We start from the raw sequence: 57671 nt of genomic DNA on the forward strand, positions 1-57671 counted from the left end.
TATTTATACTGCCCTCGGTGTTGTTTTATTTTTATATTGATTTAAATCAATTATCTTCTTTTATTGCCTAAATAAACCAGACCTTTTTTATTACCTGGGATATCTCACTGGTAACAAGGTAAATATTAATGAAAAACTCTGCTTTTTCTGAGGTGCGAACGAAGAATTTGGAGGAAAATTCCTAAAATTCAGCATTTGACAGATCTAAGATCTGTAAAGTTGATCTTGACTCGAATATTATCCTGCTGTTTCATGCAAAAGTATTACACGCGTTATGGCGATTGAGTATAACAACGAGGGGTGGTTAGATGAGCGATAGTTTCCAAAGTGAGGTGCCTAAGGCACGTATTAACTTAAAGCTGGATCTGCATACTGGTGGCGCAACGAAAAAGACGGAATTACCTCTAAAACTGCTGGTGGCGGGGGATTTCAGCAACGGTCAGGAGGATGCATCGTTGTCTGAACGGGTTAAGGTTAATATTAATAAAAACAACTTTGATGCAGTCCTTTCCGAATATTCCCCAAAAATAAATCTTACCGTTAAAAATACGCTGGCAGATGATGGCAGTGAAGAAAACATCAGCCTTGCATTCCAGAGCATGAAAGATTTCACGCCAGAACAGGTCTCCCGCCAAATACCGCAACTGAAGGCCATGCTCTCGATGCGTAATTTGCTGCGCGATTTAAAAGCCAACTTATTAGATAACCAGGCTTTCCGAAAAGAGCTGGAAAAAATCCTACTGGACCCGGCGTTAAGCGTAGAGCTTCGCGCCGAACTGTCTGCCCTGGCCCCTAAACAACCCTAACCGTCACCCGGTAATCACGGATTAACCAAGGAATGCTCATGTCTGTAAAAAATGAAAACGCCGCGGCTGGCGACAGCGTTGTGCTGGAACGTCCTGCTGCGGGCGGGGTGTACGCGTCGCTGTTTGAAAAAATCAATCTTAGCCCGGTGTCTGAACTGAGCGCGCTGGATATCTGGCAGGATGCCCAGGCGATGTCGGATGCCACCGCGGATGAACGCCTGACCGCCGGTATGCAGGTGTTTCTGGAATGCCTGACCAAGTCGGGTTCACGAGTCGAAAAACTCGATAAAAATCTTATCGATCACCACATCGCTGAACTTGATTACCAGATTAGTCGTCAGTTGGATGCGGTAATGCACCATGAAGAGTTTCAAAAAACGGAAAGCGTCTGGCGCGGTCTGAAGTCACTGGTCGATAAAACGGATTTCCGCCAGAACGTCAAAATCGAACTGCTGGATATGTCGAAAGATGACCTGCGTCAGGACTTCGAAGACAGCCCGGAAATCATTCAGAGTGGCCTGTATAAGCACACCTATATTGACGAATATGACACCCCGGGCGGAGAACCCATCGCCGCGCTGATTTCGGCGTACGAGTTTGACGCCTCGGCGCAGGATGTCGCCCTGCTGCGCAATATCTCGAAAGTGTCCGCTGCCGCCCACATGCCGTTTATCGGGTCCGCCGGGCCGAAATTCTTCCTCAAAGAGTCCATGGAAGAGGTGGCCGCCATTAAAGATATCGGCAATTATTTCGACCGTGCCGAGTATATCAAGTGGAAATCTTTCCGTGAAACGGACGACTCCCGCTATATCGGCCTGGTGATGCCGCGCGTGCTGGGGCGCCTGCCGTATGGTCCGGATACCGTGCCGGTTCGCAGCTTTAACTATGTGGAAGAAGTGAAGGGGCCGGATCACAATAAATATCTGTGGACCAACGCGTCGTTCGCTTTTGCCGCCAACATGGTGCGCAGCTTCATCAACAACGGCTGGTGCGTGCAAATTCGCGGCCCGCAGGCTGGCGGCGCGGTGCAGGATCTGCCTATTCATCTGTATGATCTGGGGACCGGTAATCAGGTTAAAATTCCTTCTGAAGTGATGATCCCGGAAACCCGCGAATTTGAGTTCGCCAATCTCGGATTTATTCCACTTAGCTACTACAAAAACCGCGATTACGCCTGCTTCTTCTCAGCAAACTCGGCCCAAAAACCGGCGCTGTACGATACCGCTGACGCTACCGCGAACAGCCGCATCAATGCCCGTCTGCCGTATATCTTCCTGCTGTCGCGCATCGCGCACTACCTGAAGCTCATTCAGCGCGAAAATATCGGTACCACCAAAGACCGTCGTCTGCTGGAGCTGGAGCTCAATACCTGGGTTCGCAGTCTGGTCACCGAAATGACCGATCCGGGCGACGAACTGCAAGCTTCTCACCCGCTGCGTGACGCCAAAGTGGTGGTGGAAGATATCGAGGACAACCCAGGCTTCTTCCGCGTGAAGCTGTATGCGATCCCGCACTTCCAGGTAGAAGGGATGGACGTGAATTTGTCGCTGGTTTCCCAGATGCCGAAGGCTAAATCGTAACCGAAGGCAGGAAGCTGATGAAAACGGAACAACCGTTATGGGGCAGGGGCGTTATGGTCTCTCCCCAGCACTTCCAGCAACAGGCCGCTTATGCGGCCTGGTCTGCCGAAGGTATTGCCCGGATGGGCCTGTCTCAGCCCTGGGGCGTGATTCATGTTGCTTTCGAAACGGATACGCTAAAGCTGGGTCGCCTGCAGGCCAGCCATTTACACGTGCGTTTCCAGGATGGCACGCTGATCGACACGGACAATGCTGACGCCTTACCGCCGACGTTGACGCTCGACCACGAATCACATGAGGTGATTGTGGTTCTGGCCCTGCCGCTGTTGCGGGCGAACGGCGGTAATTGCCTGAAACCGGAAGAGGTGGCCGAGCGGCCAGTCCGTTTTCGTCAGCGCTGGCACGATGTCCGCAATACGTTTGGTGACGATACCCGCCAGATTGCGGTCATGCAGCCGGAGCTGACCCTGCGTTTTGCCCATCAAAACAACAGTGATTACCTGACATGCGCGGTTGCCCGTTTGCGACAAGACTCGCAGGGCGGTTGGGTGATGGATGAGACGTTTCTTCCGCCTCTGCTGACGCTGCAGGGCAGCCGTTGGCTGGTATTACAGCTTGAACAACTGATGACGCAGCTGCGCGCCAGGCTCAGTCGCCTGATGGCCATGCGCCGGGAAAGTAACGAACGCATGGCCGATTTCGCCGTGGCGGACGTTTCGCTGTTTTGGCTGCTTAACGCCCTGAACAGCGCGGAGCCCGTGCTTGGGCAGTTTCAGCGCAACCTGCAAAATCCCCCGGAGCGGCTATATCCGGAGCTTGCTCGCCTTGCCGGTAGTCTGCTTACTTTTTCACTGGAGCATCAGGTTAGCGCCATTCCCGCCTGGCACCATGAGCAGCTAAATCAGGTGTTCCCGCCGCTGTTTGATCTCCTGAGCGACCTGCTGGAAGCCAGCCTGCCGTCGCGCGTGGTAGCAATTGAACTTGAATATGATGCGCGGCTTCACTTCTGGCAGGCTCGCCTGCACGACCCCCGCCTGCGCGAAGAGGCGGATTACTACCTCTCTGTACGGTCACCGATGCCGGTGGCGCAGTTGCAGGAGCAGTTCCCGCGTCAATGCAAAGTCGGCAGCCCCGATCACGTCAGGAGCATAGTGAACTCATCGCGCGTTGGCGTGCCGCTTACGCCGCTACGTCATGTGCCTGCGGCTATTCCGCTGCGTCTGGAAAATCAGTATTTCAGTCTTGATGTGACCCATCCTTTGGCAGCCGAAATGCTGCAGAGCGGTTGCTGCATGTTTTACGTTCCGGGGATGCTCGGCGAGCCTGAACTTGAACTCTTTGCGGTATTAAGAACATGAATGAGCATAAACACGGAAAAGCCGCGCCTATTGATATCGACGGCCTTCTGCAGGACACCTGGCTGCAGGTCATTAGTTTGCGCTATGGCCCGATTTTTCAGGAAGGCGAAGGACGCTTGCTGTGGGAGCGCTGTGTCGCCGACGTGGAGCGCGTCCAGCGTGAGCTTAAAGCCAGTGGGCTGGATGAGGCAAGCTGCCAGCACATCCTGACTGCGCAGTGCGCCCTGCTTGACGAAACGGTCAAAGGCCGAGGCGTCGACGATGACGCCTGCGTGCAGTGGTATGACATTCCCCTGCAAGGGCGTTTCCTCGGCACCATGGATGCCGGTGATACGCTGTGCGAGCGGATGCGCGAGGTTCTGCATGAGCCGGCCCCCGAGACGGCGGTGGTGACCTGTTTTCAGCGGGTGATGATGCTGGGTTTTCTCGGTCATTACCGTTCGTTGAACGATCCGGAGCGGCAAAAACTGGTTGAGGCGCTCAGTGAACGCGTTGCGCCATTTAGCTATCCGCAGACGCATCCCGTGCTGGCGGAGTGCCAAAACGGGTGGAATCTGGGCGGTTGGCTGGCGTCGTGGCCTGTGCGTATTGCGTTAAGCGCTGTTGTTGTCGCCGCGCTCTGGTGGGGGCTGGATCATTGGCTTAATCAAACGCTGTTAACCCTGCTGCCGGGAGCGGTGCAATGAGTCCTGCACAACGGCGCGGGCTGGTTCTCTGGGCTGCGGTGCTATGCGCCGCGGTGAGCCTGTTTTTTTTGCCGGTTAACCGGTGGATTTCCGTTCTGCTTCTGCTGGTGATTTTCGGCCTGACGGCGATGTTTTGGGTGATGACCCGTCGCCGCCATCAGGATGAACTCATGCTGCGTCTTGAGAACCTGCCGGAAGCGGCATACCGCCAGCCTGTCGTCCTGGTTTGTGGCGATCTACCGCTCTCCTGGTCGCAGCCCTCGCAGGTGTTGACCGTAACGCAGGGCTGCTGGATTCGGGTTGAAGAGCATCAGGAACTTGAACAGGTCGCGCGTGAGCTGCTAAGACAGCGTCCCGACTGGGGACGCCAGCTGTCGGTCATGGTCAGCGTCTGCCCGCAAAAACATGCAGACAGCGAAGCACTGACCAGCCGCCTGTTATCGCTGCGTTGGCAAATTAGCCTGTTGCGTAAGACGTCCGGCCACGATGTGCCGTTGGTGCTCAATGCTCAGGTGGGTAGCGCCATGGTGGAAGATATGCTCTGGCAGGCCGCTATTCCGGATGAAGGGGTGAGGATTTGGCGGGCAGCTGCTGCCCCAAGCTCCATTGCCGCGTGGGTCAGTACCGGCGGGGCAATCGCCATGCAGCAGCAGGTCTTGATGAACAGCCTGGTGAGCTGGTTTCGTCAGTCGGTCAAATCGGTATTTATCGATGAGAATCCGGATGTTCCGGCTATCGTGCCGACGGCGGTGCTGTGGGGGATTGGCCCGATTGTCGCCGGAAGCCTGGCATCTTCTCTCTGGACCGCCTGGCTGTCTCGCCACACCGCGATGCAGCAGGTTGACGGCTGGCAGCCCGTGGGCACCGACAGCACCGTACTCTCTCCTTTTCCTGATTTTGTTCTGCCGCTATTGCCGGAAGGCAGAGGCTTAACGCCGCGTGCCCGTACCCGGCGCTGCGCGTTGGGCATCTTCACGCTGGCTACCCTCGCGGCGCTACTCTGCAGCGGCTGGAACAACGATCGGCTATTGCACCGCGTGAGCTTTGATATCGCCCACTATAACGCGATCGCCATGGATAACTTCGGCCCGAAAGCCGATGCCCTTGCCATTCTGCAACAGGATGCCGGGCAGCTTGACGACTGGGCGCGCAATGGCGTGCCGGTCAGACTGAGCCTTGGCCTGTATCAGGGGGAGCGCCTGCGGTTGCCGGTACTGGAGGCGATTCGCACGTATGTGCCGCCGCCGCCGCCGCCCAAACCGCAGCCGAAGCGAAAGCCAATCCCGAAAATCATCCGCCTCGACAGCATGTCGCTGTTCGATTCAGGCAAGTACGACCTTAAATCGGGCTCCACCAAACTGCTGGTCAATTCGCTGGTTGGCATTAAAGCCAAACCGGGCTGGCTGATTGTAGTGGCGGGGCATACCGATAACACCGGTAATCCGCAACTGAACCAAACGCTGTCTCAGAGACGCGCCGAAGCGGTGCGCGACTGGATGCGTGATACCGGCGACGTACCGGAAAGCTGTTTTGCGGTGCAGGGCTACGGTGAAAGCCGTCCGATCGCAACGAATGATACGCCGGAGGGCCGTGCGCTCAACCGCCGTGTCGAAATCAGTCTGGTACCGCAGGCGAACGCCTGTCTGATACCAGGCCAACCCTCAGCGTCATCGCAGGATGATGACGCTTCACAACACAATGGAGAGTAATCCATGGCAATTCCTGTTTATCTTTGGCTGAAAGACGACGGCGGCGCGGACATTAAAGGTTCTGTAGACGTTCAGGATCGTGAAGGCAGTATCGAAGTGGTGGCGCAGGAGCATAACCTGTACATCCCAACCGATAACAATACCGGCAAGCTGACCGGTACGCGTATCCACACCCCGTTCCTGTTCACCAAAGAAATCGACTCTTCCAGCCCGTATTTGTACAAGGCGGTCACCACCGGTCAGACCCTCAAGTCTGCGGAATTCAAGTGGTACAAAATTAACGACGCGGGTCAGGAAGTGGAGTACTTCAACACCAAACTTGAGAACGTGAAAGTGGTGAAGGTGAATCCTGTGATGCACGACATCAAGAATCCTTCTTTCGAGAAGCACAATCACCTCGAGCAGATTGAACTGCGTTACGAAAAAATCACCTGGACCTACAAAGACGGCAACATCATTCATTCCGATTCCTGGAACGAACGCGCCACCGCGTAAGACCGATGCGGACAGTTTCGCTGTCCGCAATTTTTTGCTGAGCGCCTGTCCTGACAGGCATTGAGCAAAGAATCACACAATCTGCCTGCCTGACCTGATGCGCTTTGGGTGCCTTATTAAAAGGGAAAGCGAAGGGCGGTAGCGTGCCCGGGAATCATCAAGAGAGAGAAAAATGGAAAACTCAGCCGTCCTGTTACGTCGCCTCAATCCTTACTGCGCCCGCGCGCTGGAAGGGGCCGCTTCCTTGTGTCAGACCCGCGCGCATGCTGAAATCCTGCCGGAGCACTGGCTGCTGAAACTGCTGGAGCAGGGCGAAGGCGACATCACCGTGCTGGCTCGCCGTTACGAGTGGGACATGGACGACATGTGGCAGGCGCTGCTGGGCTGGCTGGACGCGCTGCCGCGCTCGGTGCGCCAACGTCCGCAGCTCTCCGACGCACTTAACGCGCTCTTAAAACAGGCGTGGATGGCCGCTTCTTTGCAGGGCGAGGAACAAATCCGCAGCCTGCATCTGCTGATGGCGTTAATTGAAAGCCCAAAACTTGTTCACTGCGATGATTTATGGCCGCTGCTGACGCTGGGTCAGAGCCAGCTTGAGCGCCTGCGCCCGCTGCTGGACGCCCAGTCTGAAGAACGTCCGCAAGCACAGCTCGAAGCCGAACTGGCGCACCCCGCGGGCGACGTAGAATTTGTTGGTCGCCCGGTTGGGGTAAACACTCCGGAGGGCGAGCTGAACCCGGCGCTGCAAAACGCGTTGGATAAATTCACGCTCGACGTCACCGCCAAAGCCAAAGAGGGCAAAATCGACCCGGTATTTGGGCGCGATACGGAGATCCGCCAGATGGTGGATATTCTCTCCCGTCGCCGCAAGAACAATCCGATTCTGGTTGGCGAACCCGGCGTCGGCAAAACTGCGCTGGTGGAAGGACTCGCGCTACGTATTGCCGAAGGCAACGTGCCGGAGTCCCTCAAACCTGTGATTTTGCGTACGCTCGACCTCGGCCTGCTGCAGGCGGGCGCGGGGGTGAAGGGCGAATTCGAACAGCGCCTGAAAAACGTGATTGATGCGGTGCAGCAGTCTCCGGTACCCATCTTACTGTTTATCGATGAAGCGCACTCCATTATTGGCGCTGGCAACCAGGCCGGCGGCGCGGATGCCGCTAACCTGCTGAAACCTGCGCTGGCGCGCGGCGAACTGCGCACTATCGCCGCCACAACCTGGAGCGAGTACAAGCAGTACTTCGAGCGCGATGCCGCTCTGGAACGCCGCTTCCAGATGGTGAAAGTGGACGAGCCGGATGATGATACCGCCTGCCTGATGCTCCGTGGTTTGAAATCACGCTATGCCGAACACCACAATGTGCATATTACCGACGACGCGGTTCGCGCCGCCGTCACGCTCTCCCGCCGCTACCTGACTGGCCGCCAGTTGCCGGATAAAGCCGTTGACCTGCTCGATACCGCCGCGGCCCGCGTACGCATGAGCCTGGACACGGTGCCGGAGCAGCTAACCCGCATCCGGGCGCAAATCACCGCCCTTGAAATCGAGAAACAGGCGCTGCTGGAAGATATTGCCGTTGGCAATCAATACCATGGAGAACGCCTGCCGGTGATTGAGCGCGAAGAAAACACGCTTGTTGCGGCGCTTGAAGCCCTGGAAAGTCAGTACGACCTTGAGCTTCAACTGACTGAGCAACTGCTTGAAAGCCGCCGGGATATCTCGCGCCAGAGCGAAACGCATCGCCTTCAGCAAGCGCTCAACGATATGCAGCACAGTGACCCGCTGCTGTCGGTGGATGTGGACATCCGCACCGTCGCCAATGTGATTGCCGACTGGACCGGCGTGCCGCTCTCCTCGCTGATGAAGGATGAACAGAGCGAACTGCTGAGTCTGGAAAAGGAAATCGGCAAGCGCGTGGTCGGGCAGGATGTCGCGCTGACCGCTATCGCCCAGCGGCTGCGCGCCGCTAAGACCGGCCTGACTTCGGAGAACGGTCCGCAGGGCGTATTCCTGCTGGTTGGCCCAAGCGGCGTCGGTAAAACGGAAACCGCGCTGGCGCTGGCCGATGTGATGTACGGCGGCGAGAAGTCGCTAATTACCATCAATCTGTCTGAATACCAGGAGCCGCACACCGTATCCCAACTGAAAGGGTCGCCTCCCGGCTATGTTGGTTACGGTCAGGGCGGCATCCTCACCGAAGCCGTGCGTAAGCGCCCCTACAGCGTGGTGCTGCTCGACGAAGTGGAAAAAGCGCATCGCGATGTGATGAACCTGTTTTATCAGGTGTTCGACCGCGGCTTTATGCGCGACGGTGAAGGGCGTGAAATCGACTTCCGTAACACGGTGATTCTGATGACCTCGAACCTCGGCAGCGACCCGCTGATGCAACTGCTGGCGGAAAGCCCGGAAGCCAGTGAAGGCGAACTGCACGAATTGCTGCGGCCAATTCTGCGTGACCACTTCCAGCCTGCGCTACTGGCCCGCTTCCAGACGGTAATTTATCGCCCGCTGGCGGAAACGGCGATGCGTACCATTGTCGAGATGAAACTGGGGCAGGTAAGCCAGCGTCTGCATCGTCATTATGGGCTGACGACGCATATCGACAGCACGCTGTTTGATGCCTTGACCGCCGCCTGCCTGCTGCCGGATACCGGCGCGCGTAACGTTGACAGCCTGCTTAACCAGCAGATCCTGCCGGTGCTGAGCCAGCAGTTGCTGGCGCATATGGCCGCCAAACAAAAACCGCAGTCGCTGACCCTGAGCTGGAGTGAAGAAGAGGGGATTGCGCTGGAATTTGCACAGCCTGAAGGAGGGCGCGTATGAGCATGAGCCTGCCGATATTGTTCAGCCATAATCACCATCTGCTGGTGGTCAAAGGCTGTGAGTCCGCCCTCGACGTGCTGGCGTTTGAAGGCGACGAAGCGCTGAGCACGCCGTTTCGCTACCGTATCGAGTTCACCAGCGCCGACCATGCCATCAGCAAAGAGACGATGCTGATGAAAGCCGCATCGCTGACGCTGCAGGCCCCGGTCGACCAGGGTTTTGGCATTAAAATTCAGCAGCCGGTGCGGGTGATTCAGGGAGTGGTCACCGGTTTTGAACGTCTTCGCACCTCGAAGGATGAAACCCACTACGCCCTGACGTTGCAGCCGCGTCTGGCGCTGCTCGACCGCTCGCACCAGAACGCGATTTACCAGGATATGTCGGTCCCGCAAATCGTCGAGAAAATTCTCCGCGAGCGTCACAACATGCGCGGACAGGATTTCCTGTTTTCGCTAACCAAAGAGTACCCGCGCCGTGAGCAGGTGATGCAGTACGGCGAGGACGATCTGCACTTTATCACCCGCCTGCTGGGCGAGGTGGGCGTCTGGTTTCGTTTCACCACCGACACGCGCCTGAACATTGACGTGGTGGCGTTTTATGACGGTCAGCAGGGCTATGAGAAGGGGCTGACGCTGCCGTCGATTCCACCGTCAGGGCAGCATTCGCAGGGTGTGGACGCGGTGTGGGGGATGGAGTGCCATCACCAGGTCGTACAAAAGCAGGTCAGCACCCGCGATTATAATTACCGTCAGGCCACGGAAAACATGAACACGCGAGTGGATGCCACCCGCGGCGACGATACCACCTACGGGGACGCCTACCACTACGCGGATAACTATCTGACGCCGGGCAGCTCCTATGACCGCAACCCAGCGCCGGAGTCCGGGGCGTTTTACGCCCGTATCCGCCATGAGCGCTATCTGAATGGCCAGACTCAGGCTCAGGCGCTCACCAGTTGCCCTACGCTCTCGCCGGGACAGGTGCTGAAAGTGACCGGCGGCTATGAAGTGGCGGAAGTGTTTACGGCAGGTGTGGTGGTGACGTCGATGCACTGCCATGCCCGTCGCGATACAGACTTTGGTGTGTTGTTTAACGGCATCCCGGACAGCGCCGATTTCAGCTTCCGCCCGCAGCCCGGCGTCCGCCCGGTGATGGCCGGCACGCTCCCGGCTCGCGTCACCAGCACCACGGAAAACGACACCTACGGCCATATCGATAAGGACGGCCGCTACCGCGTCAACATGCTGTTTGACCGGGACAACTGGGAAACCGGCTTTGAGAGCCTGTGGGTACGCCAGTCGCGCCCGTACGCCGGCGACACCTACGGCCTGCACCTGCCGCTGCTGGCGGGCACCGAAGTGGCGATTGGTTTTGAGGACGGCAACCCGGACAGACCGTATATCTCCGGAGTCCTGCACGACTCGGCGCACGGCGACCACGTCACCATCCGCAACTATAAACGTAACGTGCTGCGCACCCCGGCGAACAACAAAATCCGCCTCGATGACGAACGCGGGAAAGAGCATATTAAGGTCAGCACGGAGTACGGCGGGAAGAGTCAGCTCAATCTCGGGCACCTAGTCGACAGTGAGAAGCAGAAGCGGGGCGAGGGGTTTGAGCTTCGCACGGATAGCTGGGGGGCGATACGGGCGCAGAAGGGGATTTTTATCAGTGCTGACGGGCAGAGCGCGGCGCAGGGGCAGGTGCTGGAGATGGCTTCGGCTATCAGCCTCCTGAAAGGTGCGGTGAATCAGGTCGCCGGATGGGGAAGCGTGACACAGACGCACCACAATGTCTCCCCGACAGTTGATCCTCTCAGCGAACTTGCGAGTGGAGCCAGCGAGCTCAAAGACCCAACGCTGCTGATGTCGGCACCAAACGGCGTTGCCAGCGTCACCCCGGAAGCCGCGTTATTGCACAGTGGAAAAGGGCTTTATCTCCAGAGTCTGGGGGAAGTCAATATCAGTGCAGGACAGCGATACTCGGTCAATGCGGAGCAGGCGATATCCTTTTTGTCTCGTCAGGAAGGGATACGTTTGGTGTCAGGGAAAGGGCCTCTGGATGTGGAGTCGCACGGCGACGTACTTTCCGTGACGGCGCTAAAGGATGTTACCGTGCAGTCAACACAGGGGCATCTGCAGTTAACGGCAAAAAATGGCATCACGCTTGCCTGCGGAGGCGCATATATCCAGCTCACGCCAGCGGGTGAGGTGAAGGTGCACGGACCAGGTCTGCTCAGCCTGAAGGGGCAGCATAAATGGGAGGGGCCAGCGAGCCAGGATTATCCGCTGCCTGAATTACCTTCGTCAGTGTGTAAAGAGTGTTTGAAAAAAGCGCAGGAACTCGCGCAGGGTTTTGTGCCAAGGGAGGCATAATTGATGGAGAACAGCACAACCGACTGGCTAAACAAGCTTCAGCAGACATACGCCGAAATTGAAATGAACCACCTGGATTTTATTATCGATCAGTGTGGCATCGATTTTTCAGTTATTCCGGTGCTGCAGGAGTTTTCTTCTCATCTAAAATGGCAGTCTCTCTACAAGGGGCTGCCGGAGGACGCTTTATCAGAAGACGCTCCTCTTCTGGTACGAATGACGCTCAACGATCCACAACAAAACCAGTGGCTTAGTGAGTTAGCTCAGAAAGTCCAGAAAACAGCGCCATTGATGGTGATCTGTTCACAGTGGCCCTTTTCGGCGTTAGCGGAATGGTTAACGGACTGCGTTGATGCTACCCACGAAGGACGTGCCGGTTTATTTCGATACTTTGATGCCCGCATTTTCCCTTTTCTGTTCTCCGACATTCTGACGCAAGAGCAGCAGGTTCAACTGCAACGACCTGCGTTGTTCTGGAGTTGGCTCGATCTTGACGGGAAGCCCGCACTGTTGATGGGCAACGGTTCACTGCCAGGGAAAAGTGAAAAATGCCAAAAAGTCACATTCAGCGATAGCCAGTTTGAGCGGCTGATGTGCCTATGCGATGTAAAGCTATTACTGCGCTATCAAAACATCCCGGAAGCCTGGTTCGAGTCCCTCGAAGAACGGTTTTCCGCCTGTTTCAGGGCCATGGTCGCTGCGACGGACAAAAGAATCCTACTGGATAAAGAGCGCGAAGCATGGGTTGTCAAAACACTGGAATCGCGCCAGTAGAGCGGTTCCTGTTATCGGCAAATGTGGAAGGCCAACCAAAAGGATAATCAGGATGAAGATAATAACCTGCAGCGTATTACTGGGTATTTTTTTACTGGCCGGGTGCAGTCAGCCAAAGGCGGAAGCCCGGGCGCAAAGCGGTGGAGCAGGGACAATAGAAGCCATTAACCATACCAAATGGGCGATTAACCATTTCAGCGTTAACGGGCAGTCGGGTATTGATGCGATTGGACCTTTTGATGGCGGTGGTGGTGGGTGTTGTTATGGTGTACCTGCAGTCTGGAGACCGGGCATGACAGTCAGAGTTGACTGGGAAAGCGGTGAAGCGTCTACAGAGGGATTCCCGGGATTTGCTGATTATGAGAAATATAAAGCTTGGGAAAAGAAAATGAGTGCGAATAACAGACTGCATAGCAAAACCGTGCCGCTACCCGATTATACCGGACAGGAGACCTGCGGTATCACGGTGCATTTTCTGCCCTGTGATGATGTGAAAGTAACAACCAGCTGTTTTACCTACGGTAGCCCGTCTTATCCGATTAAGCTTCCTCTGGAAATGAAGGAGCCGAAAGTCTGTCCGAAGTAATCAGCGATTGGGGCTGGTATCCGCCTGAATTGTGTGAACCGGTTATTTGACGCGACAGGCAGTCATCGGGATCACGATTTATCACAATGACGAAGATGATTTAATTATGCCAGCCAGCGGCACCGTTAAATCATTTTATCGGTAAATGTGGAAGGCCAACCAAAAGGATAATCAGGATGAAGATAATAACCTACAGCGTATTACTGGGTATTTTTTTATTGACCGGGTGCAGTCAGCCAAAGGCGGAAGCCCGGGCGCAAAGCGGTGGGACGGGAACAATCCTGGCGATTAACCACACCAAATGGGCAATCAATCATTTCAGCGTTAACGGGCAGTCGGGCATTGATGCGATTGGACCATTTCAGGGTGGGGGGGGAGGATGCTGTTATGGTGTACCTGAAGTATGGCGACCGGGCATGACAGTCAGAGTTGACTGGGAAAGCGGTGAGGCGTCTACAGAGGGATTCCCTGGCTTTGCTGATAGAGAAAAGTACAAGGCATGGTTAAAAGAAAAGAGAGCTAATAATAGGGAACATAGCAAAACAGTACCACTACCCGATTATACAGGACAGAAAACTTGCGGCATTACGGTGCATTTTCTGCCCTGTGACGACGTGAAGGTAACCACCAGTTGCTGGTCACCCGCTCATGCTAATTATCCGATTAAGCTTCCTCTGGAAATGAAGGAGCCGAAAGTATGTCCGAAGTAATCAGCGATTTGGTGTGGTATCCCCCTGAGTTTCCAACTCAGGGGCGTTTGCCGTCTCAGGCGGCAATGGTGGGAAATAACTGCGGGCAGCAGGAGAGCTTAGAACGTAGTTATCGCAATACGCTGTGCCTGGCTCAAAACAAACGGCTAGAAATGCCATGCTGTAAGACTTTACATATTAGTCTTTTTTTTGATGGTACTGGCAATAACTTGAATAACGATCTTTACCTTTCTGACCCCAAACATCCTACCAATATCGCTCGTCTGTTTCGCGCCACTATTGGTAGCGGTTATGCTGGCGGTATTGGCGATTCATCTGCTCTTTTTGACAGCAATGACACTATTTCAGGACGGTATTTTAAATATTATATTCCGGGTGTTGGCACCCCTTTTCCTGAAATTAATGACCTTGATTATACCAGTTGGGGGTTGGCTACGGCGGCGAAGGGAGAGGAGAGGATTAACTGGGGACTCCTGCGCATTCTTGAGGCGCTAAGGTTTACTATGACCCAGGAGCGTATGAGCAATGCGGAAAGTCGTGCGGCGCTGGATCAGATGGCGACTTCGTGGGCCTCATTGGGGTTAACCGGCAGCCATAATCGATACGAAACATTCCAGAACCTGCTGAAAGATTTGTCGGCAGACCTGCAAAAAGCTCTGACGCCTAACGAACCAGGAAAGCCAAAGCTGCTGGGGGTCAAGCTCTATGTTTATGGTTTTTCGCGTGGGGCTGCGGCGGCACGGGCTTTTGTTAACTGGCTCTGCGAGCTGCTGCCAAAACCTGAAGAGGGAAAGGACAGGCCAGAGCAGTGTCTGGCAGTAGGGGCAGTAAAAGTACCGATAAGCGTTGAGTTCTTGGGGCTGCTGGATACCGTGGCGTCCGTGGGGGTGGCGCATGTCGCGCCGGTGGCGGAAGGGCATATGTCCTGGGCCGATGGTACTCAGGCGTTGCCCGATGAGAAAACTTACGGTGGATTAATTAAGCATTGCGTGCATCTGGTTTCTTCTCACGAGCAGCGGCTCTGTTTTCCGTTGGATTCTATACGTCGCGCTAACGGGAAATATCCGGAAAACAGTAAGGAGGTGGTGTATCCGGGGATGCATTCCGATATTGGCGGAGGCTATCCTCCAGGTGATCAGGGAAAAGCGAATGGGGAAGATGATAGTTTACTTTTATCTCAGATTGCGCTTAATGACCTTTACTGTTTAGCTTTTCAAGCTGGAGCACCCTTGAAAGTTTCGGCTGAAACTCTTCCTGCTGAACTTCAAAAAGACAAATGGAGAGCTTTAGATTTAGATGTGTTGACCGAGTTCGATGTAGCTCCTTCTCTTGTCAACCGCTTCAACGCCTGGCGAGAATTAACACTAAACCTCCCCCCTTCCACAGAAAAAATAACTGACGAACAGGCAGCAGAATATAACCCGCCCAGGGCAACCGTTAGTCTCGAAAAAGCTTTTGAAAATCAGATAGCCTGGATTACCGCGTGGCGAGTCGATCGCTATGCCAAAGGCACAATGCTGGTTACGCCATTTTACCAGCGAGCGACGGATAACGATGGGCTGCCAGGGGCGCTGGAAATTTCACGCACAAAACGGGATCTGGAGCAAGGCGCAGTTCAGGCACGGCGCAAGGAAAAAATTGCCAACCAGCCAGCGGATAAGATGGATGAGCTCGTACTGGAGCCCGGCGTCAAGGATTTTGACCCGGATATTGCAAAGACGCAGCTGCAGCAGGCTGCAAAAGAGTTTGGCGAAGACTATCGGCAGCAGCTTCGTAGCCCAACCAGTTTTGGTCAACTGGTGCTAGCGGCAATCCCCCGCAATAGTATTTTCATGCTTAACATCGATGACGGGCCACGAGAGTATGCGCTGATAAAAGCGTCCGCCGAGACGAAAGTCGCGACACTGTTTCCGCCTCTCGGCGAAGCCTCGAATGCGGATACGCCAGCTGGATTGGTCAGAGCGCTGTTTGACGATCAGGTACATGACTCCCGCGCGTGGTTTATGCATTACGCGCTGGGAACGCGCGAGCCTTGGGGCAGCTATTTCCTCTACCGGATGATCTACTTCGGCAAAAATTGCAATAAATCACTCTCTCCATTGACCATTGCCGGGGATGTTGTCGGCGCTGCCACGCTGGTGGGAGGCGTAATCTTCAGCTTCAAACAGAAAGGGACGTCCGAAAAACTGGCTGGTCTTGCGGGTACCGCGGGGCTGTTGTCGCTGGAATCTCAGGCGGTGGATTACCTCACTGGCATGACTATTCCGATGCTGGATAACGCTGATTCGCTAAAAGCATTCACAACCGAGCCCGGTACCGTGACGGCGCAACAGACTGAAAGCATCAATGAGAAACGGCTGACGTTGGCGAAATCGGTTATTCAGTCCGGGTGGCTAGAGCAAGCTCAATCGCTGGTAACAACCTGAGCAGGAGGCATTGAATGAAACAGGTGATTCGTGAGGGCGATAGTCTTCGGGAATATGGCGGTAAGGTGCTGGGTGGGCACTATCTTTGCTTTGGTAAGGGCATTGCCTGTAAAGGCGATGCGGTGAAATGCAACAAACACGGTATGACGGTCATCAGCGAAGGCAGTTCGCTTTCTGAAGTTGATGGACAACCGGTGGCGCTGCACGGGCATCGGTGTGCCTGTGGATGCACGCTGGTAAGTTCGTTCCCTGATTGCGGGATCGCGCAGTGAGGCCGGCTCCAGCCTATCCGCCATACCGAACCCCTCGTATCCCCGATAGTAAACGCTGGTTGTCAGCGTGCGCGTTGCTGGTACTGCTTTGTGGAGGAGGGATGGCGCTCTTGCCCTCTGCGGACCAGGGGGCCAGTAGAATAATGGGAGGGATCCTTGGGGCCATGGCCCTGACGGGCGGTTTGTGGCTTATACGTCAGCTTTATTTTCGTTTATCTGTTCACAATGCCCAGCTTTATGAACAGTTGATTGAGCAGCAGCAACAAATCTGGTGGAAACAGCATCAGCACGTGTTTGCTCTCAGTGAATGGGCGTTACTGGGGCCAGCGGGTGCCGATATTTCACAGTGGGTGCGTTTACTTAAGCGAGAACATCGGCTTCCGGAGGTGAAAAACGAGGCGAACGGAAAGGCGCTGCGTATTTCCCGGACGCTGGTTGACCCGGCAGATGAACGCGAGGCTCAACTGGCAAAAATGTTGGTATTGCAATGGCAAGCGCAAAGAGCAGATAACGTATTGCCCCCGATTGTTCGCTGTTACTGGCAGGGCTCCTTTTCGGCCTGGCGGGTATTTCGCTCACAAATGGGGGTGACATTTCCCGATGCCGTACTGCCGGATGAAGCTAATGTCTGGCGAGGTGAAGAGACTCTTTCGGCCCTCGCCAGCGCCTCCCGTACATTATCGTCTGATGAGGCCATTTTGGTTGCAGGCTGTCATTCGGCGTTAGCCTCATTTAACGCTGTATTGCCCGCTGGGGAATCTGCCGCGCTATGGTTGGTAAGCCAGAAAGGACCAGTCAGCCTAACACGTGGGGAGTTTTACGACAGCGCCGGAGATGAAGCATTAACGGCGGTCTGTGAACGGGCACAGCAGCAAATCGAGCTTGAAGACCCCCCCGATTATTGCCTGTTGTTCTCCCAGCCGGAATTGCCAGCACTGGCGCAATGTGGCTGGAATGTGACCCACCATATCCAGGATCTCAACTGGGGCAATCCCGGTGATATGGAGATGCTGACGGTGCTTACACTGGCCGCTATTTACGCAAGCCATCATCAAGAACCCTGCGGCTGGATAGCCAAAGACTTACAACACACTCTCGCACTTGGGATCGTTAAACCATATGGTCAAGGATAATAAACCCGCTGAATTTTCTGTATTCCCTACAGCGTTGTTGTTTATTGCCACCGTGACGCTGCTTGTTTTATCTGGCGGTCTATTTTGGTGGTACTGGAGAGAGGATCTTACCTCTGACTGGAATGTTATTCGTCAGATTCTCATGGTCAGTTTCATTCTTTGGACATTAATTCTCAGCCTGCTCGTGCTAGGGCTCATTGCTTTTCGCCTGGCGATTCGCGATAAGGTGATGCGAGAATCCGCTCCTGCTGACATAAAAAAGAAAAAAACAACGGACCTGTCATTTTGCAGTGAAATAAGCGGATATTTGCGTCGCCGTTATGGCTGGCGCTGGCCTCGCAAAACCCGCCTCCTGCTCATCACCGGCGATGAAACCGCTATCGAAAAACAGGTCTCTGGCCTGCAGTCCCTGCAGTGGCTCGACGGCAACCGTACGGTACTTATCTATGGCGGCAGTCTGCACACCGAGCCTGATACAGCAATGTTTACCGCGCTACGCAAGCTGCGCCGGGGCCGCCCGTTGGATGGCATCGTACGTGTGATCCCGGCTTCCGCGAGTCTGACTCCGCAGATTAGCGACAGCGATCTGCGCGGGCTTGAGAAAATCAGTGAGCTTTTGCGTTATTCCGCTCCGGTTTGGCTGTGGCAACTTTGCGACAGCAACTGGTCGCAGGCGCAACGCATTGAGCAGGCGGTGGGGGCCTGTTTCCCTCCACGGGCGGGCGACGACGAGATAACTCGCCAGCTTGAAGCTTTGCTAAAGCCTCTGCGAGAGCAGGGCGTGGGGCAGATGGCGGAAAATAACCGCCACGATTTTCTGCTGCGTTTGGGCCAGCATTTGCAGGCAGGGGGAATTAGTCGTTGGGTTCAGCAATTACACCCGTGGCTGCATTGCACACAACAGCGCGTTGTGCTGCGCGGGCTGATGTTCAGTTTGCCGTCATCGGCGGGGCAAACTGTGTCGGGTACTGAGTCGTTTATTCCGGAATCGCAGCGTCATTCCCTGACCTTGCCGGAGAGCTGGCAGGGTGTTGTCAGCGACTGCGCTCGCCTGCGCGGCCGTCGTGTGGGTATGCCGTGGGAGCAGACGCTCGCATGGTCATTGATGGTGGTTGTGGGCCTGTGGGGCGCGGGGCTGCTGCTCTCTTTCGCGCTGAACTATAGCCAGATCGTCTCGGTTGCGGATAAAGCTCGCACGTTGGTTGATCATCCTTCCGTATCAGATTATCAACTGACAGCATTGCACGAACTGCGTAACGACGCCGGGCGTTTACAGCACCATATTGCGCAGGGCGCGCCGTGGTATCAGCGCTTTGGGCTTGATCATAATCAGCCGCTGTTAAATGCCATGCTGCCGTGGTACGGCGTGGCAAACAACCGCCTGATTCGCGACCCGGCCAACGTCGCGCTCACGGAAAAGTTAACGGCGCTGGTCAACTCGGCGCCGGGCAGCGATCGCCGCGCACATCTGGCAAAACCCGGTTATGACCAGCTGAAAGCCTGGCTGATGATGGCGCGCCCGGATAAAGCCGACGGCGGCTTTTATGCGCAGACGATGAAAACTGTGCAGCCAAAGCGGATGGGAATCTCAACCGGCCTGTGGCAGAGCCTGTCACCGGATCTGTGGGCCTTCTATATCTCCGAACTGCCAAAGCAGCCGCAGTGGCAGATCATGCCTGATGCGGCGCTCGTTAGCGAAAGCCGTCAGGTGCTATTACAGCAAATAGGCCATCGCAACGCAGAAAGTACGCTGTATCAAAATATGCTGGCCTCAGTACGGCGTAATTTTGCCGATGTCTCACTTGAGGATATGACCAGCGGTACCGATGCCAGCCGTCTGTTTACCACGCATGAAGTGGTACCGGGAATGTTCACCCGTCAGGCGTGGGAAGGGGGGGTACAACAAGCGATTGATAAAGCGGCCAGTTCGCGCCGTGACGAGATTGACTGGGTGCTCAGTGATAGCCGCGGGACCGTCTCTGCCGATCTGTCGCCGGAAGCGCTAAAAGCGCGTCTGACCCAGCGTTACTTCACCGATTTTGCCGGCAGCTGGCTTAATTTTCTCAATAGCCTGCGCTGGAATGCGGCGAGCAGCATTGCGGACGTAACCGATCAGTTGACGCTGATGAGCGATGTGCGTCAGTCGCCGCTGATTGCACTGATGAATACCCTGGCCTGGCAGGGACAGACGGGGTTGCAGGGCGAGAAGCTTTCAGACTCGCTCATTCGCTCGGCAAAAGATCTGATCGGCAGCAAAGATAAACCCGTTATCGATCAAACCGCCGCCGGGCCTGAAGGGCCGCTGGAAGGCACATTCGGGCCTCTGTTATCGCTGATGGGCAAAAATAACGCCAGCAATGTGATGTCCGCCGACAGTTCGCTTAGCCTGCAAACCTACCTGACCCGCATCACGCGCGTTCGGCTCCGCCTGCAACAAATCGCCAGTGCGTCCGACCCACAGGAGATGATGCAAACCCTCGCCCAAACGGTGTTTCAGGGGAAAAGCGTTGACCTGACCGACACCCAGCAATATGGCAGCCTGGTCGCCGCAAGCCTGGGCGAAGAGTGGAGCGGATTCGGCAACACGCTGTTTGTACAACCGCTGACTCAAGCCTGGGAAACGGTGCTGCAACCGTCAGCCGCCAGCCTTAACGATCGCTGGAGTCGCTCCGTGGTGGCTAACTGGCGCACGGCTTTCAATGGCCGCTTCCCGTTCGCGGCGAGCAAAAGCGATGCCTCGTTGCCGATGCTGGCCGAGTTTATCCGTCAGGACAGTGGCCGCATCGATCGCTTCCTGACCACACAGCTTAACGGCGTACTGCACAAAGAAGGCAACCAATGGGTGCCTGATAACGCACACAGCCAGGGGCTGAACTTTAACCCTGATTTCCTACGCGCGGTGAACCAGCTCAGCCAGCTTGCCGATATTTTGTTTACCGACGGCAGCCAGGGGATCAGTTTTGAGCTACAGGCTCGCCCCGCTCCACAGGTGGTGGAAACGCAGCTCACCATTGACGGGCAGCCGCTTCGCTATTTCAACCAGATGGCGGAATGGCACGCTTTTCGCTGGCCGGGGGATACGTTTAAGCCCGGCGCGATGCTGACCTGGACTTCAACCAATGCTGGCACCCGTCTGTTTGGTGATTACAGCGGAACCTGGGGCTTCATTCGCTGGCTGGAGCAGAGTAAACGTCAGCAGTTGGAAAGCAGCCAATGGATGATGAGTTTTACGGCGCCGGATGGCCGCACGCTGCAGTGGGTATTACGCTCGCAGTTGGGTAAAGGTCCGTTGGCGCTGTTGGATCTGCGAGGCTTCACGCTGCCAGACAGAATATTTAGCGTGGATGCCTCTGCCATCGCAGCGGCACAAACCGATGGAGCGGGAGTGGAATAATGGCGACATTACAAAGCGTGCTTCAGGCAAGCGGTGCGGATGAGAGCGCTTTACTGAGCAGCGCGCGCCTACGTAGCGCCGACTGGGAACGCTGGCTGATACCGATTAGCGACGCCCAGCCCACCGGTGAAGATCCGGGGTATGACGATGACTTCCAGCGTATTCGTGAAGAGGTGAACAAACTTTCCGGCATTGATACATCCCTGATTTGCGAACTGGCGGAAAAATTGCTGACTGACACCTGTAAAGATTTGCGCGTCATTACTTTCTATATTTGGGCGCGTTTGCATCAGGACGGTGAGTCAGGCCTGGCGCAGGGCATTGAGCTTTTAGCCGCCATGCTGGCGCGTTTTGGCACGGGTTTGCATCCGCATCGTGAGCGGAGCCGGACCATCGCGCTTGAATGGCTCGCCAGCAGCCGGATGACTGATAGTCTGTCGTTATACCCGGAAGTGGATACCGCCGTTATGCAGCGTATCGTCGGCGGTCTGCTGCTGGCGGAGCAGGCGCTTCGGTCGTTTGGCGATACGGCGCAACCCAATCTCGGCGGGCTGTATCAGGCGTTGGACAATCGCCTGGTGCAAAATGGTGGGGCGAACAGCCTGGTTCCGCAAACCAGCAGGGAGGAGGGGGCGTCGACGGTATCCGCGCCATCGGCCCCGGTCATGAGTGCCATCACCTCGGGGCGCGATCTGCTCGACCAGGCCAAAGTGCTGGCGAAATACCTTCGCGACCAGCCAGACGGCTGGCTTGCCGGGCACCATCTGATGAAAAGCGTTCGCTGGGATACGCTGACGGCGCTGCCGCCGCTGGATGCCAGTGGTCGCACCCGTCTGGCGCCGCCAAAGCCGGACAACAAAGCGCATCTCAAACGCTTATATCTGCAAAAGAGCTGGTCAGAGTTACTGGAACATACTGATGTTCTGTTTGCGCAGGGGGTGAATCACCTGTGGCTGGACGTGCAGTGGTACGCCTGGCAGGCGCTGATAAAACTGGATAACGACAACGTGCGGGCCGATATTCTTTGCCGCGATCTCAAAGGCCTGCTCTCCCGTTTGCCGGGGCTGGATGCGCTGGCGTTCAGCGACGGCACGCCGTTTGGTGATGAAGTGACGCTGAACTGGATCAACGACAGCGTGCACGATGATATCGCCGAGTGGAAAGAGGGGCCGGTGACTACCGCCACGTCAGGCAATGATGACGTGTTGATGCTGGAGCCGGAAGTGTTAGCTAAAGCCGATGCCGACGGCATTGAAGCGGCGCTCAACTGGCTACAAATCCAACCGGGGTATACCTCTTCTCGTGACCAATGGCTAATGCGCTTACTGATGGCAAGGGTGAGCGAACAGTACGGTAAGAGTGAATTAGCGCTGCATTTGCTCGGAGAACTGGATGACCGCGCTCGCTCGCTGACCCTTGAAAAATGGACGCCGGAGCTGCTCTTCGAGGTCAAAGCCCGCCGTTTAAAGCTGCTGCGTAACAAGGCTGGCCGCAACGAGGCTGATAAAGCCCGCTTGCTGCCTGAAATGGACACGCTGCTTTCCGGCCTGATTGAGTTGGATCCCGCCCGCGCCGCCGTGCTGTGTAGTTGATAACCTGACGAAAAAATCATTATGGATGACTTAACCCTGCGTTACTACGACGCCGAAATGCGCTACCTGCTGGAAGCTGGCGAAGAGTTTGCCCGCGCTCACCCCGAGCAGGCGGCCATGCTCAATCTTGATAAAGCGGGCGCGCGCGACCCTTATGTTGAGCGCCTGTTTGAAGGTTTTGCCTTTTTGATGGGCCGTCTTCGAGAGAAGCTTGATGACGATCTGCCAGAGCTGACCGAAGGGCTGGTCAGCCTGTTATGGCCGCATTACCTGCGCACCATTCCTTCGATGTCGGTAGTGGAATTCACGCCCGACTGGCGCGAGATGAAAGAGCCGATGCGCATCGTCAAAGGCTTCGAGGTGCTTTCCCGGCCAATAGGCGAGAAAGGCACACGCTGTCGCTATACCACCACCCAGGAGAGGCTGCTTCAGCCGCTCTCCCTTGAGCAGGCTCGGCTGAGTACCGATGCCGAGGGCCGTTCGGTGGTCACGCTACGCTTTCATTGTAGCGACCTGGCGGACTGGAGCCGTATCGACCTTCGCCGCCTTCCGCTCTATTTTAATGCCGATGCGCCGCTGGCCTGCGCGATGCACGAAGCGTTCACCATGAACGTCGCGCGGATGTGGCTGCGAATGCCCGGCGAGGTTGACGCCAGGCCGCTGGACGCGCATTTTGCCGCGCTGGGATTCGGGGATGACGACATTCTCTGGCCGAAGGGCAACAGTAGCTTCAGCGGCTATCAGCTGCTGCTGGAATATTTCACCTTCCGCGAGAAATTTATGTTTGCTGGTCTGCGCGGGCTGGAGAGCGTCGCATTTCCCGCCGCGCTCCCCTGGTTTGAAATCGACGTGGTGCTGAGCGAACGCTGGGAGCATGACTTTAGCTTTACCGAAAAGCATCTGCGCCTGAACTGCGTACCGGTGATTAACCTGTTTCCGCTGGAGTCCGACCCGCTGACGCTAAATGGTCTCCAGACCGAATATATGTTGCGCCCGATGCGCGTACAGGATGGCCATACCGAGATCTACGCGGTGGATTCGGTGATGTCATCGAGCCAACACCGCTATGTGCCGTTTTCAAGTTTTCGCCATAAAGGGGGAATGATGCGTCATGAAGCCCCGGAATATTACTATCACACCCGCGTGCGCCGTGGCCCATCCGGGCTGCATAACACCTGGCTTATCCTTGGCGGAGAGGCGTTTGATAACCACACGGTACCGGAAGATGAAAGCCTGTCGCTGACGCTCACCGGCACCAACGGTCAGTTGCCTCGCCGGGCGCTGCAAAGCACCGTGCTTGATACAGTGATGAAAACCACTTCGGCCAGCATCGCCGTACGCAACCTGTGCGCCCCAACGCTACCTTGTTATCCCCCGGCCCAGGACCGTTTTCACTGGCGCGTGTTGAGCCATCTTGGCAGCGGTTTTTTGTCGATGATGGACAACGCGGACGTACTGCGCGGCACGCTGGCGTTGTATGAGTGGGCAGACAGCGAGATGAATCGCCGTCGTCTGGAGGCCATCATCGATGTTAAGCACAGTGAAACCGAGCGTTTTGAGCAGGGCTATCTGGTGCGCGGCGTTCAGATAGAGGTCACCCTCGATAGCCATGGTTTTGCCGGGCGAGGGGACATCTGTCTGTTCGGCGAGATGCTCAGCCGCTTCTTTGCGCTCTATACCGACATCTACCTGTTTAACCGCCTGATTATTATTCTGCAACCGACCGGAGAGCGTCTGGAATGGGAAGAGAAGCACAACCGCCGCATTCCCGGCTAAACCCACGGCTGGAAGCCGACTTGTATCGCATCAACTTTTACCGTTTCTGTCAGCTACTAGAAAAACGTCAGCCGGGAAAACCCTTATTGGGTTCGACCAGCCATCCCGCCGACGACCCGGTGCGTTTTGCACCGCATTCAGGCATGGGCTTTCCGGCCAGTGAACTGAAGGCGATTGAATATGACGAGAACGATGACAGCAGGCCGCCGGTGGTTCGCACCACTTTCATGGGGCTGTACGGTGTCGATTCGCCGCTTCCCACCGCCTACCTTGATGACATCACCCAGCGGCGGGAAGGGCACGAAGCGTTGCAGGGATTTCTCGATATTTTCAGCCACCGTATCCTGACGCAGTTTTACCGTATCTGGCGCAAATATTCCTACCCGGCCACGTTTGAACCTGGGGGGACCGACAGCATCTCGCAGTCGCTGCTGGGGCTGGTCGGGCTGGGGATTCCCGGGACGGCAAAGCAGATTGCCACGCCGGTATCACGCTTTCTGGCGCTGCTGGGCGTGCTGCGTCAGCCGGGTAAAACCCAGGAGGGGATACAGGCGCTGGTCAGCCTGTTGGCTCCGGATACTCGTGTCAACGTCAGCCCATACTGCCTGCGTCCCGTGGCGGTCAGCCAGCCTTTAGGGTTTTACGGTGATGAGGATTTTTTGCTGGATGGCAATACGCCGCTGGGTGATGAAGCGATGGATGCCAGCAGCCAGCTTCTGATCGCACTGGCAACCGACAATCAACAGGAAACCCAGGGCTGGAAACCCGACGGCCTGCTGTATCAGGATTTTCTCATCATGCTGAGGGTATATCTGGGCTGGCGCTTTAAGGCCAAAATCACGCTAACGACCCAGACCCGTTTGCTGACCGCGCCACCGTTGGGCGAGAGGCCTTTCTGGCTGGGGATGAATGGCGTACTGGGCGCTGATGAAGAACCCTTGTCTGGCGATATTCCAAATGCGTTCACCACAGAACTGGGCTATTACACCGGCCTTCAGCCGGCAACACCACAACAAGGAAACCGACGTGTTACGTACAAGTTTGACTAAATCTACACGCTGGCTGTTACCCGTGCTGGCTATCATCCTCTCCGGCTGCGGCCTGACCCAGAGCGTCAGCGATGGCACCAAATCGGCCTTTAGCGCGGTGTTTTATAAAAAGATAAAAGTGCTGCATCTGGATTTCACCGCGCGTGAAGCCCTGAATATTGATGCGCGCGAGAATAACTCGTTGTCTGAATCGGTGGTGGTGCGAATTTATCAGCTTAAAGATATCAAGACCTTTGAGCGGAGTGTCTATCAGCAGCTGTTAAATGACGGCGAAACGACGCTGGGCGCGGATTTACTGGCCACTCGCGATGTGGTGGTGAAACCCGGCGGCGATGCGCTGCTGAATATGCCGATGGAAGAAGAGGCGAAATATGTGGCGGTGGTGGGGTTGTTCCGCCATCCGGATATGCACACAAACAGCTGGAAGCTGACCATTGACCGTGAAGCGCTCGACCCGGACAAGGCGCGGGTGATTGAAGCCGGCAATAACCAACTGATGTTATTGCCGCTTAAGGATAAATAATGCCTCAGTCCCATAAATCGCCCTCGCTGTATGAGATGCTCTCCGGTCATTTCGCCGGGGGGCTTGAGCTTCATCGGGTTAGCGAGGAAAACCAGGTCATTTTGTCCGTGCTCGATAACATGCAGCGTATTCTCAACTGCCGAGCCGGTACGCTGGCGCACCTGCCTGACTATGGCCTACCTGACATGACTAAAATCCTCCAGGGAATGCCCGGCACCGCGCATGAACTGATGGGCACGCTGTCTGCCGTCCTGCTCAAGTATGAGCCACGGCTAAAAAAAATCACCGTTGTCCTGTTGGAACAGAACGTCCCCGGAGAACTGCGTTATGCGATTGATGCTGAATTAAAAGGGGTGGGGCTGGTGCGCTATGGCACCGAATTTATGCCTGAAGGACGGGTGCTGATCAGACATTTTAAACAGCAGCAGTATCTCGATGACACAAACAGAATCTGAGCCACCTTTAACCATCTCGCGCTGACGACTGCAACGTCATCAAGACGTGAAGCCGCAGCATTTCCTCTCTTATCTTTTGCTAACGACGTCAAATGGACAACCGGTCATGAATGACACACCCGCGCGTAAAATTAAAACCGGCGGCGACCCGCGGACGCTGCCGGACTATGCACTCCTTCGCGATGAACTTAACAAGCTGACCCATCCCGCCCGTCCGGACGTGAACTGGCGGTATGTCGAAAAACTCTGTCTCTCCCTGTTTGAGCAGAACGGCGTGGAGCTGCAAACGGCAGCCTGGTACACGCTTGCGCGTACCCATCTTGCCGGGCTGAACGGTCTGAACGAAGGGCTGGGGATCCTTGAGGCGTTGATAAGCCATCAGTGGGGCGCGATTTGGCCTCAGGTGATTGCCGCCAGAGTGGATATTCTTAACAGCCTCAGCCAGCGATTACAGCAGCTCATGCGGACGTGGTCGCTGAAGGGCGGCGATCTCAAGGCGCTCTATCTGGCAGAGCAGCGGCTCTCACATCTTGGTGCGGTGCTAGAGGAACGGGAGCTAAAGCATCTCAGCCAGTTGGATACTTTGCGTAACCTGATCCATAACGGTGCCGTGCGTCTGGAAAACGCCGATGGCTCGTCTCTGAAAGCGGAAGAAGTGGAGGAGAACGCGCTGCAAAGCACAGATAAGTGGGTGTATGTGGTTGAGTCACAACGCCAGCCGAATGTTGACGTCTCGGTCGCCGTGGCGGCGCCGAGGCAAAAGTGGACATTCTTCGCCGCCGGAATGGGCACCATGCTGGTGGTCAGCCTGGCGACGGCGTATGGCTGGCACTCTCTGCACCGACCGGACCCGCAGTTGGCCCGGCTTGATGCTACCCTGGCCCCGCTGCCTCAGCCGCTGTCGGCGGCGCAGCTTCAAGCCCTGAAACCGCCTGCGTCTGCGGCTCAGTCCTATATCAACGCCACTCAACGTCAGCTGGCGCATCTGGAACGGCTCTCTCCTGACTGGACGCTGACCTACAGCCGTCAATTGCTGGAACAGGCGCAGACGCTGTGGCCTGAGCAGGCAACCCCATTGCAAAGCCAGTGGCAGCGGCAGATCAAAGCCTCTGCGCTGCCGACAGAAAAATTAAACGGCTGGCATCAGGGAATGACAACGCTCCAAAAACTGAGCGATCGGCTGAATGGACTTGATGAGCAGAAGGGCAAATACATGACTGTTAGCGAGCTGAAATCAGTGGTTTTTTCCACCATGCAGTCCTTTAATCAATCCATACCGGTCGAAGAGCAACTGCGTGTTTTGGCACAATATGCGGCTGGCGAACCTTTACCTGAAGCTGCCCGGTCTCAACTGGAAATGCATCTGAAGCAACTGATCGCTCGATATACGATGCTGGTTCAGCCTGAAATGTATCGCATCAATGAAAATAACATTAAGGAATAGTAGAGGGCGGAACGCTGTTTATCAGGGATTTTTAGTGAATTCGGCAGACGCCAGGAGAGGGGGATATGGTGTCCCCTGCAGGAATCGAACCTGCAACTAGCCCTTAGGAGGGGCTCGTTATATCCATTTAACTAAGGGGACGAAGCGGCACGAGTATAGCGTTTTTTGCTCATCCGGGTAAGAGCGGTGCCGCTTGACTGCTCAAACAGTCGCCATTCAGAGCTGTTTTTCCTCACGTTTCTGCTTTTTGGCCTCTTGGTCCGCTTTTAAACGAGCCTCTTCTTTGCGTTTATTGCTCATGTCGTTGCGAATTTGCGCGTGACTCATTAAGGCAAAGATAAACGTGCCGCCGAAAATATTGCCCGCCAGCGTGGGAAGCGCGAAGGGCCAGATAAAGTCACTCCAGTGCAGCGTGCCGTTGAAAACCAGATAGAGTATTTCTACGGAGCCCACCACAATATGGGTGGTGTCGCTAAGTGCGATCAGCCAGGTCATCAGGATGATAACCACGATTTTAGCCGCGCCGGCTGCGGGAAACATCCACACCATGGTCGCAATAAGCCAGCCAGAGATGATGGCATTGGCGAACATCTCCGTTGGGCTGTTTTTCATAACGTCGAGGCCTATCTTAATAAAGGCGTCCCGGGTCTCTTCTTTAAAGATAGGCATATACTCAAACGCCCAGGCGGCAAGACCGGTGCCGATCAGGTTGCCGAGCAGGACCACGCCCCACAGGCGCATCAGCAAGCCGACGTTACCCAGCGTCAGATTTTGCATGACCGGCAGGACGGCGGTGACGGTATTTTCGGTAAACAGCTGCTGGCGCGCCATAATGACGATGATAAAACCGAAGGTGTAGCCGAGGTTTTCGAGTAAATAACCGCCCGGTACGCCGTCCAGTTCGACATGAAAAATCCCTTTGGCGACCAACGACGCGCCCATCGATAACCCTGCGGCGATTGCCGACCACAGCAGTGCCATCGCGTCGCGCTCCATCTCTTTTTCGCCTTCCTGACGAATATGTTCATGAATTGCCATGGCACGAGAGGGGAGCCGGTCCTCATCGATTTCGATTTTTTCCCCGCTAAGCTTCTCTTCGCTTTCCACCTTGATGTCATCCATCATAATGTTCCTGAATAAAGAGGCGTATTGCTAAAGCGTAGCGGCTGCTGGCTTAATGGGCGGTGGATATATTCTGAAAGTGCAAAAATGGTAATATTTGTTTTTTTCTCGCCGTTAGAATATAAGCGCCACGGCGTGCTCTTTACCAGGCTATGATCAGATCAATAAAATTGGCTATATAGACATCGTCGGCGTGCTGTTACAATCACTTACACCTAAACAGGCGGATACGATTAAGGTCCGTCATGGATGGCAATCAGTGATAGCCATAATCACCAGGGAGACATTTATGAAGCTTCGCCTGTCGGCGCTTGCGCTCGGAACAACACTGCTGGTGGGCTGTGCAAGTTCCGGAACAGAACAGCAGGGGCGTTCTGACCCGTTTGAAGGTTTTAACCGTACGATGTACAGCTTCAACTTTGACGTGCTGGATCCGTACATTGTTCGCCCGGTCGCCGTCGCGTGGCGTGACTACGTTCCGCAGCCCGCGCGTAATGGCCTTGGCAACTTTACCAGCAACCTGGAAGAGCCGGCTATTATGGTCAACTCTTTCCTGCAAGGCGACCCGTACACGGGGATGGTTCACTTCACCCGCTTCTTCCTGAACACCATTCTGGGGATGGGCGGCTTTATTGACGTCGCCGGTATGGCAAACCCGAAACTGCAGCGCGTGCAACCGCACCGTTTCGGCAGCACGCTGGGGCACTATGGCGTAGGCTATGGCCCGTATCTGCAGCTTCCGTTCTACGGCAGCTTCACGCTGCGTGACGAAGGCGGCGACATGGTCGACACCACTTATCCGGTGCTCTCCTGGCTGACCTGGCCGATGTCTATCGGCAAGTGGATGGTTGAAGGCGTAGAGACGCGCGCTCAGCTTCTCGACTCCGACGGCCTGCTGCGTCAGTCTTCTGACCCGTACATTATGGTGCGTGAAGCCTACTTCCAGCAGCATGACTTTATCGCTAACGGCGGCAAGCTGAAGCCGGAAGAGAACCCAAATGCGCAGGCGATTGAGGGCGATCTGAAGGACATCGATTCAGAATAAAAAAAGGGTGAACCGCAAGGTTCACCCTTTTTGTCTTCACGTCTTAAGGATTAAAACGCGTAGTTCAGGTTCACGCCGTAGAGCCAGGCTTTACCTTCAGATTCGAAGCTGTACGGGCCTTCTTCGAACTTCACTTTCTGACCATGCATATAAGACACGCCGACGTCGACAGAGGCATCTTTATTAAACGCATAGGTTGTCCCGGCGCTCAGCCAGAAACGGTCCTGATCCGGAATTGAGATGGAGCGACGGTTTGCTGGAACCGGGCTGTCATCGAAAGCGATACCGGTACGGAAGGTCCAGTTATCGTCGTAATAATACGTGGTACCCAGCGCAATGCGGTAAGAGTCTTTAAAGCCTTCTTCTTTATAGAAGAGCGTCTCGCCGTTGCTGTTTTTCGCTTTCAGCTCCTGGAACTGGCTCCAGCTGGTGTACGCGATGCTGTAGTGAATTGCCCACTGCGGCGCAACGCGGTTGTAACCTGAAATTTCCCACATTTCCGGCAGGTTCAGATCCAGAGAGCCGTCGATGGTTCTGCCATCGGTGCCTGCTGGTAGCGGCAGGCTGGCGAACAGTGGACGGAACGCAGCTGGCAGGGATTGTGATGACGGCAGTGAGCTACGGTAGTCGCCGTCGAAGTCAATTTTAACTTCAGAACGGTAGGTGAAGCCGTAGCGGTTGTCTTTGTCTACTTCATACAGCAGACCGGCGTTCCAGCCGAAGCCCCACTCATCGCCTTTCAGACGGGCAATTTGCGTATCCGGCTGGATATTATTGGCATACCCAGCCGCGCCTTGCAGCGCCGGGCTCTGGGCAAAGCCAGGCCTCTGACTGATCTGGCCGGCAATCAGCTGGCCCAAATCGCCCGCGTAGCGTTCGAGCTTCGCTTTGGCATATACGGCGTTAAAGCCTAAACCGAAGCTGAAGTGGTTATTCAAACGGTAGGCACCGCTTAAATTCAGGTTGATGGTTTCAAGGTCGGTTTTCCCGCCCATTGAACCTGCGGCGTAGCTGTTATTAAACTCCGTCGCCAGACCATAGTTAGAGGTCACAGAAGCGCCCCAACCAAACTGATCGTTAATTGGAGCAACGTAGTGGAAGTTCGGTACCCAGGCGGTAGGCGCAATATTGTCCTGGCTGGCATCATTCAATGCCGATCTACCGGTAATGTTGACATCCGGGTCAACAAAAATTGCGCCCGCGGACAGCGTTGGGCGATCGAACATCATAATTAACGCCGGGTTACGGCTGGCGTTACCCGCGTCATCGGCGATAGCGCCTTCACCAGAATAGGCACGGCCCAGACCAGAGGACGAAAATTCATTAAGCTGGAAGCCCGCTGACCAGGCTTGGGTTGAAACAAGTGCCACTGCGACAGCAAGAGCGGACTTCGTGTAACGGGTTTTCTGGCTCATGACCATAACCTCATTGAGTTATTTTTATACAAACAATGTTACATGTAGTAACAGAAGCGCGAAGTGTAGGGGCTGGACTACGACAGAGAAATCAGACCAGTGACGAGAGTATAGGTCTGACCAGCTGGTATGTTGCAATATTGTTTATTAGATTTTTCTAAGATGTTGTTTGAAACGAGATCTGGTTGGCAAAAATGCGGGTTTGGTCATAGCGTCGGAATGCCGGAATTTGTTTTAGATCATTTTTAATTGTGATTTCGGTCACTTATCGCCTTGGATCACATTCTCGACTGGAGACGCACAAAGGGCGGGCGTAAAATAGGCGCATAGTTTATCTGGCACCCTGAGTGCACCAAACAGAGGAAATCTACGATGAGTAAATGTAGTGCTGATGAAACTCCGGTATGCTGCTGCATGGATGTTGGTACCATTATGGACAACTCCGACTGCACCGCATCTTACAGCCGCGTATTCGCCAACCGCGCAGACGCGGAAGAGACGCTGGCGGCGCTGACTGAAAAGGCGCGCGGCGTAGAATCCGAACCGTGCAAAATCACCGCCGACTTTAAAGACGTTGAAGGCGGCGTGCAGCTGGATATCGACTTTGTCTTTGCCTGCGAAGCAGAAACTCTGATTTTCCAGTTGGGCCTGCGTTAATCGCCCCTGCAAACCACTTGTCTATTAACGCCCCCGTTGCTGATGCAATGGGGGCGTTTTCTTTTCTGCTCAGTGTGTTTTAGCTCGCATTTTTTCCTCTCCCTGATTGGCTAAGTGTAAAAAATTAGTTAAGAATGTTATCAGGTCAGACCACTTGGTCGATTTCCGATAACAGGGGAGAGTTATGAGTCAGGCGTTACCACTAATCACCCGCCAGGGCGATCGCATTGCCATTGTCAGTGGGTTACGAACCCCTTTTGCCCGACAGGCGACGGCTTTTCACGGTATACCTGCCGTTGATTTAGGCAAAATGGTGGTGGGTGAAATGCTGGCGCGCAGCGAAATTCCCCCCGACGTTATTGAACAGCTTGTTTTTGGCCAGGTTGTGCAGATGCCGGCCGCGCCCAATATTGCCCGAGAGATTGTTCTCGGCACTGGGATGAACGTGCATACCGACGCCTACAGCGTCAGCCGCGCCTGCGCCACCAGCTTTCAGGCGGTGGCGAACGTAGCGGAAAGTCTGATGGCGGGGACCATTCGCGCGGGTATCGCCGGTGGGGCCGATTCCTCTTCTGTTCTGCCGATTGGCGTAAGTAAAAAGTTGGCCCGTGCGCTGGTTGATGCCAACAAAGCCCGTACCCTTGGCCAGAAGCTGAAACTTTTTTCTCAGCTGCGTCTGCGCGATCTGCTGCCGGTACCGCCTGCGGTGGCAGAGTATTCCACCGGGCTGCGTATGGGGGACACCGCCGAGCAGATGGCTAAAACCTACGGCATTACCCGCGAACAGCAGGATGCGCTGGCAAACCGGTCGCACCAACTGGCCGCGCAGGCCTGGGCGGCGGGTAAACTGACAGATGAAGTGATGACTGCCTACGTGCCTCCCTACCGCAATCCGTTGGAACAGGACAACAATATTCGCGCTAACTCTACGCTGGCGGATTACGCCAAACTGCGTCCGGCGTTCGACCGCCAGCATGGCACCGTCACGGCGGCCAACAGTACGCCATTAACCGACGGCGCGGCGGCGGTGATTCTGATGACGGAATCGCGTGCGAAAGAGCTGGGGCTGACGCCGCTGGGTTATCTGCGTAGCTACGCCTTTACCGCTATTGATGTCTGGCAGGATATGCTGCTGGGGCCGGCATGGTCTACGCCGCTGGCGCTGGATCGCGCAGGGCTAACTTTCTCCGACCTGACGCTGATTGATATGCACGAAGCCTTTGCTGCGCAAACGCTGGCGAACATTCAGTGCCTGGCCAGCGAAAAATTTGCCCGCGAGGTGCTGGGGCGCAGCCAGGCAACTGGCGAAATTGAAGAGAGCAAATTTAACGTACTGGGCGGCTCCATCGCCTACGGACATCCGTTTGCGGCAACCGGCGCGCGTATGATCACCCAAACGCTCAATGAGCTGCGCCGTCGCGGTGGCGGCTTCGGGTTAGTCACTGCCTGTGCGGCTGGTGGATTAGGCGCGGCGATGGTTCTGGAGGCTGAATAATGGACGCGATGAAATCGGCATTTACCTTCACCGTGCGCCCGGACAATGTGGCGGTCGTCACGATCGACGTACCTGATGAAAAGATGAATACCCTGAAAGCGGAGTTTGGCGGTCAGGTGCGCGCCATCCTCAAACAAATTCGGGACAACAAAACGTTGCAGGGCGTGGTATTTATCTCCGCCAAGCCCGACAACTTTATTGCCGGGGCCGACATTAATATGATTGGCCGCTGTCAAAGCGCCCAGCAAGCCGAGTCGCTGGCGCGTCAGGGGCAGCAGGTGATGGCGGAAATTCAAAGCCTGTCGATTCCGGTGGTGGCGGCGATTCACGGGGCTTGCCTTGGCGGCGGTCTCGAGCTGGCGCTGGCCTGCCATGCGCGCATCTGTTCCGACGATGGGCGGACGGTGTTGGGGCTACCGGAAGTGCAGTTGGGTCTGCTGCCGGGGTCCGGCGGCACTCAGCGGTTACCGCGTTTGATTGGCGTCAGTACCGCGCTGGACATGATTTTGACCGGCAAACAGCTTCGCGCACGTCAGGCGCTGAAAGTGGGGCTGGTGGATGAGGTTGTGCCGCGTTCGATTTTGCTCGACGCCGCTGCGGAATATGCGCGTAAAGCGCATCATGAACATCGCCGTCTGTCGGTGCGCGATCGTATTCTGGCGGGGCCGTTGGGGCGTCATCTGCTGTTCAGCATGGCGGCAAAGAAAACCGCGCAGAAGACGCAGGGCAACTATCCGGCAACGGATAAAATTCTCAAGGTGATTGAAACCGGGCTGGCGCACGGCGCCAGCAGCGGCTACGAGGCGGAAGCTCGCGCCTTTGGCGAGCTGGCGATGACGCCGCAGTCGCGTGCGCTACGCAGTATTTTCTTTGCCAGTACGGATATCAAAAAAGATCCTGGCGCCAGCGTTGCGCCTGGCCCGCTGGGCTCGGTCGGTGTATTGGGCGGCGGCCTGATGGGCGGCGGTATTGCCTACGTTACCGCCATTAAGGGCAAGCTGCCGGTGCGTATTAAGGATATCAACGCCAACGGGATCAACCATGCGTTGAAATACAGCTGGGATCAACTGGAGCAAAAAGTACGTCGTCGCCATCTGAAACCTGCCGAGCGCGACGCGCAGTTAGCGCTGATTTCCGGTAGCCTCGACTACCGTGGTTTTGCTCATCGTGACCTCGTGATTGAGGCGGTTTTTGAAGACCTCGCGCTCAAGCAGAAGATGGTGGGTGAGGTTGAACACTATTGCGCTCCTCACACTATTTTTGCTTCAAATACCTCTTCTTTGCCCATTGGCGATATTGCTGCCCAGGCACAGCGCCCTGAGCAGGTGATTGGATTACACTTTTTCAGCCCGGTAGAGAAAATGCCTCTTGTGGAGGTCATCCCGCATGCGGGGACGTCTGAACAGACGATCGCAACGACCGTTAAGCTCGCGAAAAAACAGGGTAAAACGCCGATTGTGGTCGCCGATAAAGCCGGATTCTACGTAAACCGTATTCTCGCCCCGTACATCGCCGAAGCCATGCGCATGCTTGTTGACGGTGAACGTGTGGAAGACATTGATAATGCATTGGTTAAATTTGGTTTCCCGGTTGGGCCCATTCAGCTACTGGATGAAGTGGGTATCGATACGGGCACGAAAATTCTCCCTGTGCTGGAAGCGGCCTACGGCGAACGTTTTAGCGCCCCTGCAACGTTGATTCAGGCAATTTTGAATGACGATCGCAAAGGCAGAAAAAATGGCCGTGGTTTCTATCTTTATGGTGTAAAAGGGCGTAAAAGCAAGAAACAGGTGGATACCGCGGTCTACGCCCTCGCGGGCATGTCGGCGCGTAACGCCCGCTGCTCGGCAGAGCAGATTGCCGAACGTTGCGTGATGCTGATGCTTAATGAGGCGGCACGCTGTGTTGATGAAGGCATCATCCGTAGCGCGCGCGATGGCGACATCGGCGCGGTGTTTGGTATTGGTTTCCCACCGTTCCTCGGTGGCCCGCTCCGCTATATGGATTCGCTTGGCGCGGGTGAAGTGGTTGCCAGACTGCAACGACTGGCCGGTCTGTATGGGCCGCGCTTTGCGCCGTGCGATGCGCTTTTACAGCGGGCGGAGCGGGGAGAGACCTTTTGGCCCAGGGATGAACAGATTCCATGAATGGCTGTCAAAGTAGGTGAACCCTGATGAATCGCAAGGTTTCTGGCTATTTTGTAAACAGATGTTGACTATACTTACGCCAGTAAGGTAAAAATCAGCGTTTCATTCAGTGAATGGATAAGGCACAATGCCCGGCTACCGCGTCACCCTCAGGGTGACGCTGGTGCTTCTGGTTAACAAAAGCGGTGCAATATGCAAGTGTTTATTATGCGTCACGGCGACGCTGCCCTCGATGCAGCCAGTGACTCGGTTCGTCCCCTGACCGGTTGTGGTTGTGATGAATCTCGTCAGATGGCAACCTGGTTGAAAAACCAAAAAGTGGATATCGGTCGCGTTCTGGTGAGCCCATATCTGCGTGCGGAACAGACGCTGGAAGTGGTAGGGGAATGTATGAACCTGCCAAAAGAGGTGGATGTTTTGCCCGAGTTGACGCCGTGCGGCGATATCGGTCTGGTCAGCGCCTATCTCGGGGCATTAGCGAATGAAGGCGTGTCATCGGTGCTGGTGATTTCTCACCTGCCGTTGGTGGGTTACCTGGTCGCTGAGCTCTGCCCTGGCGAAGTTCCGCCAATGTTCACCACCTCCGCCATTGCCAGCGTCACCCTCGACGCTAACGGTAAAGGCACCCTGAACTGGCAAATGAGTCCCTGCAATCTCAAAATGGCCAAAGCGATTTAACGCGATCGCCATCTGTGCCTTCTCTGTAGGCCGGATGGCGCTGCGCTTATCCGGCCTACGTCGACTTACGGCAGCTCCGGCGGCAGCCACTCTTCTACTTCAATCAGCACCAGCAGCGCGGCGTCGCCGCCATACTCCTTCGATGCCTGATGAAAGGCCATCACGTGCGGATGTTGGGCCAGCCACAGCGGCGTCTGCTGTTTGAGAATATGTTTACCGTGACCATGCATGACGCAGGCACAGAACACATGTTCGCGGCGGCAGGCGGCGATCAGCGCGCCCAGTTCCTGCTTGGCCTGCATCTGCGTTAAGCCGTGTAGATCGAGGAACAGCTCGGGCGAGTAGTCGCCGCGACGTAGCTTCTTCAGCTCAAAATGGCTGACATCCTGGCGCACGTATTTTACCGGCCCGTTAGTATTGAGCAGCGGCTGGAATTCGTCGGAAAAATAGTGGCTGTTGTCCGCCTGCTCCTGCAATAAACGTTTAGGCGGCACTTCGCTGATTTTCTTACGCTGCGGGCGGTGGACAATGGTGTCCTGCTTTATTTTGCGCGTGCCCGTCATCAGCTGCTGGAAGAGCGCCTGATCCTCCTCGCTCAATGAGTTTTTGTTTTTCATCGATTCTTCTCAAATTCGCATTTTTATCTAGTTTACCTTTTCGTTGTCCTTCCTGCAGCGAAAACGCTTTTTTCCCCGCGCCCTACGCAAGAATGCTGATTTATCGCCGTCTTCATGGCAAACTAGCCGCCGAATTTACCCCGACGCATGCCCTGGAGGACAACGTGGATAAGATTTTTGTTGAAGAAGCAGTCAATGAGCTGCACACCATTCAGGACATGCTGCGCTGGGCGGTAAGCCGCTTTAGCGCGGCCGAAATCTGGTACGGTCACGGAACCGATAACCCGTGGGATGAAGCCGTCCAGCTGGTATTGCCGACGCTGTACCTGCCGCTCGATATTCCGGAAGATATGCGCAACGCGCGCCTGACCACCAGTGAAAAACAGCTGATCGTCGAGCGCGTGATTCGTCGCGTCAACGAGCGTATCCCGGTAGCTTACCTGACCAATAAAGCCTGGTTCTGCGGCCATGAATTCTACGTTGACGATCGCGTGCTGGTGCCGCGCTCGCCGATTGGCGAGCTGATCAACAATCGCTTTGCCGGCCTGATTAACCATCGTCCTGAGCATATTCTCGATATGTGCACCGGCAGCGGCTGCATCGCGATTGCCTGCGCCTATGCCTTCCCGGAAGCGGAAGTTGACGCTATCGACGTCTCCACCGACGCGCTGGCCGTGACCGAATACAACATCGAAGAACACGGCATGATCCACAACGTCACGCCGATCCGCTCCGATCTGTTCCGTGACGCGCCCCAGTTGCAGTACGACCTGATCGTCACTAACCCGCCGTACGTGGACGAAGAAGATATGTCCGATCTGCCGTCAGAATATCGCCACGAGCCCGAGCTGGGCCTGGCCTCCGGTTCCGATGGTCTGCACCTGACCCGCCGTATCCTCGGCTGCGCGCCGGATTATCTGACCGACGACGGCATTCTGATTTGTGAAGTGGGTAACAGCATGGTACATCTGATGGACCAATATCCGGATGTTCCGTTCACCTGGCTTGAGTTTGATAACGGCGGTGACGGCGTCTTTATGCTGACCAAAGCGCAGTTGGTTGCCGCGCAGAACCACTTCGGGCAGTACAAAGACTGATTTATCCAGCACGCAACAACAGAACAACGATAACGGAGCCGTGATGGCAGGAAATACAATTGGACAACTCTTTCGCGTAACCACCTTTGGCGAGTCGCACGGCCTGGCGCTGGGCTGCATCGTTGACGGCGTGCCGCCCGGCATTCCGTTAACCGAAGCGGATCTTCAGCACGACCTGGACCGTCGTCGCCCGGGCACGTCGCGCTACACCACCCAACGTCGCGAACCGGATCAGGTGAAAATCCTCTCTGGCGTATTCGAAGGCGTGACCACCGGCACCAGTATCGGCCTGCTGATTGAAAACACCGATCAGCGCTCGCAGGACTACGGCGCCATTAAGGACGTCTTCCGTCCGGGGCACGCCGATTACACCTACGAGCAGAAATACGGCCTGCGTGACTATCGCGGCGGCGGACGTTCTTCCGCCCGTGAAACGGCGATGCGCGTGGCGGCAGGGGCGATTGCCAAGAAATTCCTCGCGGCGAAGTTTGGTATCGTCATTCGCGGCTGCCTGACCCAGATGGGCGATATTCCGCTGGCGATCAAAGACTGGGAGCAGGTTGAACAGAACCCGTTCTTCTGCCCGGATCCGGACAAAATCGACGCCCTGGATGAACTGATGCGCGGCCTCAAAAAAGAGGGCGACTCCATTGGCGCGAAGGTCACCGTCGTGGCCGACGGCGTACCGGCGGGCCTCGGAGAGCCGGTATTCGATCGTCTGGACGCGGACATTGCCCATGCGCTGATGAGCATCAACGCGGTGAAAGGCGTGGAAATTGGCGACGGTTTTGAAGTGGTCAAACTGCGCGGCAGCGAAAACCGCGACGAAATTACCAAAGCCGGTTTCCAGAGCAACCATGCGGGCGGTATTCTGGGCGGTATCAGCAGCGGCCAGCAGATTGTGGCCAATATTGCGCTGAAGCCGACTTCGAGCATTACCGTTCCGGGCAAGACGATCGATCGCTTTGGCGAGGAAGTCGAGATGATCACCAAAGGTCGTCACGATCCTTGTGTGGGTATCCGCGCGGTGCCGATCGCTGAAGCGATGCTAGCAATCGTGCTGATGGATCACTTTATGCGCCAACGCGCGCAAAACGCCGATGTGACGACCTCAATTCCACGCTGGTAAACATGAGAAAAACCGTTATTGCGCTGCTGGCTCTGGTGGCCAGCAGCACCGCGCTGGCGGCAACGCCGTGGCAAAAAATCACGCAACCTATTAACGGTAGCGCCCAGTCTATCGGGGCGTTTGCTAACGGCTGTATCGTCGGTGCCGAAGCGCTGCCGTTGCAGTCGGAAACCTACCAGGTGATGCGTACCGATCAGCGCCGCTACTTTGGCCATCCCGATCTGGTGCAGTTTATCCAGCGTCTGGGCCGTAACGTGCAGCAGCACGGAATGGGGACGATGCTGATTGGCGACATGGGGATGCCAGCGGGCGGGCGCTTTAACGGCGGACACGCCAGCCACCAGAGTGGTCTGGATGTCGATATTTTCCTGCAATTACCGAAAACGCGCTGGAGCTCGTCGCAGTTGCTGAAGCCGCAGGCGCTGGATTTGGTCCGCGCCGACGGTAAAGGCGTGTCGCCTGCGCTATGGAAACCGGAGATTGGTCAACTGATCAAGCTGGCGGCGCAAGACAGCGAGGTGACGCGCATTTTCGTCAACCCGGCGATTAAACAACAGCTGTGCCTGGAAGCCGGCAGCGATCGCGACTGGCTGCGTAAAGTGCGCCCGTGGTTCCAGCACCGCGCCCACATGCACGTCCGGCTGAAATGCCCGGCCAACAGCTTCGAGTGTGAAGAGCAGGCGCCACCGCCTGCGGGCGACGGCTGCGGCGCTGAGCTGCAAAGCTGGTTCGAACCGCCAAAACCTGGCACCACCAAACCTGTGAAGAAGACGCCTCCACCGTTGCCGCCTTCCTGCCAGGCGCTACTGGATGAACACGTACTCTGATGGACAGTTTCTCCGCGTTATTTATGGTTGAGCCGCTGATGCTGGTGGCGCTTTTTTTCATCGCCATTCTGGCGGGCTTTATTGACTCTCTGGCGGGCGGCGGCGGTTTGCTGACCGTCCCGGCGCTAATGGCTGCGGGCATGCCGCCCGCGCAGGCGCTGGCGACCAATAAGCTCCAGGCCTGCGGCGGCTCGCTTTCCGCCTCGCTGTACTTCATTCGCCGCAAGGTGGTGAATCTGGCCGATCAGAAGCTCAATATTTTGATGACCTTCATTGGTTCAATGAGCGGCGCGCTGCTGGTACAGCACGTGCAGTCTGACGTTCTGCGCCAGATCCTGCCGATTCTGGTGATTGGCATTGGTCTCTATTTCCTGTTGATGCCAAAGCTTGGCGAAGCAGACCGTCAGCAGCGTCTGTACGGCCTGCCGTTTGCGCTGGTGGCCGGCGGCTGCGTGGGCTTTTATGACGGTTTCTTCGGACCCGGCGCGGGCTCATTTTACGCGCTGGCATTCGTCACGCTGATGGGCTTTAATCTTGCCAAATCCACGGCACACGCCAAAGTGCTGAACGCGACGTCAAATATCGGCGGGCTGCTGCTGTTTATTCTTGGCGGCAAGGTCATCTGGGCAACTGGCTTTGTGATGATGATTGGCCAATTTTTCGGCGCGCGCATGGGCTCGCGCTTAGTGTTAAGCAAAGGGCAGTCGCTCATTCGCCCAATGATCGTCATTGTTTCGGCGGTTATGAGCGCCAAGCTGCTCTACGACAGCCATGGACAGGAAATCCTTCAGTGGTTAGGGATGAGCTAATGACAAAGACGCATGACTACCAGCAGTTGATCGCCATCTTCGATGAATGCTTTGCCGACGAGTTTAATACTCGTCTGATTAAAGGCGACGACGAACCCATCTATCTTCCGGCAGATGACGAAGTGCCTTACAACCGTATCGTTTTCGCTCACGGTTTTTTTGCCAGCGCGCTGCACGAAATTTCTCACTGGTGTATTGCCGGCAAGGCGCGCCGGCAGCAGGTTGATTTTGGTTACTGGTACTGTCCGGACGGGCGCGATGCTAAAACCCAAGGGCAGTTTGAAGACGTCGAGGTAAAACCGCAGGCCTTTGACTGGCTGTTCTGCGTGGCGGCGGGCTTCCCGTTCAACGTTAGCTGCGACAACCTCGAAGGTGATTTTGAGCCGGATCGTATCGCCTTTCAGCGGCGTGTTCACGCGCAGGTGATGACCTATCTTGACGAGGGCATTCCGCCGCGCCCGGCCAAATTTATCCAGGCCCTACAGAATTATTACCAGACGCCGAGCCTAACGGCGGAACACTTCCCATGGCCGGAGGATCTCTAAGCCATGTTACAGAAAGAGGAAAGAAGATGATCGCGGAGTTTGAAGCACGCATTCTGGCGTTAATTGATGAAATGGTGGAACACGCCAGTGATGATGAGCTGTTTGCCAGCGGTTATCTGCGCGGTCACCTGACGCTGGCGGTTGCCGAGCTGGATGAAAGCGAAGCGCACTCGGCAGAAGCGCTGTATCGCAACGTGACCCAGAGTCTGGAAACGGCCATTGGCGCGGGCGAACTGTCGCCGCGCGACCAGGCGTTGGTCAAGGAGATGTGGGACAGCCTTTACCAGCAGGCTTCCCGCTAAGCCAGTTTGCCCGGTATCGCTGCCGGGCAAATCTCCTCACTTACTTCACCGCCTTTCCCTTCAGCAGTTTTCGAACCCACAAACGATTTGGATTCAGGCCTGCCAGCGTTTGCGCGTCCAACGGCAGCGGTTCATTGCTCATCTGCGCCGCCAGCACTTCTGCGGTTAACGGCGCAGAGCATAGCCCTCGCGACCCAAGGCCGCCAAGCATAAACAGCTCGGGATAGATTGGCGCGGCACTTGCCGTCTCTGGACTTTCGTTCAGCGTGGCGTATTCGGCAAGCGTGGCGGCATAATCCGGCACGTTGCCAACCATCGGCAGATGATCGCGCGTGGCGCAGCGCACGCCGCAGCGGGCATCGTTAGCGCTGACATCAACCTCCTGCGGCCACGTCTGCTGTGGGAAACAGTCCAGCAGACGCTGGCGGTTATGCTGCTGATCGTCCTCGTTGAAGGTCATCTCGCGCTGGCCGCGATGATAGCTGGCGCCGATACAGTGCTGCTGATTATTCGGATTCTGCGGCGTGAGATAGCCGTCGTAGCACAGCACCTGTTCAAGCTTTGAGAGGCTTGCGCTGGTCGGAATATGGCTCACCTGGCCACCAACGGCGTATACCGGTAATGCTTCGGTTTGCGCGAACTGATTGATGTTGTGGCCGTTTGCCAGCACGACGCACGGGGCGATGCTTGTCTCTCCGTCGCTGAATGCCAGCTGCCAGCCATCGTCCTGCCGGGTGAGGGTTGTCAGCGTTTTCCCCCAGTGCGCCTGTAACCCTTGCTGGCGCGCCAGTTCAAATACGCCTGCGGTGAGCTGCGCCGGGCATAACCAACCGCCCAGCGGGTACTGAATCCCCCCGCAGCCGGTCTCCAGGCCGATACTGGCTCGAACTTCTTGCGCCGTGACCGCGCGGGCGATCTCTTCGGGCAGGCCCAGCGTCAGCATTTGGGCAATCTTCTGGGCGCTTTTTTCATCCCAGCCAAGCTGCGTGACGCCGCACCATTGATGGTCGAAGTCGATGGGTAGCGTATCGTACAGGCGACGGGCATAGAGATAGGCTGCGGGGAAGAACTGCGCCAGCGCCGCGTCGTGGGCGCTCAACAATGGATAGAGCGCCCCCTGGCGGTTGCCAGATGCGCCTAGTGCGGGTTCAGCATCGGCGCAGTAGAGCGTTACCGACCAGCCGCGGCGCAGTAGGGCGAGCGAGAGCAGGGCGCTGGCAATGCCGCCGCCGATAATCGCGGCTTCCCGTGCCTGGCTACCGCTACGCGCAAACCACGGCGTACGGGTGGCGTCGGGCTGGGGGGCCATCATTTCACCGACCAGCATTTCGCGCTTACGGCCAAAACCTTTGCTCTTGCGCATGGTGAATCCGGCTTCCTGTAGCCCACGACGCACAAAGCCCGCCGAGGTAAAGGTCGCCAGGGTGCCTCCCGTGCGGGCAGTGCGAGCCATGGCGGCAAACAACGCGGGCGTCCACATATCCGGATTTTTGGCCGGAGCAAAGCCGTCGAGGAACCAGGCGTCTACCTGCTGATTGAAGGTATCGTCGAGCTTATCGGTCAGCTCATTGATATCGCCGAACCACAGGTCCAGCGTCACGCGCCCTTCATCGAGCAGCAGGCGATGACATCCCGCCAGCGGCAACGGCCACTGCGCCTGAAGCTGCTCTGCCCAGGGTGCCAGCTCCGGCCAGTGCTGATGCGCCAGACGCAAATCGTCGGCCTTCAGCGGAAATTTTTCAAAACTGACAAAATGTAATCTTTGTAGCGTAGCGTCAGGATGCTGACGGCGGAATGCGTCAAAAGCTTGCCATAGCGTCAGGAAATTGAGACCGGTGCCAAAGCCGCTTTCTGCTACCACGAAAAGTGGATGTGGGTGCAGGGGGAAGCGTACCTCTATCTGGTTACCCCCGAGAAAAACGTAGCGGGTCTCCTCCAGACCGTTATCGTTGGAGAAATAGACGTCGTCAAAATCTCGGGAAACAGGTGTACCCTCACTGTTAAATTCGAGGTTGGCTGATTGTATGGCGTTTTGTTTCACGTAAGTTACTCGCGCGGCAAGGAGTCTGCCGATCTTAACGATGAGCGTCCGCAGGCGCAAATTTCTGCATAAATTTGCTGATCGGACTTGTTCGGCGTACAAGTGTACGCTATCTTGCGACTCGAAACTTTAAAATAGTGATGACTTACAGAGGTATTGAATGAAACGTGCAGTGATTACTGGCCTGGGCATCGTTTCCAGCATCGGTAGCAACCAGCAGGAAGTCCTGGCATCTCTGCGTGAAGGACGCTCGGGGATCACTTTCTCTCAAGAGTTCAAAGATTCTGGGATGCGTAGCCACGTCTGGGGTAACGTCAAACTGGACACCACGGGTCTGATCGACCGTAAAGTGGTCCGTTTCATGAACGATGCCTCTATCTATGCTTATCTCTCCATGCAGCAGGCGGTTGAAGACGCTGGCCTGAAAGCAGAAGACTACCAGAACAACCCGCGCGTGGGCCTGATTGCCGGTTCCGGCGGTTCCTCCCGTGCGCAGGTATTTGGCGCAGACGCGATGCGCAGCCCGCGCGGCCTGAAAGCGGTTGGCCCGTACGTGGTCACCAAAGCGATGGGTTCTGCGGTTTCCGCGTGCCTCGCAACCCCGTTCAAAATCCACGGTGTGAACTACTCTATCAGCTCAGCTTGCGCCACTTCCGCGCACTGCATCGGTAATGCGGTAGAACAGATTCAACTGGGCAAACAGGACATCGTGTTTGCTGGCGGCGGTGAAGAACTGGGCTGGGAAATGGCCTGTGAGTTCGACGCGATGGGCGCACTGTCCACCAAATACAACGAAACCCCAGAAAAAGCCTCCCGTACCTATGACGCGCATCGTGATGGTTTCATCATCGCAGGCGGCGGCGGTATGGTTGTGGTTGAAGAACTGGAACACGCGCTGGCACGTGGCGCGCATATCTATGCAGAAATCGTTGGCTACGGTGCAACCTCCGATGGCGCAGACATGGTTGCTCCATCCGGCGAAGGCGCGGTGCGCTGCATGAAGATGGCGATGCACGGCGTTGACACCCCGATCGACTACCTGAACTCTCACGGTACCTCCACTCCGGTAGGCGACGTGAAAGAACTGGGCGCTATCCGTGAAGTGTTCGGCGACAACAGCCCGGCTATCTCCGCAACGAAAGCGATGACCGGTCACTCTCTGGGCGCCGCTGGCGTACAGGAAGCGATCTACTCTCTGCTGATGCTGGAACACGGCTTTATCGCCCCGAGCATCAACATTGACGAGATGGACGAGCAGGCGGCTGGCCTGAACATCGTCACTGAACCGACCGATCGCAAACTGACCACCGTGATGTCCAACAGCTTCGGCTTTGGCGGCACCAACGCCACGCTGGTGATGCGTAAGCTGTAATTTTTACGGCGGATAAGAAAAAGGAGCCTTCTGGCTCCTTTTTTTATGCGTTGACAACGGCCTGAAAGAACAGGCAAACTCGCGGCTCAACATTATCATCATGATAATGCGTAAGCGTTTAACGTCATCCGACGCACCTTAATCCTGATCGCCAGGTAGAGGGGGCGTGGCTACAGATCCTCGCCTTACTCAGCATTCGGAGTAAAGCATGACCGCAGTAACTCAAACTGAAAGTACTTCTTCATCCAACGTGTCGCTTTTTCGCATCGCGTTCGCGGTGTTTTTGACCTATTTAACCGTCGGTATTCCGCTGCCGGTCATTCCGCTATTTGTTCACCAGGAACTGGGCTACGGTAACACCATGGTGGGTATCGCCGTCGGCATCCAGTTTTTCGCCACGGTATTAACCCGTGGCTACGCCGGGCGTCTTGCCGATCAGTACGGCGGCAAGCGTTCTGCCCTGCAGGGCATGTTTGCCTGTGCCTTTGCCGGGGCGGCGTGGCTTGGCGCGGCGCTGTTGCCGGTGGATACGATGGTCAAATTTGGCCTGTTGATTGTCGGGCGCTTAATTCTTGGCTTCGGTGAAAGCCAATTGCTGACCGGCACGCTCACCTGGGGGATGGGGCTGGTTGGCCCGAAGCGTTCCGGTAAAGTGATGTCGTGGAACGGGATGGCGATTTTTGGCGCGCTGGCGGCCGGTGCGCCGTTGGGGCTGTATATCAACAGCCGCTATGGCTTTGCCGTGCTGGCTGGCGTCACGATGGCGTTGCCTTTACTGGCCTGGGCCTTTAACGGCTCGGTGCGTAAGGTGGCGGCGATGGCCGGGGAACGTCCGTCGTTGTTCAGCGTGATTGGCCTTATCTGGAAACCGGGCTTGGGGCTGGCGCTACAGGGCGTGGGCTTTGCGGTGATTGGCACTTTCGTCTCACTGTACTTTGTCAGCAAAGGCTGGTCGATGGCGGGCTTCACCCTGACGGCCTTCGGTGGCACCTTTGTGTTGGTGCGCATTTTGTTTGGCTGGATGCCTGACCGCTTTGGCGGCGTGAAGGTGGCGGTCGGCTCACTGCTGGTGGAAACCGTTGGCTTGCTGCTGCTGTGGCTGGCGCCCGACGCATGGTATGCGCTGGCCGGCGCGGCTTTAACCGGGGCCGGTTGCTCGCTGATTTTCCCGGCGCTGGGGGTGGAAGTGGTGAAGCGCGTGCCGCAGCAGGTACGTGGGACGGCGCTCGGTGGCTATGCCGCGTTCCAGGACATCGCGCTCGGCGTCTCCGGGCCGCTGGCGGGCATGCTGGCCACCTCGTTCGGCTATGCGTCCGTGTTTCTCGGCGGAGCCATTGCCGCCATACTGGGAATTGGCGTCACGCTGTGGTCGTTCCGCAAATAGCGTTTATCGGCTGGCTCTGCGCACCTGCGAGCCGGTCGTCGCTTTGCGCGGCAGAAAATATTTCACCTGGAACTCGAACATGTTGGTGTAGAGAATGGAGTAATCGATAGGGTTTTGCTGCTCATCGACGGCCTGAGTCTGCATCCTGACTATCGGATCCAGCGCACTAATGTGCAGGAGCTGCGCTACCTCTGGCGACGGCAAAATCGGCTGGATAGATTCATAACAACCCAGAATTTTCACCCCACACTCATTTTCGATATAGGCAAATTTGGAGTTCTTCATGTGGGCGATCGTCAGGTCGGGAAAACGGCTGGCGGAAAGCCAGGTTTCCTCCACCTGCATGGCGATATTGTCGATAAAGCGCAGCCTTTTGGCGTAATAAACCGGTTCGCCGTGGCTGACTCTCAGACTGGTGGCAATATCGTCCGATGCGCGCTGAAGCTCAAACTTCAGGATCTGACTCGTGGGTGTTTTACCTTCATTGCGGGCAATTTCAGTAAAGCTGTCGAGGTGCGTCAGCGACGCCTGAAAATGTTTGTTCCGCAGGTAGGTTCCCGAACCGTGCCGCCGTTCAATCATCCCTTCCTCTTCCAGCGTTTTTAACGCCTTGCGTAAGGTATTGCGCGAAACATCATAAAGCGCCGCCAGCTCTTTTTCCGAGGGGAGAAGATCGCCCACATTGTAGATTGAGCTGTTTAATCTGTTTTTCAGCAAATTTATGATGTTCTGATATACCACTTTTGAACCTCCTTAAATCCTTTTTAAACAACTGGTTATAAAATCACTTTGGCGACGACGGGCCAACACGTTCATCTATTTCCCGATTATTGAACAACTTAGGCATGGTTAACTGTGATCGAAATACGGGTTACGAAAATTAACAATAATTAAAGTGATCGTCAATTAATGACCTTTTTACCAATATTCTCGCCAGATATGAGAAATGGTGCAGTTATTAAATGAATTATGCCTAATCATTTTATTTTAAATTTAAGGGTTCACTATGGGTTTAATGAATTCATTTGAACGAGGGATGGAAAAAATCCTTGTTCCGGTTGCGATAAAATTGAATTCGCAGATACACGTTTCGGCTATTCGGGATGCTTTTATTTTGTCATTCCCGATAGTCATGGCCAGCTCGCTGATTATCCTTATCAACTTTGCCATTCTCTCGCCGGATGGTTTTATCGCCAGTATTTTACATTTAGGCACCTTATTCCCTAATCTGGCCGACGCGCAGCAAATTTTTACGCCGGTGATGAACGGTTCGGTCAATATTATGGCTGTGCTGATTACTTTCCTCGTGGCGCGCAATATGGCGATCAGCTATCAGCAGGATGACTTGCTGTGCGGCCTGACGGCAATTGGCGCGTTCTTCGTGGTGTATACTCCGTATGTGATTATTGACGGCCAGGCCTATCTCACCACCAAATATCTCGGGCCTCAGGGGCTGTTTGTGGCGGTGATTGTGGCGCTGATTTCCAGCGAAATATTCTGTCGCCTGGCCCGAAACCCGAAGGTGGCTATCACCATGCCCGACGCGGTACCGCCGGCGGTGGCGCGCTCTTTTAAGGTGCTATTACCTATCTTTTTCGTGATGATCTTCTTCTCGGTGTTGAACTACCTGCTATCAAAAATCTCGCCAAACGGGCTGAACGATCTTATCTACACCCTGATTCAGGCGCCGCTAAAGGATATGGGCACCAATATCTTTACCGTGTTGATTCTCGGGCTGGTGGCTAACTTCCTGTGGATCCTCGGTATTCATGGGCCGAATACGGTTGCCGCCATTCGCGAAACCATTTTCTCAGAAGCAAACCTGGAGAACCTGTCGTATGCCGCCTCCCACGGTTCAACCTGGGGGGCGCCGTATCCGATTACCTGGACCGGCATCAACGATGCCTTCGCCAACTGCGGCGGCTCCGGGATGACGCTGGGCCTGCTGCTGGCCATTTTTATCGCCTCTCGCCGGAAGGACTACCGCGACTTAGCGAAAATGGCCTTTGTGCCAGGCCTGTTCAACATTAACGAACCGGTGATGTTCGGCCTGCCGATCGTACTGAACCCGATTCTGGTGATCCCGTTTATTCTGGTGCCGTTCGTCAACTCACTGATTGGCTATTTCTTTATCACGCTGGAGATTATTCCGCCGATTGCCTATGCGGTACCGTGGACGACGCCGGGGCCGCTGATCGCCTTCTTCGGCACCGGCGGCAACTGGATGGCGCTATTTGTTGGCGTATTGTGTCTGGTGGTGGCGACGCTTATCTATCTGCCGTTCGTGATTGCCGCGAATAAAGTGAATATGTCAGCAGCAGAACAGAATACATAACGTCCTGGTGTGGATATTCCTTCGCTCTGCAATAGCCGCCGCGGAGTGGGGGATTATCAGGGGAAGTGATGCTCTGGCTGGCAATATTATTCCAATAACCCAGGGACGTGAGTCAATTCAGACGTCACGACCTGGGTTTTTAATTTTCGGAACAGGAATCTTCTTGCTGACCACCATAAGGCGGAGAGGAGGGCGCTGAACTTACAGCACCAGCCACAGCAGCATCGCCACGACAACCAGCACCACCAGGGCCAGCCCCGGACGTGCGGATAGCGATTTCAGCGTGGTGATAACCGGCGCGAACGGCGCGTAGATTGGCTGAAGATCGCGCGCTTCCAGGGTATGGGCGTGGGCCACGCGCTCGCGCTCGATACGTTTAAGGAACAGCAGATTCAGCAATTCCTGCACCTGCACCTGGGTCAGCACTGTCTGCGGGGTGGCGTTCCAGTTTTGCTGGGCGAAATCGCGAAGCGCTTGTCCTTCCTGCGGCTCCAGCGGTTGTTTGAGCGCTGCCTGCAAAACGTTGAGCGTTGGGGCAGGATGCGTACTGAGGGTCAGGCGCGCCTGCAGTAGCGTGACCAGCGCGTTAAAGTGTTTCGCGGGTAACGGGTCGCCGGACTTCACGCCGGAAAGCTCAAGCAGCGACTGCCAGATCAGCTTGGTAGAGTCGCCAGTGGCGGCGGAAACCTTAGTCACCAGCTGATTCAGGGTATTGTGCTCGGCAGGCAGCAGGGGACGATCGGTCGCCGGGCGCTGCTGAGGCTGCGGAATAGAAAGCTGCCCTTGTTGAAGCAACTGCAGGACGTTTTTCAACTGCTGCGGCGTCAATTGGCTGAGGGCCGTTTGCCCGTACTGTTGACGGATATAGTCGCTGACGGCCTGGCGATTATTGCCCTGATTCAGCAGTTCAGTCAGTTGCGACAGCGTCTGGCGCGTGCTGAGCTTTTGTTCGGCAGTACCAATACGTTGATTCAGATTCTGCTCGGCGGCAGGAAAGTGGCGCGCCAGCAGCGGCGTGTCGTTTTTCAGCCCCAGATCGTGTTTTACGCCCGCCCAAACCTCAGCATTCTGCTGCGAGGTCATCGCGATTAAGCGCGTGATCAGTCGTTCCAGCACCGTGCGTTGCTGGGTACTAAGCGGCTGTTCTCCGGCAGGAGAGAGCGGAGTGGGGCCTGTCCCCGGAGGGCGCGCGGGCATACCTGAAATGGGTTGCGTCATGATTGATCCTTTCCAAACCGAATACTGATGCCCGGCGCAAGTATGCCTGGCGGCCAGATTATGGCACACTTCCCCGGTTTACTCTCGTTCTCAGACAGGTACTGAACCGTGAAAATCCTCGTTGATGAAAATATGCCCTACGCCCGCGAACTTTTTAGCCGTTTGGGTGAGGTTAAGGCTGTCCCCGGCCGCCCGATCCCGACCGAGGCGTTAACCGATGCCGATGCGCTGATGGTCCGCTCGGTGACAAAGGTGAATGAAGCGCTGCTGGGCGATAAGGCGATTAAGTTCGTTGGCACCGCGACGGCGGGCACCGATCACGTCGATCAGGCGTGGCTGGAACAGGCAGGGATTGGTTTCTCCGCCGCACCGGGGTGTAACGCGATTGCGGTCGTTGAGTACGTATTTTCTGCGCTGTTGATGCTGGCCGAGCGCGACGGTTTTGCGCTGGCCGACCGCACCGTGGGTATTGTTGGTGTGGGTAACGTAGGCGGACGCCTGCAAAAACGGCTGGAAGCCCTGGGCATCAAAACGCTGCTCTGCGATCCGCCACGCGCCGACAACGGCGAAGAGGGCGATTTCCGTTCGTTGGACGAGCTGGTGGCGCAGGCCGACGTGCTGACTTTCCACACGCCGCTGTATAAAGATGGCCCGTATAAGTCGCTGCATCTGGCCGACGAGGCGCTGATTGCCAGCCTGAAGCCGGGCGCTATTCTGATCAACGCTTGCCGTGGCCCGGTGGTGGATAACGCCGCGCTGCTGAAATGCCTGAACGCCGGGCAGCAGCTGAGCGTGGTGCTCGACGTCTGGGAGCCGGAGCCGGATCTCAACCTGGCGCTGCTGGATAAAGTCGACCTCGGCACTTCGCATATTGCGGGCTACACCCTGGAAGGGAAAGCGCGTGGCACCACCCAGGTGTTTGAAGCCTATAGCCAGTTTATCGGTCAGCCGCAAGAAGTGGCGCTCTCGTCGCTGCTGCCCGCGCCGGAATTCGGACGGATTAGCCTGCACGGCCCGCTCGATCAGCCTACGCTGAAAAGACTGGTGCATTTGGTGTATGATGTGCGCCGCGATGACGCGCCGCTGCGGAAAGTGGCGGGGATCCCGGGTGAATTCGACAAGCTGCGCAAAAATTACCTTGAGCGTCGCGAATGGTCATCGCTGACCGTCGAGTGCGATGACGCCGACGCAGCCGCGCTGCTGCAAAAACTCGGGTTTAACGCCGTACACGGTTAATGTCTTCTTAATGCCTCTGCCGGATACTCCGGCAGAGCCGCTTTTTTTCTGGAGTAAATCACCATGTCTGAAGGCTGGAATATTGCCATCCTGGGCGCAACCGGCGCCGTAGGCGAAGCCCTGCTTGAAACCCTTGCTGAACGTCAGTTCCCGGTGGGTGATATCTACGCGCTGGCGCGCACCGACAGCGCGGGCGAACATCTGCGTTTTAACGGTAAATCGGTAAGAGTGCAGGATGCGGCGGAGTTTGACTGGACGCAGGCGCAGCTGGCGTTCTTCGCGGCTGGCGTGGAAGCCAGCGCCACCTACGTTGAAGAGGCCACTAACGCCGGCTGTCTGGTTATCGATCTTAGCGGCCTGTTTGCGCTGGAGCCGGACGTACCGCTGGTGGTGCCGGAGGTGAACCCATTTGTGCTGGCCGATTATCGCAACCGTAATGTGATTGCGGTGGCAGACAGCCAGACCAGCCAACTTTTGGCAGCGCTGAAGCCGCTGATTGATGACGGCGGCCTGTCGCGCATCAACGTGACCAGCCTGATCTCCGCCTCGGCGCACGGTAAAAAAGCCGTCGACGCGCTGGCCGGGCAGAGCGCCAAGCTGTTGAACGGTATTCCAATCGATGAAGATGATTTCTTTGGCCGCCAGCTGGCGTTCAACATGCTGCCGATGCTGCCGGATCGTGAAGGTGCGGTGAGCGACGAACGTCGCATTGTTGATCAGGTGCGTAAAATCATGCAGGACGACGCTCTGATGATCTCCGCCAGCTGCATTCAGTCGCCGGTGTTCTACGGTCATGCGCAGATGGTGACGTTTGAAGCCATGCGTCCGCTGTCGGCGGAAGAGGCGCGAGACGCCTTTGCGCGCGGCGAAGATATTGTGCTGTCTGAGGAGCGCGAATTCCCGACTCAGGTCGGTGATGCCACCGGTAGCGCCCATCTGTCCGTGGGCTGTGTGCGTAACGATTACGGCATGCCGGAGCAGGTTCAGTTCTGGTCGGTGGCGGATAACGTTCGCTTTGGCGGCGCGCTGATGGCGGTGAAAATCGCTGAGAAACTGGTGCAGGAGTATCTGTACTGATGTCTGAAATGGAGCAACTGCCGGTCTATCGAATTGCGCTGGGCATTGAGTACGACGGCAGCAAATACTACGGCTGGCAGCGGCAAAACGAAGTGCGCAGCGTGCAGGAGAAGCTGGAAAAGGCGCTTTCGCAGGTGGCTAACGAACCGATTAATGTCTTCTGCGCCGGTCGTACTGACGCAGGCGTACACGGGACCGGCCAGGTCGTGCACTTCGACACTCATGCCGTACGTAAAGATGCGGCATGGACGCTCGGCGTAAATGCGAATTTACCTGGTGACATTGCGGTACGTTGGGTGAAAGCTGTTCCCGACGATTTTCACGCGCGTTTTAGCGCGACGGCACGCCGCTATCGCTACGTGATTTACAACCACCGGCTGCGTCCGGCGGTGCTGGGGCAGGGGGTAACGCACTATCACCAGCCGCTGGATGCCGAGCGGATGCATCGCGCAGCGCAAAGCCTGCTGGGCGAAAACGACTTTACTTCGTTTCGCGCGGTGCAGTGTCAGTCGCGCACGCCGTGGCGTAACGTTATGCACATTAATGTGACGCGTTACGGCGCTTATATTGTGGTGGACATTAAAGCAAACGCCTTTGTTCACCATATGGTAAGGAACATTGTTGGCAGCCTGATGGAAGTTGGCGCAGGAAACCAGCCGGAGAGCTGGATTGCAGAACTGCTGGCGGCAAAAGACAGGACGCTTGCTGCCGCAACGGCGAAAGCGGAAGGGTTGTATCTGGTGGCGGTGGACTACCCCGCGCACTTTGCGCTGCCTTCCGTGCCGATGGGCCCGCTATTCCTGGCGGACTAACGTAGTCATTTGGGGCTAAACAATATGGATCTTATCCGTTTTTTAATTGATTTCATTCTGCACATTGACGTGCACCTGGCGGAGCTGGTCGCGCAGTATGGCGTCTGGGTGTATGCCATTCTGTTCCTGATTCTGTTCTGTGAAACGGGGCTGGTGGTAACACCATTCCTGCCGGGCGACTCGCTGCTGTTTGTCGCCGGGGCGCTCTCCGCGCTGCCGACGAACGACATCAACGTGCATGTGATGGTTGTGCTGATGGTGATTGCGGCGATTGTCGGCGATGCGGTGAACTACACCATTGGCAGGCTGTTCGGCGAGAAGCTGTTCAGCAATCCGGACTCGAAAATTTTCCGTCGCAGCTACCTGGATAAGACCCATGCCTTCTACGATAGACATGGTGGAAAAACCATTATTCTGGCGCGATTTGTCCCCATCGTCAGAACATTCGCGCCTTTTGTGGCGGGAATGGGCCACATGTCCTATCGTCATTTTGCGCTCTATAACGTCGCGGGCGCGCTGCTGTGGGTGCTGCTGTTCACCTACGCGGGCTATCTGTTCGGCGACCTGCCGGTGGTACAAGAGAACCTGAAGCTGCTGATTGTGGCGATCATCGTTCTGTCGGTGCTGCCGGGGGTAATCGAAGTGATCCGTCACCGTCGCAAGGCGGCAAAACAGGCAAAATAAACCCTGCACACGGGGCACGATTCAGCCGTGCCCTGTTACGACATGTTTCGCGGTTCGACCACTTTTTTATGCCAAGTTTCGGGCTGTTATGTTTTAATGTGCAACATTCATGGTCTATGAAGGGGAAAAGTGGCATTATGCGCGGCCCCTTAATGGCAAAACTGGCATCGACCAGGTTCAGGCAGAAAGGTTATCAATGAGCTGGATTGAACGAATTAAAAGCAACATCACACCTACCCGCAAGGCGAGCATCCCGGAAGGGGTATGGACCAAGTGCGATAGCTGTGGTCAGGTTTTGTATCGCGCCGAGCTGGAGCGTAACCTCGAGGTTTGCCCGAAGTGCGATCACCACATGCGTATGTCAGCGCGTAATCGCCTGCATAGCCTGTTGGATGAAGGGTCCCTGGTAGAACTGGGTAGCGAACTTGAGCCGAAAGACGTGCTGAAGTTCCGTGACTCTAAAAAGTATAAAGATCGTCTGGCATCCGCTCAGAAAGAGACGGGTGAGAAAGACGCGCTGGTGGTCATGAAGGGTACCCTGCATGACATGCCGGTTGTCGCTGCGGCCTTCGAGTTCTCCTTTATGGGCGGCTCTATGGGTTCCGTGGTTGGCGCGCGCTTTGTGCGTGCCGTTGAGCAGGCGCTGGAAGACAACTGCCCGCTGATCTGCTTCTCCGCATCCGGCGGCGCGCGCATGCAGGAAGCGCTGATGTCCCTGATGCAGATGGCGAAAACCTCCGCTGCGCTGGCGAAAATGCAGGAACGCGGTTTACCGTATATTTCCGTGCTGACCGACCCAACCATGGGCGGCGTCTCCGCCAGCTTCGCGATGCTGGGCGATCTGAACATCGCAGAACCGAAAGCGCTGATCGGCTTTGCCGGCCCGCGAGTTATCGAACAGACCGTGCGTGAGAAACTGCCGCCGGGCTTCCAGCGCAGTGAATTCCTCATCGAAAAAGGCGCGATCGACATGATCGTTCGCCGCCCGGAAATGCGTCTGAAGCTGGCCAGTATCCTGGCGAAGCTGATGAACCTCCCGGCACCGAATCCGGACGCGCCGCGCGAGAGCGTGGTGGTACCGCCGGTACCGGATCAGGAACCAGAGGCCTGATGATGTAAAGGGCAGGGCCGGTTGGCGCTGCCCTTTTTGCTATTATTCACCGTTGAAAGTTGCGGGCACCATGGACAAACATCTTATTCCTCAGGCCACGTCGCCCCTGGCTACGTGGCTTTCTTATCTGGAAAACCTCCATTCAAAAACCATCGATCTGGGGCTGGCGCGCGTCAGCCAGGTTGCGGGTTCGCTCGATGTGCTGCAGCCGGCACCGTTTGTTTTCACCGTCGCGGGCACCAACGGCAAAGGCACCACCTGCCGCACGCTGGAAACCATTCTGATGGCGGCGGGCTACAAAGTGGGCGTTTATAGTTCCCCGCATCTGGTGCGCTATACCGAACGTGTCCGCGTACAGGGAGAGGAGCTGGCGGAAAGCGCCCATACGGCTTCGTTTGCCGCGATTGAGGCGGCGCGTGGCGACACCTCGTTAACCTATTTTGAGTACGGCACGCTCTCGGCGCTGTGGTTATTCAAGCAGCAAAATGTTGACGTAGCGATTCTCGAAGTGGGCCTCGGCGGGCGGCTGGACGCCACCAACATTGTTGATGCCAACGTCGCGGTGGTGACCAGTATCGCGCTGGACCACACCGACTGGCTGGGCCCGGATCGTGAAAGCATTGGCCGCGAAAAAGCGGGCGTGTTCCGCGGCGGGCGACCGGCGGTAGTGGGGGAACCTGATATGCCGCGCACAATCGCCGACGTCGCGCAGGAGAAAGGCGCATTGCTGATGCAGCGTGACGTCGACTGGCGCTATACGGTGGGCGAGCACAGCTGGAGCTTTAGCGACGCGCAGGGTGAACTTCGCGAGCTGCCGTTGCCGAATGTCCCGCAACCGAATGCCGCCACCGCGCTGGCTGCGCTGCGCGCCAGTGGGCTTAAGGTGAGCGAAGAGGCTATTCGCGAGGGCATCGCCAGCGCGATTTTGCCGGGCCGATTCCAGACCATCCAACTGCAGCCTCGCGTGATTCTCGACGTTGCGCATAACCCGCATGCCGCAGGCTACCTTGCCGGGCGTCTCAAATCATTGCCGAAAACCGGGCGAGTACTGGCGGTTATTGGTATGCTGCATGATAAAGACATTGCCGGTACGCTGGCATGTCTGGAAAGCGTCGTCGACAGCTGGTACTGTGCGCCTCTCGAAGGACCGCGCGGTGCGACAGCAGAGCAGCTGCGCGAACATCTGCGCGCGGGTGCCGTTTATGGCAGCGTGGCGCAGGCGTGGCATGCCGCAATGGCGGACGCCGCGCCGGAAGATACGGTGCTGGTGTGTGGGTCTTTCCACACCGTAGCGCATGTGATGGAAGAGTTAGACGCGGGGAGAGCCGGTGGCAAGTAAGTTTCAGAACCGTCTTGTCGGGACGATAGTGTTGGTTGCTCTGGGGGTCATTGTGCTGCCAGGGCTGCTTGACGGGCAAAAAAAGCATTATCAGGATGAGTTTGCGGCTATCCCGCTGGTCCCTAAACCAGGCGATCGTGATGAACCGGATATGTTGCCGACGGCGACTCAGGCGTTGCCTGCACAGCCGCCGGAAGGCGCAGCGGAAGAAGTTCGCGCTGGCGATGCCGCGGCGCCGTCGCTCGATTCCAGCCGCCTGGCGGTAAACGGCAACGGCGATCTGGAACAGATCCCACCGACCGCCGAACCGATAAAGCCGAAACCCGTAGATAAACCGAAGCCGCAGCCGAAGCCGGTGACGGAACAGGTTGCCGCCACGACGCCGCCGCCAAAAGCGGCGCCGGAAGAGAAACCCGCGCCGGTGGGCAAAGCCTACGTGGTGCAGCTTGGTGCGCTGAAGAATGCCGACAAGGTTAACGAAATTGTGGCCAGCCTGCGCGGTGCGGGCTACCACGCTTTCACGTCGCCTTCGACGCCGGTTCAGGGTAAAATCACCCGAATTCTGGTCGGCCCGGATGCCTCGAAAGATAAGCTGAAAGCTTCGCTTGGCGAGCTTAAACAGCTGTCGGGGCTGAGCGGTGTGGTGATGGGGTATACGCCGAACTAAGGCGTGGGATTTTCCCCTCACCCCGGCCCTCTCCCCAGAGGGGCGAGGGAGAAAGTCGGCGCCAGGCTCATCGACGGCTCCCTACGGTCCCCTCTCCCCTCTGGGGAGAGGGTTAGGGTGAGGGGCCACAAACAACGCCGAAAGCGACCAGAAAAACGATGGCGTTGAATATTTTTTCGGCGCCATTTTTTATTTATGCCAGGGAAGGAAATCCCTACGCAAACGTTTTCTTTTTCTGTTAGAATGCGCCCGAACTGGATGACAGGGCGTAAAATCGTGGGACAAATATGGTCTGGATTGATTACGCCATTATCGCGGTGCTGGGCTTTTCTTGCTTAGTGAGCCTTATCCGTGGCTTCGTTCGTGAAGCGCTATCGTTGGTCACGTGGGGTTGTGCTTTTTACGTAGCCAGCCATTACTACACTGACCTGTCTGTCTGGTTTACGGGCTTTGAAGACGAACGGGTTCGAAATGGGATTGCTATTGCGGCGCTGTTTATCGCGACGCTCATCGTCGGCGCTATCGTCAACTACGTGATAGGTC

General features: G+C 56.2%; 49 protein-coding genes and 1 tRNA gene (1 of these 50 running past the window's edge). 43 read left to right on the forward strand and 7 right to left on the reverse strand.

All coding sequences use genetic code 11. From position 1 onward, the window contains the following. The first annotated feature begins 308 nt into the window (after nt 1-308). The 21 genes from tssB to NNN71_RS04605 all read left to right on the forward strand — a co-directional run bounded on the left by tssB (nt 309) and on the right by NNN71_RS04605 (nt 27967). Nucleotides 309-806, forward strand: coding sequence for a type VI secretion system contractile sheath small subunit (tssB, locus tag NNN71_RS04505; RefSeq protein WP_271457973.1), 498 nt, complete (start codon nt 309-311; stop codon nt 804-806). Between the two features lie 32 nt (nt 807-838). Then, entirely contained in the window at nt 839-2386 is a 1548-nt protein-coding gene (gene tssC / locus NNN71_RS04510; protein ID WP_167575303.1) for a type VI secretion system contractile sheath large subunit, read from the forward strand. 14 nt (nt 2387-2400) lie between these two features. Then, entirely contained in the window at nt 2401-3744 is a 1344-nt protein-coding gene (gene tssK, locus NNN71_RS04515) for a type VI secretion system baseplate subunit TssK (RefSeq protein WP_223804215.1), read from the forward strand. After that, nucleotides 3741-4430 (forward strand): type VI secretion system protein TssL, short form, encoded by a 690-nt coding sequence (tssL, locus tag NNN71_RS04520; RefSeq protein WP_167575304.1) that lies wholly within the window; start codon nt 3741-3743, stop codon nt 4428-4430. The genes tssK and tssL overlap by 4 nt, the downstream gene beginning before the upstream one ends. Next, a complete protein-coding gene (locus NNN71_RS04525) occupies nt 4427-6139 on the forward strand; it encodes an OmpA family protein (RefSeq protein WP_271457974.1) in 1713 nt (570 codons plus the stop codon). Before tssL ends, NNN71_RS04525 begins: the two co-directional genes overlap by 4 nt. A 3-nt stretch (nt 6140-6142) precedes the next feature. After that, the gene (gene hcp, locus NNN71_RS04530) at nt 6143-6634 is read left to right on the forward strand and encodes a type VI secretion system effector Hcp (RefSeq protein WP_159378585.1); all 492 of its coding nucleotides are present in this window, start codon (nt 6143-6145) and stop codon (nt 6632-6634) included. 172 nt (nt 6635-6806) lie between these two features. Further along, nucleotides 6807-9458: a type VI secretion system ATPase TssH gene (gene tssH, locus NNN71_RS04535; RefSeq protein ID WP_271457975.1), complete on the forward strand. Its 2652-nt coding sequence runs from the start codon at nt 6807-6809 to the stop codon at nt 9456-9458. Between the two features lie 2 nt (nt 9459-9460). After that, nucleotides 9461-11833, forward strand: coding sequence for a type VI secretion system Vgr family protein (locus NNN71_RS04540; RefSeq protein ID WP_442910503.1), 2373 nt, complete (start codon nt 9461-9463; stop codon nt 11831-11833). 3 nt (nt 11834-11836) lie between these two features. Then, on the forward strand, nt 11837-12607 hold the full coding sequence (locus NNN71_RS04545; RefSeq protein ID WP_271457977.1) for a DUF4123 domain-containing protein: 771 nt from the start codon (nt 11837-11839) through the stop codon (nt 12605-12607). Between the two features lie 52 nt (nt 12608-12659). Further along, nucleotides 12660-13193 carry a DUF3304 domain-containing protein gene (locus NNN71_RS04550; RefSeq protein ID WP_223803074.1) on the forward strand — a complete coding sequence of 178 codons (534 nt, stop codon included), beginning with the start codon at nt 12660-12662 and terminating at the stop codon, nt 13191-13193. A 176-nt stretch (nt 13194-13369) separates the two neighbouring features. Beyond that, the gene (locus NNN71_RS04555) at nt 13370-13903 is read left to right on the forward strand and encodes a DUF3304 domain-containing protein (protein WP_271457978.1); all 534 of its coding nucleotides are present in this window, start codon (nt 13370-13372) and stop codon (nt 13901-13903) included. Continuing rightward, a complete protein-coding gene (locus NNN71_RS04560; RefSeq protein WP_271457979.1) occupies nt 13891-16329 on the forward strand; it encodes a T6SS phospholipase effector Tle1-like catalytic domain-containing protein in 2439 nt (812 codons plus the stop codon). Before NNN71_RS04555 ends, NNN71_RS04560 begins: the two co-directional genes overlap by 13 nt. A gap of 14 nt (nt 16330-16343) precedes the next feature. Continuing rightward, the gene (locus tag NNN71_RS04565; protein ID WP_167575313.1) at nt 16344-16601 is read left to right on the forward strand and encodes a PAAR domain-containing protein; all 258 of its coding nucleotides are present in this window, start codon (nt 16344-16346) and stop codon (nt 16599-16601) included. Further along, a complete protein-coding gene (locus NNN71_RS04570; protein WP_271457980.1) occupies nt 16598-17734 on the forward strand; it encodes a hypothetical protein in 1137 nt (378 codons plus the stop codon). The genes NNN71_RS04565 and NNN71_RS04570 overlap by 4 nt, the downstream gene beginning before the upstream one ends. After that, the gene (locus NNN71_RS04575; protein WP_271457981.1) at nt 17721-21128 is read left to right on the forward strand and encodes an ImcF-related family protein; all 3408 of its coding nucleotides are present in this window, start codon (nt 17721-17723) and stop codon (nt 21126-21128) included. Before NNN71_RS04570 ends, NNN71_RS04575 begins: the two co-directional genes overlap by 14 nt. Beyond that, nucleotides 21128-22720, forward strand: a complete 1593-nt coding sequence (gene tssA, locus NNN71_RS04580) for a type VI secretion system protein TssA (RefSeq protein ID WP_271457982.1) — start codon at nt 21128-21130, stop codon at nt 22718-22720. The genes NNN71_RS04575 and tssA overlap by 1 nt, the downstream gene beginning before the upstream one ends. Nucleotides 22721-22741: 21 nt before the next feature. Beyond that, entirely contained in the window at nt 22742-24496 is a 1755-nt protein-coding gene (tssF, locus tag NNN71_RS04585; RefSeq protein WP_271457983.1) for a type VI secretion system baseplate subunit TssF, read from the forward strand. After that, complete coding sequence (tssG, locus tag NNN71_RS04590) at nt 24460-25545, forward strand: type VI secretion system baseplate subunit TssG (protein WP_271457984.1); 1086 nt, start codon at nt 24460-24462, stop codon at nt 25543-25545. Before tssF ends, tssG begins: the two co-directional genes overlap by 37 nt. Next, nucleotides 25523-26068: a type VI secretion system lipoprotein TssJ gene (gene tssJ, locus NNN71_RS04595; protein ID WP_167575319.1), complete on the forward strand. Its 546-nt coding sequence runs from the start codon at nt 25523-25525 to the stop codon at nt 26066-26068. Before tssG ends, tssJ begins: the two co-directional genes overlap by 23 nt. Then, nucleotides 26068-26523 carry a type VI secretion system baseplate subunit TssE gene (tssE, locus tag NNN71_RS04600; protein ID WP_167575320.1) on the forward strand — a complete coding sequence of 152 codons (456 nt, stop codon included), beginning with the start codon at nt 26068-26070 and terminating at the stop codon, nt 26521-26523. Before tssJ ends, tssE begins: the two co-directional genes overlap by 1 nt. A gap of 106 nt (nt 26524-26629) precedes the next feature. After that, a complete protein-coding gene (locus tag NNN71_RS04605) occupies nt 26630-27967 on the forward strand; it encodes a VasL domain-containing protein (protein WP_271457985.1) in 1338 nt (445 codons plus the stop codon). A 66-nt stretch (nt 27968-28033) separates the two neighbouring features. Here NNN71_RS04605 and NNN71_RS04610 read toward each other — a convergent pair. Beyond that, nucleotides 28034-28108 (reverse strand) — tRNA-Arg (locus NNN71_RS04610). Nucleotides 28109-28183: 75 nt separating this feature from the next. Beyond that, nucleotides 28184-29092 carry a formate/nitrite transporter family protein gene (locus tag NNN71_RS04615; RefSeq protein ID WP_271457986.1) on the reverse strand — a complete coding sequence of 303 codons (909 nt, stop codon included), beginning with the start codon at nt 29090-29092 and terminating at the stop codon, nt 28184-28186. A 286-nt stretch (nt 29093-29378) separates the two neighbouring features. Here NNN71_RS04615 and mlaA point away from each other — a divergent pair, with 286 nt between their 5' ends. After that, complete coding sequence (mlaA, locus tag NNN71_RS04620; protein ID WP_065355832.1) at nt 29379-30134, forward strand: phospholipid-binding lipoprotein MlaA; 756 nt, start codon at nt 29379-29381, stop codon at nt 30132-30134. Nucleotides 30135-30184: 50 nt separating this feature from the next. Here mlaA and fadL read toward each other — a convergent pair whose 3' ends face one another. Then, nucleotides 30185-31549 carry a long-chain fatty acid transporter FadL gene (gene fadL, locus NNN71_RS04625; protein ID WP_167575323.1) on the reverse strand — a complete coding sequence of 455 codons (1365 nt, stop codon included), beginning with the start codon at nt 31547-31549 and terminating at the stop codon, nt 30185-30187. 372 nt (nt 31550-31921) lie between these two features. Here fadL and NNN71_RS04630 point away from each other — a divergent pair, with 372 nt between their 5' ends. From NNN71_RS04630 to sixA, 4 genes are all read left to right on the forward strand, one after another. After that, entirely contained in the window at nt 31922-32206 is a 285-nt protein-coding gene (locus NNN71_RS04630; RefSeq protein WP_163448765.1) for a YfcZ/YiiS family protein, read from the forward strand. A gap of 184 nt (nt 32207-32390) precedes the next feature. Continuing rightward, complete coding sequence (gene fadI, locus NNN71_RS04635) at nt 32391-33701, forward strand: acetyl-CoA C-acyltransferase FadI (RefSeq protein ID WP_163448764.1); 1311 nt, start codon at nt 32391-32393, stop codon at nt 33699-33701. Between the two features lie 8 nt (nt 33702-33709). After that, nucleotides 33710-35848, forward strand: coding sequence for a fatty acid oxidation complex subunit alpha FadJ (gene fadJ / locus NNN71_RS04640; protein WP_163448769.1), 2139 nt, complete (start codon nt 33710-33712; stop codon nt 35846-35848). A gap of 192 nt (nt 35849-36040) precedes the next feature. Beyond that, a complete protein-coding gene (gene sixA, locus NNN71_RS04645; RefSeq protein WP_163448763.1) occupies nt 36041-36526 on the forward strand; it encodes a phosphohistidine phosphatase SixA in 486 nt (161 codons plus the stop codon). Nucleotides 36527-36591: 65 nt separating this feature from the next. On the opposite strand, the gene smrB is transcribed toward sixA, so the two are convergent. Then, entirely contained in the window at nt 36592-37143 is a 552-nt protein-coding gene (smrB, locus tag NNN71_RS04650) for an endonuclease SmrB (RefSeq protein ID WP_064543774.1), read from the reverse strand. A gap of 164 nt (nt 37144-37307) precedes the next feature. Here smrB and prmB point away from each other — a divergent pair, with 164 nt between their 5' ends. The 6 genes from prmB to NNN71_RS04680 are packed head-to-tail and all read left to right on the forward strand — an operon-like array spanning nt 37308 to nt 41852. Next, nucleotides 37308-38240 carry a 50S ribosomal protein L3 N(5)-glutamine methyltransferase gene (gene prmB / locus NNN71_RS04655; RefSeq protein ID WP_064543790.1) on the forward strand — a complete coding sequence of 311 codons (933 nt, stop codon included), beginning with the start codon at nt 37308-37310 and terminating at the stop codon, nt 38238-38240. Nucleotides 38241-38283: 43 nt separating this feature from the next. Further along, on the forward strand, nt 38284-39369 hold the full coding sequence (gene aroC, locus NNN71_RS04660; RefSeq protein WP_163448761.1) for a chorismate synthase: 1086 nt from the start codon (nt 38284-38286) through the stop codon (nt 39367-39369). Nucleotides 39370-39371: 2 nt separating this feature from the next. Then, entirely contained in the window at nt 39372-40196 is an 825-nt protein-coding gene (gene mepA, locus NNN71_RS04665) for a penicillin-insensitive murein endopeptidase (RefSeq protein WP_163448760.1), read from the forward strand. Then, complete coding sequence (locus NNN71_RS04670) at nt 40196-41005, forward strand: sulfite exporter TauE/SafE family protein (protein ID WP_223803061.1); 810 nt, start codon at nt 40196-40198, stop codon at nt 41003-41005. The genes mepA and NNN71_RS04670 overlap by 1 nt, the downstream gene beginning before the upstream one ends. Next, nucleotides 41005-41550, forward strand: coding sequence for an elongation factor P hydroxylase (locus NNN71_RS04675; RefSeq protein WP_271457987.1), 546 nt, complete (start codon nt 41005-41007; stop codon nt 41548-41550). The genes NNN71_RS04670 and NNN71_RS04675 overlap by 1 nt, the downstream gene beginning before the upstream one ends. A 26-nt stretch (nt 41551-41576) precedes the next feature. Then, on the forward strand, nt 41577-41852 hold the full coding sequence (locus NNN71_RS04680) for a YfcL family protein (RefSeq protein ID WP_064543784.1): 276 nt from the start codon (nt 41577-41579) through the stop codon (nt 41850-41852). 40 nt (nt 41853-41892) lie between these two features. On the opposite strand, the gene mnmC is transcribed toward NNN71_RS04680, so the two are convergent. Then, complete coding sequence (mnmC, locus tag NNN71_RS04685) at nt 41893-43893, reverse strand: bifunctional tRNA (5-methylaminomethyl-2-thiouridine)(34)-methyltransferase MnmD/FAD-dependent 5-carboxymethylaminomethyl-2-thiouridine(34) oxidoreductase MnmC (protein WP_271457988.1); 2001 nt, start codon at nt 43891-43893, stop codon at nt 41893-41895. Between the two features lie 160 nt (nt 43894-44053). On the opposite strand from mnmC, the gene fabB reads away from it, so the two are divergent. Then, entirely contained in the window at nt 44054-45265 is a 1212-nt protein-coding gene (fabB, locus tag NNN71_RS04690; protein ID WP_065355822.1) for a beta-ketoacyl-ACP synthase I, read from the forward strand. 208 nt (nt 45266-45473) lie between these two features. Next, nucleotides 45474-46649, forward strand: coding sequence for an MFS transporter (locus NNN71_RS04695; RefSeq protein WP_163448755.1), 1176 nt, complete (start codon nt 45474-45476; stop codon nt 46647-46649). A gap of 3 nt (nt 46650-46652) precedes the next feature. Here NNN71_RS04695 and NNN71_RS04700 read toward each other — a convergent pair whose 3' ends face one another. Beyond that, nucleotides 46653-47390 carry a GntR family transcriptional regulator gene (locus tag NNN71_RS04700; RefSeq protein WP_163448754.1) on the reverse strand — a complete coding sequence of 246 codons (738 nt, stop codon included), beginning with the start codon at nt 47388-47390 and terminating at the stop codon, nt 46653-46655. Between the two features lie 265 nt (nt 47391-47655). Between NNN71_RS04700 and NNN71_RS04705 the strand changes: the two genes are divergently transcribed. Continuing rightward, nucleotides 47656-48984, forward strand: a complete 1329-nt coding sequence (locus NNN71_RS04705) for a PTS sugar transporter subunit IIC (protein WP_163448753.1) — start codon at nt 47656-47658, stop codon at nt 48982-48984. A gap of 201 nt (nt 48985-49185) precedes the next feature. Here NNN71_RS04705 and flk read toward each other — a convergent pair whose 3' ends face one another. Next, entirely contained in the window at nt 49186-50202 is a 1017-nt protein-coding gene (gene flk, locus NNN71_RS04710) for a flagella biosynthesis regulator Flk (RefSeq protein ID WP_163448752.1), read from the reverse strand. 108 nt (nt 50203-50310) lie between these two features. Here flk and pdxB point away from each other — a divergent pair, with 108 nt between their 5' ends. The 8 genes from pdxB to cvpA form a co-directional block, all read left to right on the forward strand. Next, nucleotides 50311-51438 (forward strand): 4-phosphoerythronate dehydrogenase PdxB, encoded by a 1128-nt coding sequence (pdxB, locus tag NNN71_RS04715; RefSeq protein ID WP_163448751.1) that lies wholly within the window; start codon nt 50311-50313, stop codon nt 51436-51438. A gap of 63 nt (nt 51439-51501) precedes the next feature. Next, nucleotides 51502-52515: an aspartate-semialdehyde dehydrogenase gene (locus tag NNN71_RS04720; protein ID WP_163448750.1), complete on the forward strand. Its 1014-nt coding sequence runs from the start codon at nt 51502-51504 to the stop codon at nt 52513-52515. Beyond that, on the forward strand, nt 52515-53327 hold the full coding sequence (gene truA / locus NNN71_RS04725; protein WP_163448749.1) for a tRNA pseudouridine(38-40) synthase TruA: 813 nt from the start codon (nt 52515-52517) through the stop codon (nt 53325-53327). Before NNN71_RS04720 ends, truA begins: the two co-directional genes overlap by 1 nt. 24 nt (nt 53328-53351) lie before the next feature. Continuing rightward, entirely contained in the window at nt 53352-54011 is a 660-nt protein-coding gene (locus NNN71_RS04730) for a DedA family protein (RefSeq protein ID WP_064543809.1), read from the forward strand. A gap of 196 nt (nt 54012-54207) precedes the next feature. Further along, nucleotides 54208-55122 (forward strand): acetyl-CoA carboxylase, carboxyltransferase subunit beta, encoded by a 915-nt coding sequence (gene accD, locus NNN71_RS04735; RefSeq protein ID WP_167575331.1) that lies wholly within the window; start codon nt 54208-54210, stop codon nt 55120-55122. Nucleotides 55123-55192: 70 nt separating this feature from the next. Next, nucleotides 55193-56461: a bifunctional tetrahydrofolate synthase/dihydrofolate synthase gene (gene folC, locus NNN71_RS04740; protein WP_249022960.1), complete on the forward strand. Its 1269-nt coding sequence runs from the start codon at nt 55193-55195 to the stop codon at nt 56459-56461. Next, nucleotides 56451-57128 (forward strand): cell division protein DedD, encoded by a 678-nt coding sequence (gene dedD / locus NNN71_RS04745; protein ID WP_271457989.1) that lies wholly within the window; start codon nt 56451-56453, stop codon nt 57126-57128. The genes folC and dedD overlap by 11 nt, the downstream gene beginning before the upstream one ends. 287 nt (nt 57129-57415) lie before the next feature. Further along, a protein-coding gene (cvpA, locus tag NNN71_RS04750; RefSeq protein WP_064543815.1) for a colicin V production protein crosses the window boundary here: on the forward strand, nt 57416-57671 show its 5' portion. The gene runs 233 nt beyond the window's last position; only the first 256 of its 489 coding nucleotides appear in the window; the start codon lies at nt 57416-57418; the stop codon falls past the right edge of the window.

Origin of the sequence: Kluyvera sp. Awk 3, from assembly GCF_028069715.1 — a bacterium.
GTDB classification, from domain to species: Bacteria; Pseudomonadota; Gammaproteobacteria; order Enterobacterales; family Enterobacteriaceae; genus Kluyvera; species Kluyvera georgiana_A.

Excerpts from the sequence above, each read along its gene's own strand:
- tssB (WP_271457973.1), top strand. The coding sequence starts at position 309 with ATGAGCGATAGTTTCCAAAGTGAGGTGCCTAAGGCACGTATTAACTTA.
- tssC (WP_167575303.1), top strand. The coding sequence starts at position 839 with ATGCTCATGTCTGTAAAAAATGAAAACGCCGCGGCTGGCGACAGCGTT.
- tssL (WP_167575304.1), top strand. The coding sequence starts at position 3,741 with ATGAATGAGCATAAACACGGAAAAGCCGCGCCTATTGATATCGACGGC.
- NNN71_RS04525 (WP_271457974.1), top strand. The coding sequence starts at position 4,427 with ATGAGTCCTGCACAACGGCGCGGGCTGGTTCTCTGGGCTGCGGTGCTA.
- hcp (WP_159378585.1), top strand. The coding sequence starts at position 6,143 with ATGGCAATTCCTGTTTATCTTTGGCTGAAAGACGACGGCGGCGCGGAC.
- tssH (WP_271457975.1), top strand. The coding sequence starts at position 6,807 with ATGGAAAACTCAGCCGTCCTGTTACGTCGCCTCAATCCTTACTGCGCC.
- NNN71_RS04540 (WP_442910503.1), top strand. The coding sequence starts at position 9,461 with ATGAGCCTGCCGATATTGTTCAGCCATAATCACCATCTGCTGGTGGTC.
- NNN71_RS04545 (WP_271457977.1), top strand. The coding sequence starts at position 11,837 with ATGGAGAACAGCACAACCGACTGGCTAAACAAGCTTCAGCAGACATAC.
- NNN71_RS04550 (WP_223803074.1), top strand. The coding sequence starts at position 12,660 with ATGAAGATAATAACCTGCAGCGTATTACTGGGTATTTTTTTACTGGCC.
- NNN71_RS04555 (WP_271457978.1), top strand. The coding sequence starts at position 13,370 with ATGAAGATAATAACCTACAGCGTATTACTGGGTATTTTTTTATTGACC.
- NNN71_RS04560 (WP_271457979.1), top strand. The coding sequence starts at position 13,891 with ATGTCCGAAGTAATCAGCGATTTGGTGTGGTATCCCCCTGAGTTTCCA.
- NNN71_RS04565 (WP_167575313.1), top strand. The coding sequence starts at position 16,344 with ATGAAACAGGTGATTCGTGAGGGCGATAGTCTTCGGGAATATGGCGGT.
- NNN71_RS04575 (WP_271457981.1), top strand. The coding sequence starts at position 17,721 with ATGGTCAAGGATAATAAACCCGCTGAATTTTCTGTATTCCCTACAGCG.
- tssA (WP_271457982.1), top strand. The coding sequence starts at position 21,128 with ATGGCGACATTACAAAGCGTGCTTCAGGCAAGCGGTGCGGATGAGAGC.
- tssF (WP_271457983.1), top strand. The coding sequence starts at position 22,742 with ATGGATGACTTAACCCTGCGTTACTACGACGCCGAAATGCGCTACCTG.
- tssG (WP_271457984.1), top strand. The coding sequence starts at position 24,460 with ATGGGAAGAGAAGCACAACCGCCGCATTCCCGGCTAAACCCACGGCTG.
- tssE (WP_167575320.1), top strand. The coding sequence starts at position 26,068 with ATGCCTCAGTCCCATAAATCGCCCTCGCTGTATGAGATGCTCTCCGGT.
- NNN71_RS04605 (WP_271457985.1), top strand. The coding sequence starts at position 26,630 with ATGAATGACACACCCGCGCGTAAAATTAAAACCGGCGGCGACCCGCGG.
- NNN71_RS04615 (WP_271457986.1), bottom strand. The coding sequence starts at position 29,092 with ATGATGGATGACATCAAGGTGGAAAGCGAAGAGAAGCTTAGCGGGGAA.
- mlaA (WP_065355832.1), top strand. The coding sequence starts at position 29,379 with ATGAAGCTTCGCCTGTCGGCGCTTGCGCTCGGAACAACACTGCTGGTG.
- fadL (WP_167575323.1), bottom strand. The coding sequence starts at position 31,549 with ATGAGCCAGAAAACCCGTTACACGAAGTCCGCTCTTGCTGTCGCAGTG.
- NNN71_RS04630 (WP_163448765.1), top strand. The coding sequence starts at position 31,922 with ATGAGTAAATGTAGTGCTGATGAAACTCCGGTATGCTGCTGCATGGAT.
- fadI (WP_163448764.1), top strand. The coding sequence starts at position 32,391 with ATGAGTCAGGCGTTACCACTAATCACCCGCCAGGGCGATCGCATTGCC.
- fadJ (WP_163448769.1), top strand. The coding sequence starts at position 33,710 with ATGAAATCGGCATTTACCTTCACCGTGCGCCCGGACAATGTGGCGGTC.
- sixA (WP_163448763.1), top strand. The coding sequence starts at position 36,041 with ATGCAAGTGTTTATTATGCGTCACGGCGACGCTGCCCTCGATGCAGCC.
- smrB (WP_064543774.1), bottom strand. The coding sequence starts at position 37,143 with ATGAAAAACAAAAACTCATTGAGCGAGGAGGATCAGGCGCTCTTCCAG.
- aroC (WP_163448761.1), top strand. The coding sequence starts at position 38,284 with ATGGCAGGAAATACAATTGGACAACTCTTTCGCGTAACCACCTTTGGC.
- mepA (WP_163448760.1), top strand. The coding sequence starts at position 39,372 with ATGAGAAAAACCGTTATTGCGCTGCTGGCTCTGGTGGCCAGCAGCACC.
- NNN71_RS04670 (WP_223803061.1), top strand. The coding sequence starts at position 40,196 with ATGGACAGTTTCTCCGCGTTATTTATGGTTGAGCCGCTGATGCTGGTG.
- NNN71_RS04675 (WP_271457987.1), top strand. The coding sequence starts at position 41,005 with ATGACAAAGACGCATGACTACCAGCAGTTGATCGCCATCTTCGATGAA.
- NNN71_RS04680 (WP_064543784.1), top strand. The coding sequence starts at position 41,577 with ATGATCGCGGAGTTTGAAGCACGCATTCTGGCGTTAATTGATGAAATG.
- fabB (WP_065355822.1), top strand. The coding sequence starts at position 44,054 with ATGAAACGTGCAGTGATTACTGGCCTGGGCATCGTTTCCAGCATCGGT.
- NNN71_RS04695 (WP_163448755.1), top strand. The coding sequence starts at position 45,474 with ATGACCGCAGTAACTCAAACTGAAAGTACTTCTTCATCCAACGTGTCG.
- NNN71_RS04705 (WP_163448753.1), top strand. The coding sequence starts at position 47,656 with ATGGGTTTAATGAATTCATTTGAACGAGGGATGGAAAAAATCCTTGTT.
- flk (WP_163448752.1), bottom strand. The coding sequence starts at position 50,202 with ATGACGCAACCCATTTCAGGTATGCCCGCGCGCCCTCCGGGGACAGGC.
- NNN71_RS04720 (WP_163448750.1), top strand. The coding sequence starts at position 51,502 with ATGTCTGAAGGCTGGAATATTGCCATCCTGGGCGCAACCGGCGCCGTA.
- truA (WP_163448749.1), top strand. The coding sequence starts at position 52,515 with ATGTCTGAAATGGAGCAACTGCCGGTCTATCGAATTGCGCTGGGCATT.
- NNN71_RS04730 (WP_064543809.1), top strand. The coding sequence starts at position 53,352 with ATGGATCTTATCCGTTTTTTAATTGATTTCATTCTGCACATTGACGTG.
- accD (WP_167575331.1), top strand. The coding sequence starts at position 54,208 with ATGAGCTGGATTGAACGAATTAAAAGCAACATCACACCTACCCGCAAG.
- folC (WP_249022960.1), top strand. The coding sequence starts at position 55,193 with ATGGACAAACATCTTATTCCTCAGGCCACGTCGCCCCTGGCTACGTGG.